Genomic DNA, 55,386 nt, shown 5'->3' with positions numbered 1-55,386 from the left:
CGGCAAGGACGATCCGGACCGCAGCGATTGCCGTGCTTCTCATGGTGGTCCTCCAGGTTTCTCAGCGGTTGTCCGCCGATTCTGCACCGTGTTCATCCCTGCCACGCCTGGGATGGCGACCGCGCCGGATGGATCTCGAGAACTGATCGGTCGGGCGGAGCCACACCCAATGGGAGCGAATATCCGCCGTGGTGAAAGTCTTTGGTTACCGACACAATACTCTCCGAGCGCAGATCGGTGGCGGCCGATGAGGCCGGTGTCTGCGGGCACGGGTGGATCGGCGACCAGTGGGCGCGCCCCTTCTGTAAGGATTCGACGAGATCTCGTGTGGCGCCGCGATGAGTTTCGCCGTCCGGTGCAGTCTGATCTCCATGGGCACACTCATCTATGGCTTCAATGTCTCGGTGGACGGGTACATCGCCGATGCTCGAGGCAGCATCGACTGGAGCGATCCGAGCGAAGAACTGCACCAGTACTGGAACGACTTCGAGCGCGAGACCGCCCTGGCGTTCTACGGGCGGCGGCTCTATGAACTCATGTCCGCGTACTGGCCGACGGCGGACAAGGCCCCGGACGCCACCCCTATGATCGTCGACTTCGCCCATATCTGGCGCGATATGCCCAAGGTCGTGTTCTCACGCACCCTGGAGTCGGTCGATTGGAACTCCCGTCTGGAACGCGGCGACCCGGTCGAGGTGGTGCGGAAACTGAAAGCCGAAACCGACGGCAGGCTGGAGGTGGCCGGCGCGACGCTGGCCGCACCGATCGTGCAGGCCGGTCTGGTGGACGAGTATCGGCTGGTGATCGCGCCGACCGCCGTGGGCGGCGGCACTCCGTTCTTCCCGGCGTTGCCGTCATGGATATCGCTGCGACTGTTGGAGAACCGCACCTTTCCCTGCGGTACGGTCCTGCTGCGTTACGAGGCGAAACGCGACTGACGCAACCGGCCCCGCCCTGCGGACGCACTATGCGCCGTATCCGCCGTCGATCGGCAGCACTGCGCCGGTTACGTAGGAGGCCTGCGGACTGGCGAGGAAGACGACACTCCACGGGCCCTGGACGCACTGCGCATGCTCCTCGAGGCCCCGGCCGAAGCCGATGCGCGGCGTGGCTGCCTGATGGCCAACAGCACCTACCCGGGGTTTCTCGTCGCCTCATGGCGCGGCCGATGATTTTATGGCTCCCGGCCGGTCCAAGCTCGTGACACCGTAGAAAGGACACAGCTATGCGGGAGCTTCTCGTCGACTTCATCACCTCTCTCGACGGCTATGCGTCGGGAGAAGGATGGCCCGGGTTCTGGGGCCTCGAGGGTCCGGAATACCTCGCGTGGCTCGGTGAGCAGCCCGAGGCCACCCACCTGATGGGAGCGAACACCTACCGCCTGATGTCGGGCTTCGCCGCCGGCCAGGTCCCGAGTGGTCAAGACGAGTTCAGGCCCGAAGAAGAGGCGTCCGTCGATGAGCTCACGCAAGCGACCAAGGTGGTGTTCTCCTCCTCGCTCGAAGACCCACTGACATGGGCCAACTCCACGCTGGTCCGCGACGACGCCGTCGAGACGGTCCGCGCTATGAAGTCGAGTGGCTCGGGGCTGCTCACTACCATCGGCAGCCTCAGCCTGAGCCGGTCGCTGCTACGAGCCGGACTCGTCGACCGCTTCCGGGTCGTGATGTTCCCGGTGATCACCGGGGCCACGGGTGCGGAACGCATCTACGACGGCTATCCGGACGTCGCCCTCGAAATGATCGAGCACCGCACCTTCGACGGCAGCATCCAGCTAGTCGAGTACAAGCCCCGCGTGCTCGAACACCCGCCGCTCGGCGCCCCTGCCTGACGTCGCCCTGTCCGTGGGCCCGGGTCACCATTCGGCCACCTGGGATAGTGGACTGGTGAATCGGAAAGACGGCGTCGGATCATGGCAGCAGACCTGATCGTGACTCGGACGCTGGTGATCCCGGCATCCGAGTTGCGCGAGCGGTTCTCACGCTCGTCCGGCCCGGGCGGGCAGCACGTCAACACCACCGACAGCCGGGTCGAGCTGTCGTTCGACCTCACCAACTCGCCCTCCGTGCCGGAACGGCTGCGCACCCGGATGCTCGATCGCCTGGCCGGCCGCCTGGTCGACGGGGTGCTCACGATCGCCGCTTCGGAGCACCGCGCACAGCTGCAGAACCGGTCGGCCGCCCGCGAACGCCTGGCCTCCTTATTGCGTGACGCTGCTGCCGCCCCGCCGCCCGCGCGCCGCGCCACCAAGCCGTCGCGCGGCGCGAAGGAACGTCGCATCGCCGCGAAGAAGCGGCGCGGCATCACCAAGCGAAACCGCCGTGCCTTTCCCGACGACCAGTAGCGCTTTGTCGGCCCTCTCCTCTCGCGGGACTGCCTCCGTCGATCCGGCGGTGTGCCGGGCGTGAGATAGCCGACCTCGGCGGCCGGGTGCGGCTATCGGTGCGTGGCCAGGAACGGCAAGAGGACGTCGGCCATCTCGTCGGGCACTTCCTCGGCGAGATCGTGGCCGGCGTCGAAGACATGCCCGACCACAGTGGAACCGCGCTTTTCAGCGGCACGGTGGGAGGGTGGGGGTCAGTAGTCGGTGCAGGGCGGTGGGGGTGTGGCCGAGGTGTTCGCGGACGGTGCGGGTCAGGTGGGCCTGGTCGGCGAAGCCGAGGTGGGCGGCGAGGTCGGCGAGGCCGGTTTCTCCGTCGGTGATCCGGTCGAGCGCCTGTCCGACTCGTATCCGGTTGCGGTAGCGGGTCAGCGACACTCCCATGTGCTGTGAGAACACCCGGCTGAGCCGATACGGCGAGACCCGCAGCAATACGGCCAGAGACCGCAGTCCGGCCGACTCCGGCGCCCCGTTGATGATGGCGTCGCGGGCCGCGGTGACCAGCAGGCGGTCGGCGGGGCGCGGCCGAGGGATCGGCTGTTCGGCGGCGAGTGCGACGAGCCTGACCAGTTCCTCGGTCGCCGCGTAGTCGATGTCACCGCCGACGGCAGCGGTGAGCATGCGGCGGTGCGCGAGCTCGATACGCGCATCGACGTAGACAGCCCGCGAGCTCACCTCACTTTCCAGAAGGCTGGGCTCGATGGTCACCGCGGTGCAGACGTCACCGCCGGCCGGGTGGGAGAAGCCTTCCTCCTCGCCCGGTGTGCCGATATAGCCGACAGTGCGGTCCAGGTCGGCGAGTTCACCGTCGGCTTCTCGCCGGAACCGGCCTCGGCGCACGAGTACGAGCCGATGGTCGTCGCGGGCTTCCGGAGCCGAGAAGTGGGTGTGGTCGGAGCAGCAGTTCACGGTGGTCACGGTGAACTCCGGCCGGGCAGCGAGGGTCGTGGCGGACAGCACTCACCGACCGTAGGGCCGGGGTACGACAAGAAACTGCCCGCAAAAATCTTCAAGACCTGCGCCGGTCCGGGCATGGATGCTGAGACGGCAACACCGACTACGTCAGCGAGACAAACGAAATATGACCGTACACGCGCACCTCGCCGCGGCCTGACCAGGAGGATTCCATGGCATCCATTCACAAAGAATTCGTCGTCGACGCCACACCCGAGCAGGTCTGGGATGTGCTCGCCGATTTCGGCGCGGTACACGAGCGACTCGCCCCGGGCTTCGTCACCGATACTCGCCTCGACGCCGACACCCGCACAGTCACCTTCGCCGACGGCACCATCGTCGCCGAACGACTCGTCGACCTCGACCCGGCGAGCAAGCGCGTTGCCTACTCGATCGTCGGCGGACACCTTCACCCCGCCCATCACCACGCGTCGATGCAGGCCCTGCCCGCCGAGAACGGCAGAACCCTGTTCGTCTGGCACACCGATGTCCTGCCCGAGGCCCTCGCCACACCGATCGCCGAATCCGTCGAGCAAGGATCAACAGTCATACATCGGGCACTGGAAACGGCAGCAACCACAGTCAAGCGGTAGCGGCGTAGCCACAGAGCGAGACGCGCGGTCGGCAATTCGGGTCGGCTTCCGACCGCTATGGCGCCTACTTTCGCTCACACCGACAACGAAAGGACCGAGATGCTCGAAAAACCCGGTGCCGCGCCGGAGGGTTACAACACCGTTTCTCCATGGGTTGTCACCGACGATACCGGGGCATTCCTCGACTTTGTCGGCTCGGCGTTCGACGGCGAGGAGCTCGGGCGGGTGGCAACCGACGACGGTTTGATCGGCCACGGTGAGATCCGGGTAGGCGACACCGTGGTACTGGCGTTCGACCGGCACGTGGACTGGGCCGCGATACCGAGCCTGCTGCGGGTATTCGTCGCCGACGCGGACGCAGCCGTTTCCCGTGCTCTCGCCGCCGGTGCGCAGATCGTCACTCCGATCTCCGACGATGCGTTCGGGCAGCGCGGCGCACGCCTCAGGGATCCCTTCGGCAACATCTGGTGGGTGAGCTGCCACGTCGAAGACGTCACCGAAGACCAGATGTGGGAGCGGCTCCAGGACCCTGTGTATTCCGAGAGAATGCGGGTTGCCCAGGCAACGCTCGATGCCGAGCTCAGCGGCCGTCCAGTTGGCCGGAGCAGCGCGCCGGTTCGCAACAGTTCCAACTGACCAGTCCGGGTTGGGGGTCGATGCGGGTGCCGCCTTCGCGGCTACCGACCGGCGAGCTCGGCGACGACCGGAGCAAGACGGCCTGCGGAGTCGGCGCCGAAAACGAAATACGAGAAGCCGCTCTCCTCCCGGCGTCGCTCGATTTCCTCGGCGGCGGCTGCCGGATCATCCGAGAGAACGGTCATCGCGTCTACCGCGCGAAGCGCAGCAGGGTCGGTATCGGGGGGCGCCATATGCGGAGCGACAGAGTCACCGATCACCGGCACGGCCAGCGCGAGCTCGACGTCGGCGCGGAACTCGCGCACCATATGCGCGACTTCGCGCCGAGGCTGAGCCCCCAGCACGAACGTGACCGTATCCGCGACCTCGGCCGCCAACGCCTGGGCCTTCGGACCGAGTACCGCCATTGCCACGGGCGTATGACGATCAGGGCCGTCGAGGTCTCGCAACGTTGCGACCGTCTCCCGTACCCGTGCCAACCGTTGGTACGGCGGCGGTACGGAAGGCATTCCCTTGTCGCGCAGCTCGTCCTCGATCCCGGGTCTGCCGGTGCCGATGCCCATCTCGAAACGGCCCTCGGTCAGCAGCGACAGCGAGTGCGCTTCCCATGCCGTCAACCACGCCGGGCGGAACGGAGACGCGTACACCCAGGTGCCCACGCGCAGGTCGGTCAGGGCCGCGGCGGTGGCCAGCATGGGGCCGGGTGCCGGCTGCGTCTGAGGGAAGTCGGGCACGAGCAGCGTCGAGTAACCGCTGTCGGCGATGCGGCGCACGCGGTCACGCCACGCGGGCACGTCGGTGGTGAGCGGAGCAACGACCCCGAATCGGAACGGTCTCGTCATGCACGGACTCCTGTCTCCCGGTCGGTTCAGAGGAACAGACGACGGAGTCGCCCGACATTCATCGGCGCAGCACGTCGGAACTATTCCAGTGCCACGGCAAAGGCCGCGAGTGCCCGCTCGTCGAACAGCACGAACCGCACGTAGTCGACGGCCGTTTCGGCGGAACGCACCGTCTCGACGGCAATTCGGGCACCATCGTCCATCGGCCAGCCGAAGATGCCGGTGGAGATCGCGGGGAAGGCCACGGTCCCGGCGCCCAGTTCATCTGCCACGCGCAGGGATTCGCGGTAGCAGGAGGCAAGCAACGCCGAGCGGTCCTCGGTGGCCGACCACACCGGGCCCACGGTGTGGATCACCCAGCGCGCGGGCAATCGTCCCGCGGTCGTCGCCACCGCCTGTCCGGTCGGCAACCCCTTGCCGAGGTGCGCGGCGCGCAGGTCACGGCACTCCGACAGGATCTCCGGACCGCCCTTGCGGTGAATGGCGCCGTCGACACCACCGCCACCGAGCAACGAGGAATTCGCGGCGTTGACCACCGCGTCGACCTGCTGTTCGGTGATATCCCCGCGCACTGCCTCCATTCGCGTCATCGGTCCATTGTGCTGGCATGACCGGCCACGATGCCATCGGATATGCGCACCGATCACCGAACCGAAGTGAGGTCGGAGTTCGCCGTCGCACCAACGCGGCAGTTACGGCGGCCGACGCCCCGGATACGCCGATGAACGACGTCCGATTCACTGGGCGGACACACCAGATCTCAACGAGGGAACATGCAGAACCTTTACGTAGTCAGCCACCCGCACGCCGACCACACCGAAGCCGACCTCGTCGGCGGCTGGTACGACTCGCACCTGACACCGCTCGGCCTTCGCGACGCACACCTGATCGCCGAGGAACTCGACCGCCGCCGCGACCCACTGCGACCGGTCCGCATCACAACATCCGACCTGTCCCGATGCGCCGAAGCCGCCGGGATTCTCGGCACAGTCCTCGATGCCCCGGTTTCGGCGGATCCGCGCCTGCGTGAGATCAGTTTCGGTGAAGCAGAAGGCCGGCCGAACGAGTGGCTCGCTCAGCGGCAGATCCCCGCACCGGACCATGACCGGCTCGACCACCGCGGCCCCATCGGTGGTGCCGAGACACGGCGCGAGGTCGCCACCCGGGTCGGTGCCTGCATCAGTACGTTGATGACCGATATCGGCCACGACCACATCGTGGTCACCCACGGATTCGCCCTGACGTTCGTGGTGACCACCTGGATGCGGATCCCCGTCGACGCGGTCGGATTCGCGTCCTTCGCGACGACGCCCGGTGCGATCACCCACCTACGCCTCGACGACTACTGGCGCAACCGCACACTGGTCGCCCTCGCCGACACTTCCCACCTGAAAACCGATAAGTATTGACCGAGCACGATCGCCGCCCATTCCCGTGGTCAGGCCTCCATACCGCCTCAGTACAGTGAATTCGCATGACCGGCACCGAACTGGAGATCACCGCGGAACTGGTCCGCGACCTGCTGCGGGAGCAGCATCCCGATCTCGCGGGCCTGACCATCCGCGAGGTGGCGGGTGGCTGGGGCAACCAGATGTGGCGTCTCGGGGACGAGTTGTCCGTACGTATGCAGCGTATGGACCCCACCCCGGACTTGCAGCTGAAGGAGCGGCGGTGGCTACCCGTGCTGGCCCCGCGCTTACCGCTGCCGGTGCCGACCCCGGTGCGATTCGGTGAACCCTCCGAGCGTTTCCCCAAGCACTGGACAGTGATGACGTGGGTTCCCGGCGAGCCGCTCGACCACGCCACGATCAGTCGCGGCGCCCATGCGGCCGATACGCTGGCAGCATTCCTGCGGGCACTCCACGTTCCCGCACCCGCCGAGGCGCCGATCGCCACCGACCGCGGCGCCCATCCCAGGGACTGCACGGACGGCTTCGAGGCCTTCTGCCAAGCCGTCGCCCCTGCCGACCTCGCCACCGAGGTCCGGGCGGTCTGGGACGATGCCGTCGCCGCCGGCGCGTGGGAGGGCCCACCGGTGTGGGTGCACGGCGACCTCCATCCGGCGAACGTCGTCGTCTCGGACGGAACGCTCTCGGGCATAGTCGACTTCGGTGACCTGTTCGCCGGTGACCCGGCGTGGGACCTCGCCGCCGCCTGGGTGCTGCTGCCCGCGGGCACTGCAACACGGTTCTTCGACATGTATGCGCACGCGGACGAGGCGGCGATCCGGCGGGCCCGCGGACTGGCGGCCATGAAGAGCCTGTTCCTGATGCTCATGGGGCAGAACGGAGATCGGGGTCTTCCGGGCGGAAAGCCGCATTGGGGTCCTGTAGGGCGGGCGGCCCTCGAGCGTGTTCTGACGGACGAGTGACGAAATAGACCCGGCCCCCGCGGGGCTCGTGCCGCCCAGCATTTCGTCGCCGACCCGCAGTCGAGCAACATCGGTTCGGGCGGCTTCCACCACGCCCGCGGAGTCCACGCCGAATCCACGCGGGAGGGCGCGGCCGGTCACCATCTCCATAGCGCCGCTGCGGATCATCCAATCCATGGGGTGGCCGATGCGGTGCGCACATGCACAAGCATCTCGGTTCCGCTGAACTGGTGCTACTGGATGTGCTGCATCGTCAGACTTCCGGGACGTCTGTTGCCGGGGCGGGCGTCGGCGACGCCGAGGCGAAGGGGAAGCGCGCGCCGGTGAGGTGCTCGGAGACGCTCCAGAGCCGCGCGGCGGAGTCCGGATCCTTCGCCACGGCGGATATCTCGCCCACCGCCGCCGGACCGCGAACACCGCCGAATCGGCTCGGGCCGACGAAACTACCGCCGGGGATATCGCCGACGGCAGCCAGCAGGGTGGGAAGCGCACCGGCGTCGGGTCCCTGGGCGAGCATGGGCGTGAAGAGGGCTGACAGGGTGTCGAGAAGCCGGTTGCCGCTCGTGATCCGGAAGCCTGTGGCGGCCCAACCGGGATGCGCGGTGGTCGCGGTGACCGGCGAGCCGGCCGCGTTCAGACGGCGTTGTAGTTCGGCAGTGAACAGCAGGACCGACAACTTCGATGCACCGTAGGCGCCGAACGGCTTGTAGGGGCGTTGTGCCCATTGCAGGTCGTCGAAGTCGAGTTGTGCAGTGCGGTACGCGGTCGACGAGGTGGACACCACGCGGTCGGTGATTCGGTCCAGCAGCAGGTTCGTCAACGCGAAGGGCGCCAGGTGGTTGACGCCGAACTGGAGTTCGAAACCGTCTGCGGTGTGCTGCAGCGAGTCGGTCATGGTGCCGGCGTTGTTGATGAGCACGTCCACTGTGCTGTCGATGCTGTCCGCGAACTGCCGGACCGATACCAGGGAGCTGAGGTCGAGCGGACGGACTTCGACCGTGCCGCTCATCTCGGCGGCGGCTGCACGGCCCTTGTTCTGGTCTCGGACGGCGAGGACGATCCGTGCGCCCTTGGCGGCCAGGGCGGCCGCCGCGGCACGGCCGATACCGCTGCCGGCGCCGGTGACGATGACGGTGCGGCCGGACTGATCCGGTATCTGCGAAGGGGAGGTGAGTGCGAGCATGCGGCCAATGTACCCACTGGAAACAATCTGGTCAACGGAAACATCCTTGGTAAACTGCCCGCATGACGCCTGACCGCCCCTACCACCACGGCAATCTGCGCCAGGCCGTGCTGGAGCAAGCCACGCCGGTCGTGCGTGACAGGGGGGCCTCGGAGCTGTCGCTGCGCGAGCTGGCCGCCGCCATCGGCGTTACGCACTCCGCTGTGCGCCGCTACTTTCCCGACCGCCGGCAGCTTCTCGACGCATTGGCTGTAGAAGGGTTCGCTCTGCTCGGCGCCCGACTACAGGACGCCGTCGAATCCGCCCCCGACTACCACGCGCAGATTCACTCGATCGCCCACGCCTACCTCGACTTCATGACGTCCGAGGCCAACTTGGCCGAGCTGATGTTCGCCCACAAACACGGGGCAGGTGGCGACGCCGTGAGCGAGAGTGCCGACGCGGCCTTTGCGCCGATATTGCTGGTGTTCCAACGCGGCCTGGCCGGCGACCCGCGGCACACGAGCCCGGAGCGGACCGCACTGATCTTCTTTGCCACCCTTCAAGGGCTGGCCGGGCTCGCGAACTGCGGCATGATCACCGCCGACCAACTCGGCGGGTTCATCGATGAAGCTGTCGCGCAATTCCCGCAGTAGTAGATACTTCCCGGTTCGACGATGCCCGCGGGAAACCACATCCGTCTCCGAGAATGAGTAGGTGCGCGCGATAGCCCGGCGCAGCTATCGCAGACCAAGGTGCCGTCGATATCCCAGATGACCAGTCCCGGGCGCCCGCGGTCACGAGGGCATTCCGACGGACTCGACCCGACTCTACGAGGTGCCGGCGGCCGATTCGAGAGTCGGACGGCAACTCCTTCGAGCCGCCGATATGGGGAGAGGAAACCGGCTTCTACCTGCGCAGGAGGGCAGTCGGGGCAGCAGGATCATCGGCGAGCACGGTTTCCGGCTTGCTCCGACCGAGATACCGACGGCGAGCATTACACCGGCCTATACGACATTATGGTCGCAGATCTGACTACTCAGGTCGCACACTGCGTTTTCGACTGATCAGGGATCTACCGTGCAAAGTTCACAGATATTGACCCGCACCGTGCTCGGCAGCGTCATTGCCCCGCTGCTCATTGTCGGTTCAGGGGGCGTCGCCGCGGCCGAGCCCGCCCCGGCGCCCGCGCCGGTGCAAGCCCCCGATGCTGCGGCGCCTGGGGCGGGGGCGCCCATCGCGGCGTGTATGGCGCCCGGCGACTCCATCGAACTCCGGGCCGGCCTGGGCGCCCTGCTCGGGACCGGGAGCGGCGCGGTCGCGGGCCTGCCCGTCTTCTTTTTCGGGGCCATCCCGTTCGGGATCATCGGCGGCGTGATCGGTGCCATGGTCGGCTCGACCACCTACGCGCAGGACGCCTGGCGGGCTCCGCAGAACTGCTGATCGGATTGGGCCGCGGGGTCAGCCCTTTGACGGGGTAGGTGGCGTCGAGCCATTCGGTGAACGATGGCCGGCCGATTCGGGCGTGCGGCCGGCCACGCTGGGTGTCGCATAAGGCAAGGCCTCACGACCCCGCACCGCACCGGCGGGTGAGGCGCTTCAGCTGATTCCGTTCCGCTGTGCTGTCCATCCGAGCGCGAGGGCGGTGCGTGCGACATCGTCGTTCCCTTCGGCATACCACTCGGGGATCCGTCCGTCCCGGGCGCACTGTCCACCCGACTCGAATATCGGTACCCGGCTGGGATGCAATGCGAACCACCGCTGCACCAGCGCTTGTGCCGACTGCTGCCGGTCCCGCGAGATCAACCATTCGACCAGGGCGGGAGTGCGGTCGCGTAACACTGTCCGCAGCATCGCGTCGGGTACCTCGGCGACCAGGGAGTCCGGGTCGCGTGTCCAGGCCAGCCACGGGATCAGGACCCCGCGGACCCTGCTCAGCAATGCTTCCAGATTCTCGATGCGGTGCGCGGGCTCCGCGAGATCGATCCGGTACCAGTAGCCGAGCACTTCATCAGCTCGGTCCTCGACCAGCACCTCATCGACGGTCCCGAGTACTCGTTCCGGATGGGCGCGCCGCCATTCCAGGAGTTTTTTGTCGAGGACCCGCACATACTGCGGCTCCAGCCGGATCAGCTGCCCCTTCCTGTTGCGGGTGGTCGTCCCGAATTCGATCTTCTCGATACGGCCGCCCGCCGTACGCTGGAGCCGACGCTCCGTTCGTGACCAGGAGAACCCTTCAGTTTCCAGGTGGGCGGCCAGCCATGCTCCGGCAGCCTCGAGCACCTCGCCCGGCTTCTCGAGTCGGGCGATCTCCTTGTCCGGCTCGCCGGTCGGTCGGCTGGCGGCACGGTTGTGCATTGGTGATCCCCGCTCTCGGACGGACTCGCCGGAGGCCGGCTTTGCGCACTGTGTGTCAGCCTGCGGTCCGGTAGACCAGATTATTCAGGATGTTGAGGTTGTACCGACAGCCCGCAAGGGCCGATCCGCGGGTACGCTTCGTGTTCCGCACCGTCGGCACAGTGGTTGATATCGGATGACCGGCGAAAATCGCTCGATAAGCGGTGTTTCCGCCCGGCGCAATGATGGACCGGGTGGTCCAAAATAGGTAGCCTGGTTGCATGCCGCGTCCACGCCAGTTCGATGAAGAGCGCGTCTTGGCGGCCGTGCAGGCGGCGTTCTGGGACAACGGGTACGCAGGGACGTCACTCGAAGATCTTCTGGCAGCCAGCGGGCTGGGAAAAGGGAGTCTGTACGGGGCATTCGGGGACAAACGGAGTTTGTTTCTGCGGGTGCTGCGCGAGTACGACGAGGCCAACGATCGGATGTTGCGTACGTGGCTGGAGGTGGCCGACCGCGCTATCGAGGTGATTCGCGGTTTCGTGACCGGACCCGTGCGCGATCCCGGCGGCGAACAGGCCCGTCGAGGTTGCCTGCTCGCCAATACCGCGATGGAGCTCTCCGTGAGCACCGTCGAGGTGGCCGCAGAGGCTCGGCGCAGCTACGCCGCGACTACTTCCGTGCTGGTCGACGCGATACGGCGAGCGCAGCGCGAGGGCGATATCGCGCCCCATGTCGACCCCGATGGCGCCGCCCATGCGGTGCTGGCGGGTCAGCTCGGGCTGATTGTCCTCGGCCGGGTCGGCCAGGATCCGGCCGCTCTGTCGATCATGGCCGAGACCCTGCTCAACGGTCTGTTGCCCAAGTCCTGAGCGGTCCCGCAGTGGCGTGAGAGAAAACAATTCCGCGCAAGTTCTTGACCAAACAGTCCATATCGAGTGTTATGGACTAGTCGGTCAATAACTAGGAAGTGGGAAGCTGTCATGAAGGTTCTGCAGGGCAAGGTCGCGGTCGTGACCGGGGGTAACGCGGGTATCGGACTGGCGATTGCGCGGGCGTACCTCGACGAGGGGGCCCGGGTGTTCGTTGCCGGCCGTCGCCGGACGCAGCTCGACGAGGTCGAGGCCGAACTCGGCCCCGGGGTGACCGGGATCCGCTGTGACGTGGGCAGGCTCGCGGACCTCGACGCGCTCTATGCAACGGTCGCTGAGCAGGCGGGTCGGATCGATGTCCTGGTCGCCAACGCCGGGATCGGGATCGTGGCGCCGTTGGGCGAGATCACCGAGGAGCAGTTCGACGCCATGTTCACCACCAACGTCAAGGGCTCGCTGTTCACCGTGCAGAAGGCGCTGCCGCTGCTCTCGCCGGGGGCGTCGATCATCCTCACCGGATCGACGGCGGCCTCGCGACCCGAGCCGTACCTTCCCGTGTACGGGGCGACCAAGGCCGCGCTTCGTAACCTGGTTCGGGGGTTCGCCCACGTCGCCGGGGAACGCCGGTACCGGATAAACATGCTCTCCCCTGGCGGTACCCGCACGCAGGGTTTGGTCGACCTGATCTCAGCCGAGGAGGTCGCTTCCGCCGGGGCGTCGGTTCCACTCGGCCGGTTGGCCGAGCCCGAAGAGATCGCCGCGGCGGCCGTCTTCCTCGCCTCGGACGCGTCCAGTTATGTCAACGGCTCCGAGCTCGCCGTGGATGGCGGCTCCGCTCAGATCTGAGCCGCGCAGCAGCTCCGTGCCCGGCAGGTGCTGTGCCAAAGCCTGAGCGAACGGCACTGTTACTGCGCGAGGGCGATTCCTGGACATGGAGGTCGGTGATGGCGGTCTACATCGGTATCCAGCACGCTTGCTGTCCGCGGCGCTCGAACTCGCCGGAAAGTTCCGGGTGAACGTAGTGAGCCCCACAATGGTCGAAGGCTCGGTCGAGACCTTTGCGGAACTGTTCCCCGACCTGAACGCAATGACTATCACCGACCCCGAACCGGCCACCGCCGCCGCGCCCGACTCGACCGGAGCCGGTGCCGCGGTCCGGCTCGACGATCTGCGTCTCGGTTTCCACGGCAAGCTCGCCGCACAGGTCACCCTCGATATCGAACCCGGCGAGGTCGTCGTCTTCCTCGGCGGAGTGCGTTGAAGAATGTCCTATTCCCGCTGCATCTGCGCGGTGTCAGGGGCGAAAGGCCAAGGAAGCCGAGGCCACCCATCTCGAACAGGTCGGGCTGAGCGACTATCTCGACCACCTGCCCAGCCATCTGTCCGGTGGGATGCGGCAGCGCGTGCAACTGGCCCGGACCCTGGCCTGCAGTCCGAAGGTCATGCTGATGGACGAGCCGTTCGGTGCCCTCGATGCCCAAACTCGTCTGGATATGCAGCAATTGCTGATCTCGGTGTGGGAGCAGACCAGGATGACGATTCTGTTCGTCACCCACGATGTCGACGAGGCGCTGCTACTGGCCGACCGCGTGGTGCTGCTGACCCATCGGCCGGCGCGCGTGGCCGAGGTCATCACCATCGACCGGCCGCGGGACCCGCAGGCACACTTCGACGGGAGCTACCAGCGTCGCCGCCAGTCGATCCTCGAGTCCCTCGGTCCCGCTCCGGCGTCCGCGGTCTGAATCTCGCTGACGACCGTGTGGCCGGTCGGTCCTGTTCCCGACCGGCCACACGGCATCGTCAGGCTGCGACGAACGTGTCGCAGCGGGCCCGGTGGTCAACAAATCCTCCTGCAGGACCCGGCGGGCAATTTCATTGAACTATTCCAACCCGCAACCCATTTCGAGGCACCGTAGCGTCAGGAAGTGCCGTCACCGGGCGGGTCGGCGTAGCGGCCGTGCAGGATGCCGGTGGCCTGGCCGATCTCGATGAGATAGCCGTCGGGGTCGCGCAGATAGCAGCGGATTTCTGCCTTGCGATCGATGGGTTCGGTGAGGAAGACGCCACCGAGCTCGCGGGCGCGGGCGTGAAAGGCGGCGATATCGGCCACGCGGATGTTGAGGAACGCAGAAACCGTGTCGGCATTCGGGTCCGGGGCCTGCAGGGTGATCCCGGGTTTGTCGGGAGTTGGGCCGCCGCCTGGGTTCATGATGATCCAGCTGTTGGCCACTTGGACCACACAGGGATTCTCGGCCTGGATCACCCGGCCGCCGAAGATATCGGTGTAGAAGGACCGGGAGCGGGCCACATCGGAGACGGTGAGAAAGTGGGTGACCAGCAGTCCTTCGGTGGGGGCGGGAAAATCGGAGGTCATCGGCGATCTCCTGGGTGCGGATCGGTCTCAGCGGATTCGTGCGCGGCCGGTGGGGGCGGCTTCAGGGGTTGCGGTCGGCTGAGCTGCCGGGCCGGAATCATGCGTCATTGGTGCACCTGCCTTCCGAGTGGCCGGTCCGATGCGCTGCTCTGTGCCACAATTCTACGGCGGGTGGCGTTGTCCACCAGCTTCGGATAGAGCGCGCCATCGAGGTGTTTGCCGGGCCGGCCCGAGCTCAACAGTGAAAGTATGCAGTGTTACCGGAACTGCTGGGTCTGCATCGGCCCCGGGGTTGCCCAGTGTGATTGCCGGATCGAAGACCGTAACCCGTACGACCGAACCCATCCGCGGCAACCGCCCCGCCCTGTCCCAGCTGACCGCCCGGACTCTCGGCCACGGCCTCGGTCTCGTGGGGATCGCCGCGCCGGAGCGGCTCTGACCGCAGAGAGCGACTCTGTCGTGGTCGGCGGGGCTCAGTTGTCGGCGGACGCCCCGGGTGCAGTTGTGGCGTACCGGGCGGTGGTGGTGCGGACGGCCTCGTCGACTACCTGGGCGACGCGTTCCGCGCTCACCTCCCAGCCCGGCACCAGCAGTGTCGGCCAGAAGACATAGTTGGAGATCATGCCCAGGAATTGGGTGGCTGCGAGGTCCGCGTCCTCGACCCGCACCGTTCCGGCCTTGTGTTCGGCCAGGAGGTAGCTGCGCACGGACTCGAAGTAGGGCATCTTCCCGTGCGAGAACTGCGCATCGGCCAGCTCCGGGAACCGCGGCAGTTCGGCGATGACGATCCTGAACAGGTCGGTCATCTGGGGGCGGCCCAGCAGCTCGGCGTAACGACGACCGATGATGCCGAGCCCCTCGACGAGGTTGCCTGTCGGCGGAGGATCCTCCTCGCCACCGCTCGACCAGGACTCGGTCACGATGGCGTCGAACAGGGCGGCTTTGCTCGGAAACTGTTTGAACAAGGTGGCCCGCGAAACGCCCGAGCGCTCTGCGATCCGCGCCAGCGACGTCCGGTCGTAGCCCAACTCGAGAAACAGTGTGGTTGCGGCCGTCACGATCAGCGCGCGCTTCTCCTGGGCGACGCGCTGGTGATATGTCGTCACGACCTTGCTCATGGGCCGAGCATACGAGGTGAGTGGCTTGACTCACCATTGCGGGCGACCTAGTGTCATGGATGGTGAGTCCATCGACTCACCACTGGCCCGTCGCCCATCACTGGTGGGCCCGGTCATCCACGTACCGAAGGAACAACTGATGCCCCGCTTCGACAACCAGACCGTGCTCGTAACCGGTGGGACCGGCGGCCAGGGCTCGAGCCACGTGCGCGCATTTCACGAGGAGGGGGCGAATGTGGTGATCGGAGGCACCGACGCCGAACGCGGCGCCGCCCTCGCCGACGAGCTCGGGCCCCGCGCTCGCTTCACCCAGCTCGACGTCAGGGGCGAAGGCTCGTGGACCGACGCTGTGCGCACCGCCGAAAGCGCCTTCGGCGCCCTGAACGTGCTCGTCAACAACGCGGGTGTGCAAAACCCGCCCGCGACAATCGAAAACACGGACCACGCCACCTGGTCGCGCATCCTCGACGTCAACCTCACCGGGACCTTCCTCGGCATCAAGGCCGCCGCTCCCGCTCTGCGCCGCGCGGCAGGGGGAACCATCGTCAACATCGCCTCGACCATGGCCCTGGGTGGCACGGCTCACTACGCGCCGTACGTTGCCAGTAAGTGGGCCCTGAGAGGACTTACCCGAACAGCAGCACTCGAGCTCGGCCGCGACAACATCCGGGTGAACACCATCCACCCCGGCGTGATCGCGACCCCCTTCATCCACGAACCAGCTGCCGGCGCCACCGCGGCAATCGCCGACTTCTACTCGCCCGAACCGTTCGCCATCCCCCGGCTCGGGGAGCCGGCCGACGTCACCCGGCTTCTCCTGTTCCTCGCCTCCGCGGACGCGGAGTTCGTCACGGGGTCGGAGTACGTCATCGACGGTGGACTCCTCCTCGGCCCCGCCCTTCAGGCCGAGGCCGCATGAGCACTGCAGAGATCACCCGGGTTGTCCGGATGCCGCGACACCGGTCGCGCCGCAGTCATGAGGACATTCCGACAGGCTCGACCCGACCCAACGAAGTGCCGGCGGCCGATCAGCGGGTGAGTTCGTAGACGGTTCGCCGGCCCCGACCACCGGTCTGAACGACGACCCCTGCGTCCCGCATTGCACGTAACGCTTTCCGGATCGTGGACGTGGACAGCTCGAGCAAAGGTTGGAGCTGTGACGTGTCGTGTGGACCGGCCGCAAGGATTTCGGCGATTCGTCGTTGGGTCGGGGTCAACTCGACAGTTGCCGAGGTGATCGCGCCGAGGCTTCGATCTACCACAGGCCGAGGAACGGCTGGTCGCTGTTTCGCTTCGCCCGGAAGCTTTCGGTGGTCCGCCGTGGTTCGTAGAACGGCGGTGAACCTGATGCCCATATCGCTGTATTGGGCAGGTGGTAGCCCGTTGGTTTCGAGAGCATGAGCGATGGTTGGGATTCCCGTCGCCAGGGCTTCGATGACACGGCTGCCGGATTCCGGTGATCGGAGGTGCTGGCAGATGTTGACCAGCCACATGTTTCGCGCCGAAGTCACGGTGTCTTTGCCGAGGCGGTCGACGGTCACCCCATAGAGGCCACCCGGGTTGGTGACGATCAGTCGATCGCGGCGCAGCCGTACTTCCACGGCCATCCCTTGTGACCACTGGTCCAGATCACGGTGCAGTAGTGCGTTGGCGATCAGCTCGCGGAATGCGACCAGCGGATAGGTCGGTACGTCGACTACGGTGCCGTCGCGTCTGCTCACGATGGCGGTGTCGAAGGTTTGTCCGGCCCACTCCAGAGCCGCGTCCAGCATGCGGGGGATCGGGCCGGTCAGTGTGACTTGGTTGCGTGCCCGGGCGCCCGGTGGGTCGGTGGGCCCCGTCTCTGCGGCGGCGCGGATGACGTACTGGGGAAACCACTGCTGGGGATAAGTGCCGAGCGCCAGAAGTCCGGCCAAGGTCGGGATGCCGTCGGGTGTGAGCACACCTGCACGCCTGAGTAGTTCGTCACCGCTGAACCGGCCGAGTCCATGTCGATCCCGCAACCGCACTGTGCGGGCGAAATCTTCGACCAGTGCATCGTCCAGGTCGTTCCGGGAAGTCTCGGTTACGGGAGTCCGATCGAAATGCGGGGCTTGCCGGGCTGCGAGAAAAGCTTGTTCTTCTAGCGTGGACATTCGGAAATCTCCGTCGTACCCGCGCAGGTATGCCGCGCCGGTCGCGCCGACCCGGCAGGGTTTGGCCGACGGTGCGCATTCGTGTACTACCGCGGCGACGACGGGCTTGCCGTCGGCGGTGGCGTCTTCGATTGTCAACTGCACAGGTGGCGTGAACGACCGGGCTTTCTGCGCGAGGCCCTGCTTCAGCTTCTGCGGGTCCGGTAAGCCGGTCGGCCGGAAACCGGCGCGCTCGTCCAAGCCGAGGATGATCAACCCGCCGCCAGGAAGATTCGCCAAAGCCGACAACGTGCTGGTCAACGAGTCCGGAAGCCCGCCGGTCGCGGACTTCACCTCGATGTTCGTACAGTCGCCACCCTGTGCGCATAGCGAGGCGATCAGGGCTGGTAGGTCGATGGCCACAGGCAAATGGTACTCAAATGGGAATTAAATGGGAAATGGGAATCGAAATGGTACTTAAATGGGAGGGGGTCGGCGACGGCGGAGGCTTGGACGACGGCACACAGGTGAAGATCTATGTCGCGTGTGCGCGCATCACCAGGTCCCGGTACGGAAGGCGCGCGATCGGGTAAGTGGAAACACCGATCGCCTGTTCTATGCCCTCGAGCTGTGTGGCTGCGCCGCCACTGTCGGAAGCGATAATCTCGGTTTCGACGAAGGCGCCGACACCGGTGACGAGATCGATGCTTACGACCGTGTTGTCATGGCCTGGGCGGCGGTAGGTGGTGCGTGCCTTCTCGACTCGGACAAGTTCGATCATTCCGACGGCAGCAAGTAGTGTGTTCGCCGCGCCCGCCTGGTCGGGATCGACGAGCTGAACGTTGGTTTCCTGCTTCGCGATGACGCCATGTTCCGAATGGGTGGCTGTGTTGGATGGTGGCTTGTAGGTGATCTCGGCTGATCCGTCGCGCTGCCGTATCCGGAGGCATTCGACGGTTTCCATGTAGTCGACGTCGGGGCGGCTGTAGTAGGTGTCGACTTCGGTCAGCGAACTGATTTCGCGGTAGCCGAGTTCGGCGAGGCGCCGCCGCAGGGCTTCGCTGTCGGCGAGTTCGCGCTTTCGTTCGACCTCGATCAGGTCCATGCGGGGATCGTCCTTTCCAGTGAATTGCTGTGTGCAGCCGAGCAAGTGTCGGCTTCGAGCAGATCGTTTGCAGGGTGCCGAGGGCGCGTTGCAGGGTTTCGGTGTCGCTCAGCGGGATGTTCTGGAAGAGCACCATCTGCTTCGCGTCGACGAGCGGGTTCGATAGGCGGTGGGTGAGAAAGCGGTTGTAGTAGCGCCGGTCCCGGGTGAACACATCATCGGCCGAGATCGGCATCAAGACCAGGTCTTGGGTGGGATGGGCGTTGATCGAGTGCACGGCGAACGCGGAAAGCAGCTCGTCGACGGTGAGGTAGGCGTAGGTTTCGCGGCCTTCTCGGGTCAGCCACGAATCCCAGGTTCGGACACAGTCGTCGGCGCCCTGATCGGCCGCGGACATGAACGCCATCAGAGCTACGTCGCTGACGGCGTCGAAGATATCTCCGTCGATCACGTGATGATCGTCGAACGGTTCACTCACCGCGAGAACGTTCGCCCGTTGCATCGCCGGCATCCGATCCGATTCCGTCAGGGTGTAGCGCACTCGTTTGTGGCCGGTCCGGAAGTCGATCCAGTGTCCGGACAGTGGTCCGTCGAGTACCGGCCGAAACCGTGAACCCACTGCTTTCGGGAGGGCAAGTTATGCAGTTGGGTAACCCAAGTGGCGTCGCGAGCTCCGGACAGCAGTCGGGCCGTGGATGTTCGGTGCATTCCCGGCTGACCCCATCGGCCGCTGAATCATCACGTTGACACCGGCCAGCGGTGTTGTTTTCCTTCAGGGCAAGGAGGTCCCGATGGATCGATCGCTGCTCGCGCGAGCAGCTCGCTCGAGCCTGCTCGGCGTGTTGCTGCCCTTGCTGCTGGGCGTCGTGGCCGTGATCTGGCTGCTGACGTTCACGAGGTTCATGATCAACGAGCTGGGTTGGGGGGTGTTGAGTCCACTGGAATGGATCGCGCAGACCAGTAGGTCGACACCCGACGGCAAGCAGTGGATGGGTGTGCTGTTCGGTGTCATGACCTGGTTGTTTATGTCCACGTTCCTGGTGGTGGTCCCGGCCGTGGCCCTGGTCGTGGCGACGCCGCGGATCGTCCGCCGGGCGCGCCGCGGGAATGCGTTGCGCCGCTTCGACCCGGATGCCGCACCTGACCTGGTCTTCGTCCGGCCGGATGGGAGTTGGATGGCTTCGCGCGTCGCCGGGAACCCGCGGCGAGTCGCGGTGTTCGGTGTGCTCGAGCAGCTCGCCTCCGACAGTGCTCTGGCTGCGGCGCTCGCCGGCGAGACCCGCGTCGTCCTCCTCGGTGACCGCGCCACGGTGCCGACTCTCATCTCCGCCCGCCTGGACGGGTATCTCCTGGATCGCGGTTCGCGGTCCAGCGCGGTCATCGTGGTCGACCGGGCGAACAACCTGTGCTGGCTCATGGGGCGCATCGTGCCGCAGTCCGTGCTTGTTGCTGACCCATCCGGGCCGCAGGATTTCCGTTCCCGCGCCGCGGGAGCGGCCTCGCTTGCAACGGGCGGTGGGATCGCCCTGGTCTGGGCCGACGACGCCGGAGGCTGGGAGGGATCCGACGGCGGCTGGGGGGACGGCGGCTCCGACGGTGGTTCGGCCGGTGGGGGTGACGGTGGAGGTGACGGCGGAGGGGGCGGTGGCGGCGACGGAGGTGACGGCGGGGGCGGCGGCGGAGGAGGCGGTGGAGAATGAGCGAGGTCGTGGTCGATCGCAATACCGCGCTGGCACTGCGGGAGCGTGCGGTGCTGCCGTAGCGGGGCTACCAGCTTGCCGAGGAGCGGAAGCGGCTGGGATTCACGCAGCGGGTTTGGCACTACCAGGGCGCTCATGGTGTGTCCTGTGTGGAGGTCCAGCGTGGGAAGCTGAGACGCGGTAGCACGGTTTCCACATCGCAGATGTCCAGTACGGCGTCGAGTTCGTGCGGGCCGAGGTGGTCGGGTGCGGGCAGGATCACCAGGTCGGCGCCGGCGTTGCGTGGGCAGCAGCGTGTGGATCAGCCGGGCAACTACGTGTGCGTGCCGGTGCGCTTCGCGAATGCCAGTAGGCCCGGCAGCGCCGCAGCCTGCGGGTGTCGAAGCAGGTCTGCGGTGATCTTCTGGATGGGTTTGCGGTAGCGGACTTCGTCGGGAGCGGCTTGTTCGGCAGCCCACAGCGCCCGGTAGCACTGTGCGGGTTTGCCCCACTGGTGGAACGCGCGGGCTACGTCGGACCAATAGGGGTGCGGCTTTCGGCTTGCGGAATTGCTGCGGGATTGATCTCGGCGTGCTCGGCGAGCCGCACTGTGCATGACGGTGGGTCGGCCAATCCGAGCAGTTCTGGCGGAACGTGCAAGGCGAGAGCGAGGGCGCGCAGCACGCGTACATCGCTGAGTGGCTGCTGGCCGCTCCAACCGGGACAGCGTCGAGATCGAATAGTTGCTGCGCCGGGCGAGGTCGGCGAGGGTGAGGTTGTTGGCGCGGCGGATAGCGCGAACCACAGCGCCGTAGTCACCGGAGGCCAGGGCACCGCGTACAGCGGGGGTGTCCCAGATCGCGAAATCCTGGTCCATTATCGAGTTCCTTGCTCAGACCGGGTATCCAGCATATCCCGCAAAACCCGCACTGCAGCAGCGGTTTTGCAGTTGACGCAGCAGGTTTTCGGGCGTCGCAAAGACGCTGGCCGTAGATGTCATGATCGGCGTCTCCTGGCATGTACCGCGGCAGCTCACCCGTCCCCGCCGCGGTTGAGCAACGCCATGAGGATCAGACCGTGTTCGTCTGGGCCTGCGTCGAGTACGGCGACGTCGATCGCGGTCGCCTATTCAATGTCCTCGAGCTGTGTAGCTGTGTCTCGCCCGATTCGAAAGGTGGCCTCTCCACGAGAGGCAGCCCAACGGCATTACGACTATGGATCTGATGGACCTTGCTTTGCGCCGCAGGTCCGGCTGGCCATATGAGGCGCAGATCTGCGAGTCGGCATATCCGGTCGCGGTCGGATTCGTGCGCGCCGATCGGGCCGTTGGCATGCGGAACCCGAAACATGTTGCGACAGTGAGGTTATAGTATTTCGGTAGTGTGACGGCGTGTAGATCGGGGTGCCGCATGGCTGGATTGCCGCGTGATCCATACGTTGAGATGTACTTGGACACCGCCCGGAAGCTGATCTTGGCGCTACCGAAGGGGGAGAAGTTCATGGTCGCCGATATCCAGGTCAGGATGCGGGAAGAGGGGTGGAAGGACCTGCCTGAACCGCGGATCTGGGGGCCGCTTATCCTGGCGCTCAGGCGAGCCGGGTTCGTAGAGAAGTTGGGCACCGAACCTTCGCCTGCACGCTCGCACGGAGGAGTTGGCGCGACATGGTGTCGCGTAGATGGTCAGCAGTGAAATCCTAGCGGCTCGATGCGAAGGGCTGCATATTCGAAGTGTGAGAAGACGCTCTCATCGCCGGCGCCGACACGCGCCGGCCCACCTCGCCGGTGTCGCGTAAGCAACGGCTCAGGTTGCCGCCTTCTTGATTCGTGCGCCGAGTGCGTCCAGTTCGTCGAGGACGAGACCGGCACCCCATACTTGTTCCCTCTTCCGGTTCGTCAGGGGGCGCAGCACTCCGGCCTCGTGCAGCCGATCGATAGCGGCGTAAGCACTGCTCGTGCTGAGCCGGAGCCGGTTCGAGACGTCTTCCGCGGTGATGACGGGCATGGCGATCAACGACGCCATGATCTTGGCGGCCGCGCTGTGGCTGCGTACCGGGCCTGTCAACTCGCGCCACTGCTCCGGAATGGCGGCCAGATAGCTTGCGGTCCTGCGGGATTGAGAGGCAGCGATGCGTGAACCGGCTGTGAACGAGTGCATCAGTGGTGCCGGGTCGCCGCTTCGGTAGGCGGATAGATCGTCGAAGTAGCGGTCGCGGTGGGCTACGAGCGCCGAGGCCAGCGGGACCACAACGGTGTTCGTCACGGCTCGGCGCCGGAGCACGCTGTTGATGAGCGCTCGACCTACGCGGCCGTTGCCATCGGTGAACGGGTGGATGGATTCGAACTGGGCATGCGCGATCGCGGCTTGGGCCAGCGCGGGGATGTCGTCCCGGTTGGCGTACCGGATGAGGTCTTGTAGGTATTCGTCGACGGTTTCCGGCGGTGGAGGAACGTAGAGGGCGTCGCGTGGTGAGTACTTGCTGCCTCCGATCCAGTTCTGCATGTCGCGGACGCGTCCGGCGTAGTCGCCGTCCGTCGGGTCGTCCCGCATGAGTTCGCGGTGGGCTGCCGTCAGGTCGGCCAGTTCGATTCTCCGGGTGGTGGTGACCTTGGTCAGAAGTACGTCGGTGGCGGTCGTCGCGGCGACCATCAATGTGGCCGATGGGTTGGCTTTGACGCCGTGCAGCGCTCGCGCGTAGTCGTCGACCGCGGCGTCGATCTCCTCGATCCGGGATGAGGCAACGCACTCGGTGCGCAGCAGTAGAGTCCCGAGAGCGCCGAGTATGGCTGGGTGCTCGGCGTCGAGTGCGGTGATTTCCTGTAACGCTGCTTCCATGTCGGCGGAGAGGCGCGAGGGGAGTCGAACGTCGGAGTCTGCGATGAATGGAGGGAGGCTGACCTCGACTTCTCGCATTGTCCGGTCGTCGCGGGTCCCGCCTCTGAACTGCTGGTGCCACGGGACCACCCGGCGCTCATGCGGGGGCCAGCCTGCGTCTGCCATAGCTCCTCCGAAACTCGGAATGTAACCGCCACTATTCCTAGTTTTATAGTAAACCTGGAATAGCGAGCAGCCTAATCCGACTTACTGGGGCTTACGACGCCGGGCTTCGCTCGAAGCTCTCGCCACGCATGTGTCCGCGTTGGGTGGGAAGCTGGAGCTGCTGGCGGACATCGGTGGGCATCTGCTGAAGGTTCCGACCGCCCCCGCGGCGTGAGGTGACTGCCTCCGGCAGCGGGCTGCACTGTTGCACCCGAGTGCTGCTGCCGGTGGCCCATACATGATGCGACGATCAGGGCCACCAGATCGTCGCCGCGATCACCAGCAGCGGTAGTCCGATCGCGATGGCGAAACCGACCACTACCAGGGCGCTCATGGTGTGTCCTGCGTGGAGGTCCAGCGTGGGAAGCTGAGACGCGGTAGCACGGTTTCCACATCGCAGACGTCCAGTACGGCGTCGAGTTCGTGCGGGCCGAGGTGGTCGGGTGCCGGCAGGATCACCAGGTCGGCGCCGGCGTTGCGTGCCTGGTCGGCCACGCGTAGCACCGAGTGTTCGCCGGGCCATACGAGGTGGTAGCCGAGTCGGTCGGCGAGGTGGTGTACGCGGTCGCGGTCGGTCTCGGGTGCTCGGCTGATGTCGTGGTTGATCCAGCCGAACGCGATCGAGTGGCTCATGGCGCGATATCGGCGTCGGGGGCGGGTTCCGGGACATCGCGACCGGCGCGGAGCCCGGCCGCCACTCGTTCCAATGTTGCTGTATCGCTGCAGTATTGGTCGCGCAACAGCCGGACCGTCGCTTCCATTGCCCGGTTTCGTGCCGGTCGCTTGGGCAGAGGTGGTCGTTCGCGCACAGTGCCTCCTGGGTGGGGTGTCATGGCGTGCACCCGGCGCCGAGGAAATCCGTGGTCGGCGGCCTCGTAAGGTGCTGGCCGGCCTGGTGGTTCGACCCGGCGCCGGGGCTGGTTCAAGCCTCATCGACCGGTGTTCGCGGTCCCAGGGACAGCAGTCATAGAGAACCGATACGCTTCCGCTCAAGTGCGCAGCGACAGGGGGTTTCGCGTGATCGTGGAGGTTTGGACAAGGGTCGAGGTGCGGGCGCTGCGTGACGCGGCGTTGCGGATGACGCAGGAGCAGTTCGCCGAACAGATCGGGTGGTCTGTCGCGACCGTGCGAAAATGGGAACGTGCCACCGAATCGCGGCCGGTGCGCGGGCAACGTGCCGCCGACCTCGATAGTTGGCTCGCCAAGCTGAGCCCGGAGCAGATGCGTCGATTCGCTCTCGCCGTAACCGCCCCGCGGGCCACAGCACAGCGATACTCGCCGTTTGGAGGCGTAGAGGATGAGGCAGACGTGAACCGCCGCGAATTCAGCAAGGCCGCCGCGCTGACCGTCGCGACGTTGCCGCAATGGAATCCGTCCCGCATCGGTATGTCGGATGTGGACCGCCTCAATGCCTTTACGTCCGAACTCGGTAGGTTGGACCAAATTGCTGGTGGTGCCAACCTCCTGCCCACCGCTATCGACTCGTTGGCAAAGGCCCAGGGTCTGCTGCACAGCGGAATATTCGACGAGAAGACTGGCCGAGCGTGGATGTCGGCGGTGGGGGAGTTGGCGGTCAAAACGGGCTGGCTCGCGCATGATGCGGACCGGACCGATCTTGCTCGGCGTTGTTACGCCGATGCGCTGTCACTGGCGTCCGCGGCCGACGACGATGATCTGACCGTCCACACGGCACTGAATGCCGCCCTGCAGATCATCCATCTGGCCCGGTCTGGTGCTGCCTCTCCTTCGTACGCCCATATGTTGCTTCAGCGCGCTGGTCATCTCGTGCGGCGGCGACCGCCGGGGCGGATTCATGCACTGATCGCCGCTCGGGAAGCAGCCGTCTGTGGTGTGGCCGGCGACCGCCATGGGGTTGCGCGCGCAATGTCCACAGCCTGGCGCGAGATGGACTCCGCCGCCGAGTACGAGCCGGCCGATGAATGCGCGCCTTGGCTGCGGTTCGTAACACACGCAGAAGTACGTGGCCATGAAGCACGGGCATACGCTGACACCGGAAGCCACGGCCGTGCGTTGACGCTGTACGAGGTCGCGGCAGCGGAACCCGCGAGTGTCCGCAATGCGGCGCTTGCCGTCGCCTGGTTCGCGGCTGCGCTGGCCCACACCGGTGACATACCAGGCGCCATTGACGCTGCGCGGCCGGTCCTCGACGTCCTGGAGGAATCGGTTGCGTCCCCGCGCACCTTGCGAGTGCTGGAGCCGATCCGGCTCGCGATAGACGCCGATTCCGAGGGGGAAGAGTTCCGAACGCGGTTCGACGCCCTCACCACGACGAAAGGCTCGACAGTTGACTGAGTTTCGGCGGTACGATCCTTCAGGTGCTCGCGAGATTCGCGCCACTGTTCTCGACGTGTACGCGCGTGCCTACGCGGAATCCATCGCCAGTGGTGATCCATTCGAGTCGCTGGAGGCGGCCACCCGCCGATTCGACGCCTACACGAACAGTGCCGGATTCGATCTGGTGGTGTTGTACTCCGATGGTGAGGCGATCGGGCAGGCGTGGGGGTGGCCGCTCAACGAGAGTTCCCGCTGGTGGAGCGGTCTGCGACTCGACAAACAGGAACCCGAATTCACGACGGAAAACGGGACGCGGACGTTTGCGCTGTCAGAGATCATGGTCGTGCGTGAGCACACTGGCCGAGGTCACGCGCGAGCCCTGCACGACGTGTTGTTGGGTGGCCGGCGGGAACGACGGGCGACGCTGCTGGTAGACCCGACGAACGAGAACGCTTACGCGCGATATCGGAAATGGGGATGGGCCCGGATTGGGGTGCTGCGACCAGGCTGGGACGGCGCGCCGACCTTCGACGTACTGATTCGCACACTGCCGCTGTGATTGATAGGGCAACCAGCACGAGAATCTCGCAAGCTACTGGCTGTGGAGATCGGCTGGCTCGCTCACGATCCCCTGAGCGTGTCGAAGTACGCCTCGGAGGGCGCTGAACCGCGTATCAGCCGTGGCACTTCTATTTGATCGCATGCGGCGATGATCGACAGAAGCCAGTGAAGCCGCTCGCCGCGCCGAAGTTTCGGTGAGGCCCTGCCTGCGACGCACTCCCGAGTGTGGGCACGACGAGAGCCGTATCCGGCCTACCTCCCGCAGTCGCACACGAATCGGCCGCGCCCTGCCCGGTCAACCGGCTGTTGTCCGGCCTACTTCATTGCCGAAGCCGGAGTCGTTCAGAACTCCAGAACTCAAGGTTCACGTCGTACCCGGCTTACCGTGTATGCCGATCGAGCAAGCTCCCTATGGGTCGACGTGGCGCCAGCGCTGTTCGGAGACGCGGCGCACTGCCCTCAACGAAACACGACACGGGTTGCCGTGTAGTCTTCCAATCCGATGGCCAAGTTACTATCGTGCTGGAAACTTGACCTGGAACGAGGAAGCCGGCCGCTGCGGCAACAACGACCGGCCTTCGCAGGTGACCGGACTAGTGAGTCAGAAGCAGAACCAGCAACACGACCCACACATACTCCGGGCAACTGATGGACACCCTGATTCCGGATTGCCGGGCCAGGGTGTCCATTCTTCGGCGACGTTTACCCACGTGACACTCACCTCCTTCCTATTGGGAAGGAGAGCATCAGCTCCCGCGAATACGCGTCGCGGCAAGGATACTGGGCTCTCGGCGGGGCACGCCGGCGGGGTGACTTCGCGACCTTCGGACGCGTGGCCCTGCTGACTGGTGGCCTGCATTGTGTTCCCGCGCCCCTCCACCCTCAAGGGCGCCTACGGCGTCAGCTCCGCTGATGGCTACGCCACCCTTGACCGCGGAGCCTTTACGTGAGAAAGGCAGGCCCTATGGGGCAGGGGGTAGACAGCACCCTGCATGCGCAGTCCACCACCCACCAGGGCCAGTGGGTGGTGCCGTCATGGGGCTGATCTGCGGACCTTTTACCCCAAGAAGGGGGTCAACTCGACCAGCTCAAACGGTCGGTCGAATGGAACGTGCCACTCATTGTCGTAGGCTGGCCGACTGTCGATAGCGCCATGACGGAGCCACATTTGGACCCCAGGAGCATTTCCCTCCTCGATGACGCGGAAGTTGAGAAACTTGATCGGGTAGTTCACTCCCGCAGCTTCATCGCCGTTGTAGAAGATCTTCCCGAGGTGCTCCGGTCCTAGATCACGCGCCAGCACCGTTCTCGTTTCGGTGATCCCATCTTTGTAGTCTCCGCTCTGTGCGAGCTTGATCCAGTCGGAAACAACCTCACCGGTGTCCGCGACTGTAGCCACGTCCGTAGGGATTTCGCCCAGTTCGATCTTCGCTGCTGCCGTGCCTGGAACCGCTCGCACCACTGGCTGGTCCATCACCACGACCGGCGAGGAAAGAGCGATCTTCACAGGTTCAACCGTCGCGGCGTTCACCGGCGTTTCCATCCAACTCACGGCAAGAAGAAAAACCCCTCTGTCGAGTGCCGGTACGAGTTCGAGGATCTTCCCGGGCTGGTGGTATCCGTTCTTTGCTCGTCGGATGAACTGACCCACGTAACTCGGATCCAGGTCTCTTCCCTGAAGCTGCCGCATATCGGTTTCCATATCCACATCCCTTGCCATTTTGGACTCATGAACAACCAGGCACGGCCGAGTGCTCGCCGTACTCCAGCTCAACATCCCGGGCACGCCGTCCGTCACACAGATGTCAGCGACACCAGCAAAATCGTTACGTCGCTTCCATATAAGAGTTCCGTGTTGGCTGAGGGTCACCCCTCCAGACGAGCTACCCGACATCGCCCGATCATGTGCGGATGGCGGAATCGACCCAAGCCTGTCCCCGGAGCACGAGCATTTCGGCATCCGCGCTATCGCCTGATTGCCGGAAAGGAGTCCCACGGGTCACCGGAATGTGATATTGACGCGATACCACGGTCATCGACCATCAGCTGCCGATGCCAGCCACACGTTCCGTGGTTGGATCGCGCGAGCCGCGTTCTCGCACGGTTTCGCCGCAGCGAGCCTGGCAGGAGATCTCCATTGTCTGACCAGTCAGGCTTAACGTAGTGCTCTGCCAACCAGAGGCCTAACTCGTTGCTCTTCCTGAGGAATACTTCTACGTCGACGCGCACCTCTTCTTCTATCTGCTGCCAGAACCACTCATAAAATATTCGCGCTGCCGTCGAATATTCCTCCAGTATCGATAGAAAATCGATATCGCCGGTATGGCTCTGTAAGTAGCGTTTGGCCGCCGAACCCCACTTTCGATACTTGAGTAACTCTGCACGGTTTAACTCGACTTTGTTCTCCTGCACAACTGGTCCACTCCCGTCCCACCGGATCGTTGTGCCCATCGTCAGCGGCGGTATCGAGTAATGGACGGTGAAATTTCGCAAATCGAACAGGAACTTGATGGAGTCTGATCCGAATAATTCCTCGACCTTGGGCGAGTAGGTCTCGACTTCCCAGACTGTCTTCTGGTTCTGCGGGTCACCGGGGCTGATACGTTCCGGCCACAACTTGCGGTGGGCAGTGCGCTGCACGTCACGCAGCGTGGCGACTGAAGCGACGTAGTTATGGAAGCGGCGCATGATCTCCACGTCATACCCGTCTGGGAGATGCTGCACGTGCAGTTCTGTCCCTACGAAGCGTCGGAGCAAACCGCTCAACTCTTCGCCGTTTCCGCTGAACACCTGCGATGCACGGTTCAGGCCATCGAAACGTTCGTGGTGCTCCTTGCCAGGCAGTTGCGCCAGAAGAGCTTCCCGCCGTTGCTGTTCCACAGATACCGGTGACGTCCACTGTTGTTCGGCAGGCATCAGATTTCCCTTCGGCACGAACTTTGGTCTGCTTTGGATTCGACAGATCCAAGGCGTTCGTTACGACCAACCACGGGGCCCGCCGTCCTGGGCTGATGCAACGCCGTGGGGCGGGACCCAGAACGAGACCACACGCTATGAACGATGCGAGACAACGTGCTGATCAATGCGACCTAGAGAACATCTGGAAGTGCCTGTCTACCCGCCAGTGTGGTCGCACGGCCGATCTGGAGGGGCAAGTGGTCAACGACGACAAATCGGACGATAACGCCGACGACAGCGGAGTCAGCCACGTCCCTTACTTCGTGCCGGCTGAGGCGCGAAACGCCCTGTTCGTGGATCGGTCCCGTTGGCCGGTCCCCGGTGCTTCGTCCACTTTGGATTTGAGTCCGGGGTTCGATCGGTTCAGTTGATGCTGCAGGCCACGGGGTGATGGGTGTGGCGGCAGCGGGCAGCGTACTCGCCCGGCATCAGGTAGCCCAGGGTCGAGTGTCGGTGCCGGTGGTTGTGATCGGTTTTGAAGTCACCGATCACGACGCGGGCTTCGAGCAGGCTGGTCCAATGGTTGCGGTTGAGGCATTCGTGGCGTAACCGTCGGTTGAATGACTCGATGTGTCCGTTGTTCCACGGTGTTCCGGGTGGGTAGTCCCAGCTGGTCGCATTCGCGCGTCACGGAATCCATCTCGGTCGGGTGGCGGTGCGGTTGTATTCTAGACAACTACTGTTAGGTTTTTCTGCCACTTGGGGGCAGCGGAAGTCCCCGACATGTGAAGCCTGGAGATGGTAGGCCGCGCGGCGGACCACAATAGGTCGATAGTCTTTGTGAAGGTGTCCGAAACTTCACTGGCGAATTCTAGCTGTTCGGCCACCCTTGAGTCGCCATCAGTTGACTGCAAGAGGGATCGGCGTATGCGATTTTTGCGTAGATAGGCGGGTGGATGTGTTCCTAATTGTCGGTAGTCCTGATTCCCTGTCTCTAGCAGCGAGACGGCACGGTCCATTATATTGAGGACATCGAAATAAATTCCGATCGCTGCAAATCCCGTGATGTAGTCATACTCCCCGGCGACTAGTGCTAATTTCGCTCCGACGAGATCAGCATCCGACTCCTTGTTCCAGGAATGGATCGTTAATTCGGAATCGTGGGCAGATCGTGCGCTGCTGTAACCCGTATCATCAAAATGTCCAAGAATTGCATGTGCATATTCATGGCCGACCACAAAGTAGTCGATCGCTGTGGTCAACATTTCTGCGAGTTGTATGCGGCCCGCAGGTGCTACATGACCGTGGTCCTCCTGGAATTTCCCCGTGATCGCATAACTGACCAAAATTTCTGTGAACCTTTTGGTGATTTCGGGATGGCTTGATAGGCGATCTTCGACCCCTTTTTCATCGAGTGAGAACTGGATGGATCCGTCTGGTGACTGGGCGCAGGGGATTACGCTGGAAATGGTGGTGGCCACTAATGAAGCGAGAGCGAGAACCTGGTCCTCGAGCGTGACTAGATACGATCCAGGATGGCCTGGCACCGGCATGGTCATTGCATTGAGTTGTCCAGTCGCCATATGGCCAATGTGTAGGTGGTGTACGCGTATCATGTCAGCCGGCACGAGGCTTTCTGCCGCTTTTTCAATATTCTTTAGTATCGGGGCTAGATGGGCGTCCCAGAGTTCATCCACGTTGTTTGCGCTCGTTCGCATTATCTGTTCAGTGAGCGTGTGAACATCCGCAGGGCTGAAGTTGTTTCCGATAGATTGTTCCAAATACCAATGGGCGCTTTTTTGAATTAATCTCCCGTCTATGGGCAGGGTGCCGTTAGTGCACTGCGTCTGGAACCGAAATTGAGAAAGAAGGTGGCGTGCAAACTCCGCGGCGTTCATTCGTGGCCGTCCGGACCTGTTATTTGTCGCTGCTCGATCGTGACGTGGTCAGAATACCGTCTCCAGATAGCGTCTGCGATCTGCTCCGTTCCCTGTGGGGCGTCTGCGAATAGCCCGGGCAGTGCAGCTATGACCTTGCCGAACATGCCGTCGGGTTCCTTTACCTCCACGCTGACCGCGCCGTCGACGGTCACAATGACCACGGGGTTCCGTACACCACATCCCGCGTTCGGTAAATGGCGTTAGGCACCCCGGGTCTCAAGTCGATGACTTGCCCGCCTTTGCGTTGGTCCAGTCCGTGCATCACCGCGCCGACTGCGGCGGCTGAACCTATGATCGCAAGGGCCACGGTCATAACAGGCTCGATGCCACGACGTGGGATCGGTTGCACTTCGACGCTGTGTGTCTCCGCTAACGCATGAGCGTGGGGAACATCGGACGGATCCAGGACTACCACTTCAGTATGCGTCGACATGATGTTTATCCCCTTCTGGCGCAATGGTCTTCGTCTCACCGCCAGGATGCCAGAAGGATGACGTTCCCGCCTCAATCTAGCGTCCGGTGGGGCTGCGCTTGCAATGACCAGATCAACCTGCTTATCGGTGATCGTGCGTGACGAACCGGAGGCGGGGCTCAACCGACAGGCCTTCAGAGGACGTCGACACGAACAGCCACCCAGAAAGGCCGATAGCGAGCTCGACCGACACGGATCGAACACGAGCGGCAGGCGTGCCGATCCAGGTCACGCCCTCGGATACCACCTGGTGTGGCCTTTCCGACGTTCTCCGGGCTGTTGGCCGTGGAGCCGGCGGCTAGCAGGAGTAGAACCACAGTGTCTCGAGTGCAGTGCACATGATCCAGTTCATACTGGCCCGCGAATTCAAGGCGGCGGAGGCTACGGGCGCGCTGTCGATGTCTAGCCAGGCTGCATCCAGGACAGAGGTGCGCCCAGGCGCTCGTATGGCAGTCGGTACGCGGAGGAATAGCTTCGATAACTGCGAGCAAAGTTCTCGTTCAAGTCACAGCAACTCGCTGACAGCCAAAGTCTTCGTTATGCGGTTTGGGTGTCGGCGTGTTGATCACGAAGCGCTCGTCGGCGAATCTTGCCGGTCTGTGTTTTTGGCAGGTCCGTCACGATTTCCACCACCCTGGGGCGCTTATAGGGTGCAAGGCGGTCTCGGGCGAACGAGATCAGCTCGTCGGGTTGCGTGCTGTGTCCGTCCTTCAGAGATACGTATGCGGCAACCGACTCCCCTTGATACTCGTCGGGAATGCCTACCACTGCCGCTTCGAGCACGGCCGGATGCTCATAGAGAATATCCTCGACCTCACGCGGCCATACCTTGTACCCAGAGACATTGATCTGGTCCTTGATCCGGTCGACCAGGTACACCCAGCCCTGTTCATCGACGATCGCGCTATCCCCGGTTCGGAGATGACCTTCGGGCAGGGCTGCCTCGGATTCACCTGGTCTGCGCCAGTATCCGCGGATGACCTGGGGGCCGGTGACGACGAGTTCGCCTTGGCTGCTGGGTGGGAGCGGGCGGCCGTCGGGGGCGACCACCTCGACGTTCACGCCTGGTAGCGGTAGTCCGATGGACAGGGTGCCGCTGTCCGGGTCGACCGGCGCGTTTGTTCCCGGAGGGACCGCAGTGACCGCCGAGGAGGTTTCGGTCATGCCGTAGGCATTGTGGATGTAGTGGCCGAAGCGTTCTTGGAACCGGGCGACCGTGCTCGGTGGGACCGGCGCACCCCCGCTGTACAGCGTTTTGATGGTGGAGAAGTGTTCGGCGGTGGCGTATTCCGAGTTCATCATCGCGTTGAAGGCGGTGATGGAGCCGATGGTGTAGGTGACGCCGTGTTCGCGGAGGGCGTCGACGGCTACGTCGGTGGTGAAGCGGCCGGTGAAGACCAGGGAGGTGCGTTCGGTGAGGGCCAGGGCGCCGATGACGACCGCGCCGGTGATGTGGAACAGCGGGGCCAGGGCGTAGACGACGTCGCCGGGGGTGATGCCGGCGAGTTCGGCGAAGCTGGTGGTTACCGCGCGGACGTTGGCGTGCGAGTTCATGGCGCCCTTGGGCGGGCCGGTGGTGCCGGAGGTGTAGGCGAGGAAAGCTAGGTCGTCGCCGTGTACTTGGATCGTCGGGGGTTTTCGGCCGGTGTACTCGTGGGCCAAAGTGAGTAGGTCTGCGGACTTCTCGCCGGCAGGGGTGGTTTCGGGGTTGAAGACGCGGGGGTCGTTGCGGGACTGGAGGTCCGACTCCGCGGTGCCGAGTACCCAGCCGACTGTGGTGCCCTCGACGTCCTCCCGGACCTGCCGCATATCGCGGTCGGTGGTGATGATCCCGACCGGTTCGGCGTCGGTGACCAGTTCGCGGAGTTCGCGGCCGCGGTACATCGGGTTGAGCAGCAGGGCGATCGCGCCGAGTTTCCACAGGGCGAGTAGGACGAGCGCGTAGTGCGGGATGTTCTGGAGGTGGATGCCCACCCGTTCACCGTGGCCCACGCCGCGGTCGGCGAAGGCGGCCGCGAGGGCGGTGGCGAGGTCGTCGGCCTCGCGGACGGTGAGGGTGGTGTCGAAGTAGACGAGGGCGGGGGCGTCGGGTTCGTGCCGGACCCGGTCGTGCCAGGCCGCCACGAGGGTGCCGAGCTCTTCTTGCGGGCGGGACGCCCCGCCTGCCGCACCCTCATCAAATGCGGCGGACGGGGCGTTCCCGGTGTTACCGGTGGTCATGCAGGGAGTTCCTTGCGGCTGGTTTCGCGGATGGTGGCGACGGTGAGGAGGCCGATGGCGCAGACGCCCATCACCCAGTAGGCGGGCGACATCGCGTTGCCGGTGGATTCGACGAGCTGGGCGGCAACGTAGGGGGCGGTGCCGCCGGCGGCGATGGTGCCGATATTGAAGCCCAGGGAGACGCCGGTGTAGCGGACGGTGCGGGGGAAGAGCTCGGTGAACAGCGGGAAGGCGGGGACCTGGACTACGCCGTTGAGCACCATGTAGAGGAAGTAGACGATGCCGATGACGAGGATGCTCTCGGTGGCGCCCATGATCATGAAGGCGGGCAGGGCGATCACGACATAGGCGAGGTAGCCGCCGATGAGGACCGGTTTGCGGCCCCACCTGTCGGTAGCCATACCGCTGAGCGGGAAGGTGGCGCAGGCCAGGGCGATGGCGATGGCGGAGGTCCAGTAGACGGAGTCTTTGGAGAAGCCGAGGTCGTTGATCAGGTAGACGCTGAAGTAGGTGAGGCCGATATAGCCGGAGCCGTTCATGGCGATGGCGACACCGACGACGCGGGCGACGGACCACGGGTTCTTGGTGACGGTGTCGAACAGCGGGCTCTTGGTGACCTGCTGGTTCTCGGCCATCTCCTCGAATTCGGGGGTGTCCTCGAGCTTCATCCGGACCCGCAGGCAGACGTAGGCGAGGGGGAGGGCGAGCAGGAACGGGATACGCCAGCCCCACGATTCCATCTGCTCGTCGGTGGTGGCCAGAGCGACCACGCCGACGACGGCGGCGGCGACAGCGAAGCCGAGGGTGGAGCCGACGGGGGTGAAGGAGCCGAAGAAACCGCGGCGCTTGGGCGGGGCGGATTCGGCGATATAGGTGGCGGCGCCGCCTACTTCGCCGCCGGCGGAGAAGCCCTGGGCGAGGCGGACGAGGACCAGCAGGATGGGGGCGAGGATGCCGACGGCGGAACTGGTGGGCAGCAGGCCGAGGATGCCGCAGGCCACGCCCATGCTGACGACGGTGATGACGAGGGCGTGGCGGCGGCCGCGGCGGTCGCCGAGGCGGCCGAAGAAGATACCGCCGAGGGGGCGGGCCACGTAGGCGACACCGAAGACGGCGAGGGTCGACAGGATCGACACCGCGGAATTGTCGGAGGGGAAGAACAGGGGTGCGATGGTGACGGCGAGGAAGCCGTAGACCGCGAAGTCGTAGTACTCGATGAGGGTGCCGACACCGCCGGCGATGGCGGCGCGGCGGGCTATCGAGTTCGACTTCTTCGCTGCTGTCGCCGGCAGTGGTCCGGAGGGGTGGAGGTCACTGGACCCGACGCGAGGTTCTGTGTTCGTCATTGAATCTGTCTTTCGCGTGCGTGCTCGGCGAGCAGGAGTTCATACGAACCACCGGCCTCGATGACCTTGACGGTCCGCGGGCTCGGTGGGGTTCCGACCAGGTCGGTTCCCTCGGGCAGGCGCAGGGTGGCGGTGCGCCAGTCGAGGGCCACGGGGTCGCCGACCTTTACCGAGGTCGAGACGCCGGGGATCGTGATCAACGGCATGCCGTTGAAGGTCTCGCCGCGCCAGAAGCCGGGCGAGAAGGATTCCGCGACGATGGCCGAGATTCCCGCATTGCGCAGGGCGACCATGGGCGGATAGTGCGGATGACCGTAGCCGAAGTTGCGGCCGCCGACGATGATATCGCCGGGGCGGACGCGGTCGGTGAAGGTGGGGTCGTAGGCCTGCATACACACCGAGCGCAGGTGGTCGGGGTCGTAGGACTTGATATTGGCGACGCCGACGACGAGGTCGATATCGAAATCGTCGCCGAAGATCCAGGCGACCTTGCCTTCGATGATGTCCGGCGGTGGGGGATAGGCGCTCACTGGACCGACTCCTGGATCGTGCCGGTGAGGGCGCTGGCGGCGACGGTGTAGGGGGAGCCCATGTAGATGTTGGCGTCGGGGCTGCCCATTCGGCCGGAGATGTTCAGGACGCCGGTGGAGATGCAGTTCTCGCCGGGTTGCAGGGGTTTCTGGTAGCCGAAGCAGAAATCACAGCTCGATATGTTGATATGTGCACCTGCGGCGCGTAGGACGTCGAGGATGCCTTCCTGCTCGGCCTGCTCGTACACCTTCTGTGAGGTGGGGACGACATTGAGTTCGACGCCGGGGGCGACCTTGCGACCGTCGAGGACCAGGGCGGCGGCGCGCAGATCCTCGATACGGCCGCTGGCGCAGGAGCCGATGAAGGCCTTGGTGATCGGGGTGCCGGCGAGTTCCTGGGCGGTTTTGGTGTTGACGGCGCGGGCGGAGCCGGGGAGCACGACCCGAGGGGTGAGGGTCGCGAGGTCGATCTCGTAGCGGGCCGCGTAGGTGGCGTCGGCGTCGGGATAGACCGGGTCGAAGCTGCGGCGGGCGACCTTGTTCGCGTAGGCCAGGGAGAGCTCGTCGGGTTCGAAAACAGCCGAGACGGCGCCGGTGAACATGGCCATTCCGCACAGGCCCTGACGGTGGTCGATCGCCATCGAGCGGGCGCCGGGGCCGCCGAACTCCATCACCTGATGGGCGCAGCCGTCGGCGCCGACCATATCGATGATGGTGTGCACGAGATCGCGGCTGTCGACGCCGGGCGGAAACTCGCCGACCAGGTCGAAACGGGTGGTGGCGGGGATATCGACGAAGACCTGACCGGTGACCCAGGCTTCGATGAGGTCGCGCCGGATTCCCCAGCCGAGGGCGCCGAACGCGCCGATACCGCTGATATGGCCGTCGAAGTGGACGAGGAATTCGCCGGGGATGGCGAGGCCGAGTTCGGCGGTGAGCTGGTGGCCGATACCGCGGCCCTCGTGCAGTTCGATGCCGTAGAACTCGCACCAGTCGCGGGTGACCTGGTGGACCTCGGATTCCTTCTCGTTGTGCTTCGTCAGCATGTGGTCGATGAAGACGATGTAGCGGCTCGGGTCCTTCAGTTCGGTGATCCCGAAGTCTTCGCGCATCTGCCGGAACATCACGTCGGTGTAGCCGGGGAAGTCGTAGGCGATCATGCGCGCCGGCTGCACCGGGTGGTTCTCGCCGGCGCGGACCGTTTCCTGATCCGAGGCGCGGCTCAGGATCTTCTCCGTCATCGTGTAACCCACGGCGTTACTGCTCCTTCGCGGGTAGGTACTTGTTCTGCATGGCCTCGACCTCGGGGAAGCCGATCAGCTCCACGAATTCGTGGTGCTGGAGCGCATCGGCGCTCACCTGGGCCGGCGCTTCGCCCGCAGCCAGCCGTTTCAAGGTGGCCTGGGCTGCCCCGGCCACTGCCATCAGGACCTGGGTGGGCAGCAGGGCCAGCCGGACGCCGATCTGGTCGAGGATTTCGGGGGTGAAATCTCGTTCCGTCCAGGTGGAGGCGGTGAGGGTGGCCATCAACGGTACGCCGACCTCTTCGTGGCAGCGCTGCCACTGTTCGACGGTTTCGAAGGTCTTGGTGACCGGCATGATCATGTCGGCGCCGGCCTCGACGTAGGCCTGGGCGCGGCGGATCGCGTCGTCGCCGCGGGCGTCGGTGCGGGCGATGAGCAGGACATCGTCGGGAATGGAATCGCGGACCGCGCGGATCTTGCCGGTGGCCTCGGGGACGGTGATCAGGTCGACTGGGTCGCCCACGCAGATGGGGCAGGACTTGGGGGAGACCTGGTCTTCCATGAACATGCCGCCGACGCCCGCGTCCACGAATTTGGTGGCGGCGCGGGCGGCGTTGACCGCGTTGCCATAGCCGGTGTCTATATCGGCGACCAAGGGCAGTTTCGAGGATTCGCGAATGGTGCGGACGGCCTGGAGGTTCTCGGTCTGGGTGTAGAGCTCGGCGTCGGGGAGGCCGAGGGCCGCGGAGACGGCGAAACCCGAGGCGCACAGGGCGCTGAACCCGGCCTGTTCGGCGAGGCGCGCGGTGAGCCCGTCCCATACGCCGGGGGCGTAGACGAGTCCGTTCGACGTGAGGTCTTTCAAGGTCGGGCTGCGCACCAGTCCACCCTCCGTTTCGCTATGCGGAATGCGTTTCGTTTTTTGATATGGGGACGGTAAGGTGGCAGGGGTCACAAAGTCAACCCCGATCGGCCGATGAGTTCGTAAGGTGGCGGCATCGATCGCGCGAACCGTGGAAGTGAGTGAATAGCAGTGGCTGTGCCCACCTCGCCCAAAGCGAGCATGCGTACGGAACCGGAAGCGTCCGGCAGTCGTGATGTCGTGGGCGCTGTTCTCAAGGCCTGCACACTGCTTGGGCACTTCAGCGCCGACCGGCCCGTCTGGACCCTGAACGACCTCACCGCGGCCAGCGGTATGAACAAGACCACGGTGTTCCGGCTGATGGCCACGCTGACCCAGGCCGGATGGGTGGATCGCACCGAAGAAGGCGCCTACCGGGTGGCGATGCCGGTGTTCGAGATCGGGTCCGCGGCGTTGTCGAAGCTCGATATCCGCTCGGCGGCAAAGCCGTTCATGTCCGAACTGGCGGCCGCGTTCGGTAATACGGCCTACCTGATGGTGCCCGCGGAACAGGGAGCGGTCTGCATCGATCTGCTGGAAGGTCGTAACTCGCTGGTCGTCGCCGGGATCAATATCGGATCCGTGATGCCCTACCATGCCGCGGCGGGGCCGACGGTCATGCTCGCGCATTCGAAAGCTCTGCGGGACAAGTGGTTGACGACCGACCTGGCCGCGATCACCGATCGGACCATCACCGATGCCGACCGTCTCGCTGAACACCTCGACGAGATCGAGAAGGCCGGCTACTCGCTGAGCAACTCGGATTATCTGTCCGGGGTCGCCGCGGTGGCGGCGCCGATCCTGGGACGGGACGGGTCGGTGGTGGCGTCGATCAGTGTGGGCGGCCGGGCCGAAGAGTTCGAGGGAGATGTTCTCGCCGAAAAGATCGAGCGGGTTTGTGCTGCCGGGGCACGGATCACCAGAATCGTGCAGGCGCTGCCGCGGAGCTGACCTGCCCGAATACGTGGAGACGCCCCGCTCACGAGTTCATGAGCAGAAGGCCGAGCAGTCCGCCGAGGGCGATGAGTCCGGAGCAGCCGAGCTGGACCGCAATGCGTATCCGGGTGTGACGCACGATATCGACGAAGCTCAACACGATGCCGATCGCGATGGCACCCCAGGTCGCCGAATAGGCGAACCACACGGGTGGCATATCGCAGGACGGCCATTCCGGGCTGCAACCGGGTACACCCAGTGGAAAGAGCATCGAAAGGAAAAAGGCGAGCATCGCCATGAGCCAGACCAGAACGAACGCGAGGGCGGCGCCGAGGCCGGTACGGCTGTGGGGGCGGGGCGTGGAGAATTCGGGCATGTATCCAGGCTGGCGGGCGGGCCGCCGGGCCGGATCGGTAGTAATACTCGACCACGCTGAGTAGTAGCCGCGAGGTCGGTTACCGCGCCCCGATTCAGCGGGCCGGGCGGTCCAGCCTGCCGAGCACCTCCACCACGACCGGTGCCGCGAGCTCCACGCCGAGGAGCAGATCGTGGAAGCGGTGTGGCCGGCCCACGGTGACTCGGGTGACGAGCCGGCTTGCTCCGCCCAGGGCCATCAGGCCGGAAAGCACCCTGAGTCGCGGCAGGTTCGGGGTAGGGGCGGCTGCGGCCTCGACCCAGCCCAGACCGTAGGCAACGAAGGTGGAACCCATGAAACGTACGTGGGAATCGACCGTCGCGTCGGTGTTCATCCCGGGTTCCGCACGCGTCCCGGCCACCAGCTGAACCGCCCCGATCGCGACACACGACCATCCGGCAACACGTCCCATAACTCCGAGCTTCGACATGCAGCCATTCTGGCATCAGAAGTCAGCAGGACCCCCGTATTTCTTTTCCGCCGTGGCACTCGCATGGCTACGGGCGGCGGCGCGAACTTCCTGGCGGTAGCTGCGTTCTCCCAACGTGTAACCCGGGAAAGTGATCGGCTTGCCCACCGGCATCTCGACCACCCACAGATACGGAACCCGTGCCGCGGCATAGCCGGCGACCTCGGTGCCCCGTTCTTCCCTGGTATCTCCCGGCGACAGCCAATGCCGGTCGGGAAGTGTACGTCCGTGCAATCGCGGCCCTCCACTCCTGCGCCACATCGAGTCGTTCGAGGTCTCAGCGGCGAGGACTTCGCAGCGCTCGATCACTGGCTGCGAGAAACCTGAGAAACACGGAGATCCAAACGAATTGACAATAACCCGCGCTACCCGAGCCTGCCCGCAGCACCCATGGTTACAATTGCCGGACAGTATGTGTAGACAGGTGTCTGTTCGACCACCGTCGGGCGTGGGTTCAACACCCGTAGCAGCCGATTGAGGACGTCGGATGAAACCACGAAACTCCGCCGGCGCCGCCATAGATATGGCGAAGGCACGGCTGGGGGCAGCGTTCAGCACTGTTGGGTCGAAAACCTCCAGTACCTACCGGGGGTTCGCTCGGACTACGAGTCGATCGCGGGCACTGAGCGCTGAAGATCGTCGCGGAGGCCGCACGGTAGCCAAGGTTGCCGCTCCTGTGCTGGCCGGGGTCGCGCTGGCAACTTGTGCGGCCGAGAACGGGGATTCCACTATCGAGCCGCTCGACCCGGAGGTGGCGGACCTCGCCGCGATGTCCCCCTTCATGAGGCAAGAGCTCGCACGCCTCCGTGAGGACGGCTGGCGCATCGGTTACCGGGATCTGACGGGCACCGGAGCGGGGGGCTTGACTGAGTACGGCACCAAAACGGTGGTCATCGACAAGAACATACAGAAGGACCCAAAGTGGGCCACCGCCGTCCTCGCACACGAGGTCGGGCATGCCTACGCCCCTGACGAGTTCGACTCCGAGGTCGACGCACCAAAGCCCGGGGAGAAATACGCCAGCTGGCTGGCACGTAACATGTACGGCCCCCTCTCGGGCGAGGCGGAAGCCGGATTGGTCAGCGCTCAGGCGCGAAAGGAAATATTGGACAACGGCGGCCCCGATATCGGCAATATAAGTAAACCGGTAATAGCTGCCTATGAGCACCTGGTAGACGGCGAGAAGACGCGGGACGAAATGCGCCATGATCTTGTCAAATACCACCTGAGTCAGTCTGATTACTCATCCTATGTGGCCCCTTTGAAAGATATTTGGAACGATACTTACGCTGAAACCCATGGGCCTGCCAAGGGAACATTCGGGCCGGACGACTACTGACGTATTCCCGGGTGATCTGAAATACTCGCACATTTCCGTGCTGAGCGTGCTTCATCGCGAGCTCACGTCTCCACGATCACTGAAATGAGCCCACCCGCAACCACGGCCGGAGCAGGTTCTCCTCGGTGGACGGGCCAGGTTGCCAGTCGGCGATCCACGGGCCGGTGCCTTCGCTCTGATCGAGCACTCCCTCCTCCAGCCACCGGTAGCGTCCGTCGAACACCTTGCGGGCCGCGCGGACATCCTCGTCGTCGGTGTTGTTCCAGAGCGCATCGAACAGCTCCCGCACCCGGATTCGCGCCTGGCGGCAGAAGAGATCGGCCAGTTCCCGGGCGGTTTCCCCTTCCGGTGTGCCGCGGTCGGCCTGCGCTCGGACGCAGACCGCCGACATGGCGAACAGTTCGGCGCCGATATCGACGAGTCGACCCAGGAACACCTGCCGGTATTCGAGTTTCGCCTGCCAGCGTGCCATGCCGTACACCAGTGCGCGGGCTTGTTTGCGGGCCATGCGTTCGACGAAACGCATATGCGGCGCAAGCGGTCCGAACTCGGTGAAGGCGGCCGGTGTCGTGCCGGGGCCCACGGCCAGCTGCGGGAACCATTTGGCGTAGAAACCGCCGGCGCCCACCGCGGATTTGGCTTTCGCCGTGAACTCCGCGTGCCGATCGACGAGCGCTCCGGCGGCGGACATGTGCGCGTCGGCCATTTCGCGGGCGATGAGCAACCGCATGATCTCGCTGGAGCCCTCGAAGATCCGGTTGATGCGCAGATCGCGCACGAGCTGCTCGGCGCCGACCGCGCGTTCGCCCCGCGCTCGTAGCGATGCCGCTGTCTCGTATCCGCGGCCGCCGCGGATCTGCAGGAGTTCGTCGGCGATCCGGCAGCTCATCTCCGAGGACCAGAGTTTGGCGAGCGCTGCCTCGATGCGGATATCGTTGCGGTTCTCGTCGCACATGGTCGCCGAGAGGTCGAGTACGGCCTCCAGGGCGTAGGTGGTGGCGGCGATATAGGACACCTTGGCCGATACCGCGGCGTGCTCGCCGACCGGGCGCCCCCACTGCACCCGGGCAGTACTCCATTCGCGGGCTATTTTCAGTGACCATTTGGCTGCCGCGGTACACAATGCCGGAATGGCGAGCCGGCCGGCATTGAGCGTGGTCAGGGCGATTTTCAGCCCGTCGCCTTCACGGCCGATCAAATTCTCGCGGGGGACCCGGACGTTGTACATGCGGGTGACGCCGTTCTCGAGACCGCGCAGCCCCATGAACGAATTGCGCCGTTCCACGGTGATGCCCGCGCTGTCGGCTTCGACGACGAAGGCGGAGATACCGCCCCGGTGCCCGTCGCTCTTCGGCACCCGGGCCATCACCACCAGCAGTTCCGCGACCACACCGTTGGTGGTCCACAGCTTGACCCCGTTCAATTCGTAGGAGCCGTCGGCCGTGGGGGTCGCGGTGCTGGCCATCCGGGCCGGGTCGGAGCCCACATCGGGTTCGGTGAGCAGGAAAGCGCTGATCGCGCCCTTCGCGCACCTCGGTAGGAAGCGTTGTTTCTGCTCCGGCGTGCCCGCCAGCTTCAGCGGTTCGGGGACGCCGATCGACTGGTGTGCGGACAGTAGCGCGCCCAGGCTGGGGTGCACCGAGCCGGCGAGCATCAGCGCCTTGTTGTAGCCGAACTGGGAAAGGCCCTGCCCACCGTATTCGCGCGGGATCTTCAGGCCGAAGCAACCGAGCTCCGCGAGGCCCTGCACGTACTGCTCCGGAATACGGCCCTGCTCCTCGATCACGCTGCCGTCGAGGGTCTCGCAGTAGGAGCGAAGCCGAGCCAGATACGTGTCTGTCTCGGCGGTGTCCTCGGCGCTGGGGCGCGGGAACGGGTGGATCAGGTCCACCCGGTAGCGGCCGAGGAACAGCTCCTTGGCAAAGGAGGGTTTGGACCAGGTGGCCTCGCGGGATTCCTCGACCAGCTGCCGGGCCTGTTCTTCGGTGGCGTCGACTTTCGCGGCAGTGCTCATGCTGCCCTCCTCGGAGGTGATGGCGGTCACATCCGAGTGTAAGAGTGTTTGTTACCAGCCGGTAGGTCTGAATCTCGACAACCCGGCGACGTTCAGAGTCTGTCGGCCGTCCGGGCGGATTCGAGCCGGCCCAGCGGGTGGTTCGCGGCGAGGGATTCGTGGGCCATTTTCCAGCCGGTGCTGTCGATGCCGAATATGTGCCGCAGATAGGCCGTGGTGACCGCCTGGATCAGGGCGACGCGTTCCGGGTTCTCGTCGGTGGTTTCCGCGACCCGGTAGCCGGAGACACCACCGAGAAAGTGTTCCGCGCCGAAGAGTGTGAGCAGGCTTTTGTCGCCAGGGCTCAGAGTGTAGGGGTCGGTTGTCCAGTCCGGTCCGCGCACGGTCAGCGGGTAGTCGTCCGCGTCGCCGGCGACCACGAGGGTGGGCGTGGCCATCTGCGAGAAGTCCTGATCCGACAACCACGCCGCGTGCTCGCGAGCGAACGGCGTCAGGCTTTCGCCGCCTTCGCCTGCCGTGGCCAGCAGTATGCCGGCGGTGATTCGAGAATCGGCGCGGTCTTCGACGTGCCCGGTGCTCGGGTCACGTACGCGCAGGCCCAGCAGGATGCCTGCCGTCTGGCCGCCGAAGGAGTGGCCGGCTGCTGCGATCCGGGTCCGGTCGGAGCGTCCGGGGAGACCGGGGACAGCGGCTTCCAGTACGTCCAGGCGGTCGAGGATCCGCACCATATCGTCGACGCGGAACCGCCAGTGGTGGGGCCGGCGGGGATCATCGGCGACGAAGGGGAGTGTTTTCGAGTCGAGATGAGTGGGTTGCAGCACCACGAAACCGTGGGCGGCCCAATGGTCGGCGAGCGGGCCGTAGCCGTCCAGCGATGAGCTGTATCCATGGGAGAGCAGGATGATCGGCAGGTTGTGCCCGGTCACCGGCGCGGAGACGCGGACGTGTAGGTCCTCGCCGCGATCCGGTGCGGGCAGCACGATCGGTTTCACCGAGACGACCGGGGTGGCGGCAGGGCCGGGGATACCGGAGTTCGAGCTTGTCATGGGGTTCGGTGTCCTCTTGCTTCGTTTCGCACAGTGCCAGGCCGACGACCTGGCAGGCGCCGGAAGCGGATCGATTCGGTGATCGCGGGCGCCACGAAGACCCGGCGCGCCGGCCGATCCTGTCGGGACGAGGTCGCCGGATGAACGGTGGGCTACCGGTTCTCGACCGTCCGGGCGAGGATGCCGAGAGTGGCTCGGAGCCCCGATTCGGGAATGATCGGGAAGATCCCCGCCTCCCGGTAGGGGGCGGCGATCCGGCTCCAGTCGTAGTAGGACGTCACCAGCGTGCCGGTCTCGCTGGGCTCGAGGCGGTAGCCGTAGAGGTGTTCGATCGGCGGCTGGATCTGGCCGGAGATCGTCCATTCGATGTGCGCGTCCTGCTCGAACGCCGTGATGATCACCGTGACGTCGTATTTGCCCATCGGGAAATCGTTGAGCGATTCACGGTCCATATGCACCAGGAACTCGTCACCCACCGCGGTGACGGATTTGCCTTCCGCGGACTGCAGCATGCCGGAGCTGTCGATCGCCACATGCCCGGCGGGCGAGCACAACAGGGCGAAAATCTCGGCCGGTCGCGCCGCGATTTCGCGTCGGACCTCGAACCGTTCGTCACTCATGAGGTCAACCTTCGCACAATCGTCGCGCGCAGGACGACCGTGCGACTGCCGAAGGGAGCCGTTTACGCAGGTCTCTGGTGCTCACGGACGTTGCTGCGCAACGCAGCCCGGCGACTCGGAGGTTCGCGGCGGTGCGAACACCCGGCCGATATCGCCGTATCCTTCGCTCAGTCGACCGAATCCGCTCCGAGCCGGGGTGGTGCCGTGCGGTAGGTCGCCGGTGTGGCGCTGAGCCCGATCGGGTTCGCGACCTGCGCAACCGTGCCGGAATTCTCGTCGTCGATACCGATCACCGGGTACAGCCCGAGATTCTGTGCGTAGCCGATCGCGCCGGCGATATCGTTGAGTGGTCCGCACGGCACCCGCGCCGCGGACAGTGCCGTGTACCAGGCGTCGGCCCCGTCGGCCGCCAGCAGATCCTCCAGCGTGGCGCGGAGTTCGTCGCGATGGGCGACCCGGGCGGTGTTGGTGGCGAAACGTTCGTCGGCGGCCATTTCGGCGACCCCCAGAACCTTGACCAGCGCGGCGAACTGGCGGTCGTTGCCGACGGCCAGCACCAGTGGCCGGTCGGCCGTCGCGAACACCTCGTAGGGGGCGATGCTGGGGTGCCGGTTGCCCATCGCCTGCGGGACCACTCCTGCTCCGAGGTAACCGGAGGTCTGGTTGGTCAACGCGGAGAGCAGCGACGACAACAGGTTCACCTCCACCCGCTGCCCCTCGCCTGTCCGGTCCCGGTGCCGGAGCGCGGTCAGGATGCCCAGGGCTGCGTGCAAGCCGGTGATGACATCGACCACGGCGACACCGACTTTGGTAGGTGTGGCGGAGTCGGGGCCGGTGATGCTCATCAAGCCGCCGACCGCCTGGATGAGCAGGTCGTAACCCGGCATCGTGTTGTCGCGGCCGAAACCGGTCACCGAGCAGTAGACGATATCCGGATTGATCTCGGCGACCTGCTCGTATCCGAGCCCGAGCCGCTCCATCGTGCCGGGCAGGAAGTTCTCGACGACGACATCGGCGCGAGCCACCAGTTGCCGTGCCGCGGCGAGACCTTCGGGGTCCGATAGATCGAGTGCGACCGATTTCTTGTTGCGGTTGACGCTCAGGAAGTAGGTGGATTCCGTACCCGACCAGGGCGGACCCCAGCGGCGCGTATCGTCGCCGGTTTCCGGCCGTTCGACCTTGATCACTTCCGCACCGAAATCCGCGAGCAGCATCGTCGCGTACGGGCCGGCCAGGACGCGGCCGAAATCGGCGATGACCAGGCCGTCGAGTGCGCCGGTCACCGGAAGGCTGCCGAACCGGTGAGCGCCTTGCCGATGGTCAGCTGGTGGACCTCGGAGGTGCCCTCGTAGGTGAGTACGGATTCGAGGTTGTTGGCGTGCCGGATCACCGGGTATTCGAGCGTGATTCCGTTGGCGGCCAGGATGGTCCGGCATTCGCGGGCGATGGCGAAGGCCTCGCGCACATTGTTGAGTTTGCCGGTGCTGATCTGTTCGGGGGTGATGTCGCCGCGGTCCTTGATCCGGCCCAGATGGTAGGCGAGCAGATGTCCCTTACCCACTTCCAGCGCCATATCGGCGAGCTTGGCCTGGGTGAGCTGATAGCCGGCCAGCGGTTTGCCGAAGACCTCGCGGGTCTGCGCGTAGTCGATCGCGGTTTCCAGGCAGTCGCGGGCGGCGCCGATCGCGCCGAAGACGATGCCGAACCGGGCTTCGCCGAGACTGGTGAGCGGCCCGCGCAGACCTTGCGCGAGGGGCAGTATCGCCGAGGCGGGCAGTCGGACATCTTCCAGGACGAGTTCGGAGGTCACCGAGGCGCGCAGCGACATCTTCGCCCGGATCTCGGGGGCGGAGAAGCCCGGGGTGTCGGTGGGAACGACGAAACCGCGGATACCGTCTTCGGTCTGGGCCCAGACCACCGCGACATCGGCGACCGAGCCGTTGGTGATCCACATCTTCGTGCCGTTGAGCACCCAGTCGTCGCCGTCGCGGACCGCGCGGGTGCGCATCCCGGCCGGGTCGGAGCCGTGATCGGGTTCGGTGAGGCCGAAGCAGCCGATCGCCCGGCCGGCGGCCATGGAGGGCAGCCACTGCTGTTTCTGTTCCTCGCTGCCCCAGTGGTGGATCGAGAACATCGCCAGCGAACCCTGCACCGATACCAGGCTGCGGATACCGGAGTCGACGGCCTCGAGTTCGAGGCAGGCCAGGCCGTAGGCGGTGGCGCTCGTCCCGGCGCAGTCGTATCCGTCCAGATGCATACCGAGCACGCCCAGCGAGCCGAGTTCGACGGCCAGTTCACGCGCCGGTATACGGCCCTCCTCGAACCATTCGGCGATATGCGGACGGATCCGCTCGGCGGCGAATGTCCGCACGGTGGACCGGATTTCGATCTCCTCCGGCGTGAGGAGTGAGTCGAGATCGAACAGCTGGGTCAGCGACTGGGACATGCGGCCTCCGGCGGGGTGTGCGCTCCGGGCAAACGGCAGAAAAACGTTTGCAGGAACGATTGCGAGAACGTTTGCATGCCTACGCTAGACTTGCCTCGCAAGACAGTCAAACCTGGAAGGACCCCACGCCGCGATGCACCGACCCACCCGCGCTCCGACCCTCAAGGAGATCGCCGAGCGTGCCGGGGTGCATATCTCCACGGTCTCCCGGGTGCTGCGGCAGGACGAACCCGTGGACGGCTGGACGCCGTCGGCCCGCCGCGTCCGCGAAGTGGCCGCCGAAATCGGCTATCAACCGAACCTGTGGGCGGCCAGCCTGCGGACCCGCAAGACCACCACCCTCGGCGTGGTGATGCCGCGCTTGACCGACGGGGTCGTCGCCACGACCTACCAGGGCATCGAGGAAGCCGCCACCCGAGCCGGCTACTCGGTACTGCTGTCGAGCCCGCCCGACGATCTCGACGCGCAACGGCGTGCGGTGGAACTACTGCTCGGACGGCAGGTCGACGGACTGCTGCTCAGCAGCCTCCACATCCCCGGCGGCCCCTTCCTGGAATCGCTGCCGATCGGCCCGCTGCCGATCCTCACGCTCACCCGGCACGCCGACGCCGGACTCCCTTTCGTCGTCGGCGACGACCGCCACGGTGGTTACCTCGCCGCACGCCACCTCCTCGACCGCGGCTACTCCGACCTCGCCGTAATCAACGGCCCCGAACACGCGACCACGGCACGCGACCGGATGCTCGGATTCTCCGCCGCCCTGACCGAAGCCGGGATCACCCTGCCACCACACCGGATCGCCGAATCGAGCTTCGAAGTCGCCGGCGGCGTCGCTGCGGGCCGGGAACTCCTCGACCGCCCCGACCGCCCACGTGCTGTTTTCGCCGTCACCGACACCATCGCCATCGGGGTGCTCGGGGTGGCCCGAGACCTCGGACTGACGGTTCCGGACGACCTCGCCCTCGTCGGCTACAACGACATCCCGGTCGCCGCCCAGCTGCCCGTCCCGCTGACAACGGTGCGCTCACCCGCCCAGCAGATCGGTGCCACGGCGGTGGGCAAACTACTCGACCTCGTCGGCGGGCAGGAAGTCGAGTCGGTGCGGTTATCGGTGGAACTGGTGGTGCGCGGGACGAGCTGACTCCACGCGCGTCGTAGTGCAGGTGGGGGCGACGAAGTCGTCAGTGACCGCCGAGGGCGCCGGTAGCGGTGCGCGCGGCACTCATCGCCGCCTCGGCCCACTCCCTGCACTGCGCGACCGTGGCGTCTGGGCAATTGGGGACGAGGCTCAAGGTGTACTGCTGAACACCGCGCCGATCGAAGATCGGGGTGTTGATCGCGGCGATCGGCACCGTCGCGCTGTCGTCGCCGGGTAGTGCGGTGAGGAACTCGGACCAATCCGCCGGCGGGAGATGCTGCCGGAGGACATCGATGATCCTGGTGGGCATCCCCGACGAAAGCAGCGCGGCCAGGGCGATATTCGACGAGGTGTTCGTCGTGAGTTGCTGGATGAGGTACCCCCGCTCACGGCCGTTGTCGATGATCGACCGAACGTGGTCCCTGCTCGCGGCCAGCGGTACCAGCGGGGTGCGGTCGAACCAGGCGTCGACCACATCGTCGCGTTCCCAGGCTATGTTCACCAGGCCGAGTGGCGGCGCCAGTGGACATCTCTCCATCGCGAGGTCCTGGCGGTCGCCGGCGAGGCCGATGCCGAGATGGTCGAGGACGATGATCTGCCCACGGTGAACGGTACTGAGGACACAACTCATGCCGGTTCGGTCGTGGAGTTCGGCCAGGGCGGGCCGGATCAGCTCGAGTTTGGCGAGCCCGGATTCGGCCGCCGCGCCCAGCCGGAGCAGGGCCGGTCCGAGTCCGTAGGTCTTGGCTCCGTCTCGGATTACGAAATTCGCATCCGCCAGTGTTGTCAGGATGCCGAGACAGGTGGGCTTGTTCAGCCCGAGGGCCTCCGCGACCTGCGTCAGCGTGAGGCGGTCATCGGGGGTGTCGGCGAGTAGTTCGAGGATCTGGACAACCCGCTCGGTCGGCGGGGATTTCCGCTCAATGGGAGTGCGCGTTGTTCCGGTGCCGACGGCGTGCCTAGGATCCATCGAACAATTGTAATCCCGTATTCATATTTTGTAACACCACAGCGGCACTTCGGGTACCCCCCGCGGCGCCGTCCACGCTCATCCAGCCATCACTCGGAGACCAACGAAATGCGCATGAATCCCGAAGGTTCGCGGGGGAGAAGCCGGCCACAACGCGAGACCTCCATGGGCCGCGCGACGGGCAGGAAGTTGATATCGGTCGCGGCCATGGGGGTCGCGATCGGGCTGGCAGCCGTCACCGGGTGTACCGCCGAAACCGGAGACCCCGCGCCGCAGGAACACACAATCGCGACTGCGATACCGCCGAAAAACCCGTGGTTGACGGACTCCGAGTACCCGATCACGCACTTCGATTCGGCCGCTTCGGATTCCACCTCGGCGGCAGGGCCGACCGTGGCGAAGCAGCTGTCCGAATCGGATGTCCGATTCGTCCCGACCACGTATTCGTCCAATCCGACGATCAAATACAGCGGAGACGACCGGATCGTTTTCGCGCCGACCATGTACGGCATTCAGAAAATCCTCGCCACCGGCGACAAGTTCGAGCCCGTCGATTTCCTGCCTTACCCGGGTGCCGAGGCTCCTTCGACCGAGAAGCTCGATGCCCTGCTCGAAAAGACGGACGCGGCGGTGGCGGCAGATGACGACGCCGCGCTCGTCGCTCTCGGGAAGGACGCCGAGGAAGCAGGGATCACGTACGGGAAGATCTCGAACGGCGCCTACAACATGATCGACAAGGACGGGTTCCACTACTCGGTCATCGAGGGGATGCGGATCCTGAAAACAACCGACGACGGCGACCCCCACGGACCGATGCGGTTCGAAAAAGTAGTGGAACTGCAGAAAGCTCCGCTGCCCGCGGGAACCTCACCCGAAGCCGAGGCGGCCGTGCACGGACCGACGACGAGCATCGTGGCGCTGGGAATGACCTACGACGGGCATATCGTCGCCGGCTCGCACGCCGCCCTCTTCCTGTTGAACCGGGACCTCGAAGTGTTGTCGGTGCTCCCGTTCTCCGGGGAGAAACTCGAGAACAACTTCGCCATCGACAAGACAGGCATCTATGCCGTGACCTCGCGCCGGATGCTGAAGGTGGTCTGGACCGGGTCCGCTCTCTCGATCGACGAGAAGGACGGCGGCTGGTCGGCGGAATACGAGACCTCCGATCCTGCCATCGCCACAGCTGCCGGATCACTGACCCGCTCCGGCGGATCGGGGACCACGCCCACCCTCATGGGCTTCGGCCCCGGCGACGACGAACTCGTCATCATCTCCGACGCCGCCGCGACCGGCCCCAGCCTCGTCGCATTCTGGCGAAACGAGATCCCCGCCGGCGACGACCGTATCGCGGGCACGGCCCAGGTGGATGTCTCGAACGTCACCCTGGAGCTGTCCCCCACTGTCCTCGGCGAAGACGTCCTGGCCACCACCACCGCCTACCCGGAGCCCGCGCCGAATGTCTGGGCGAACACCTTCGCGCCCGGCGCCACACGCGCTGCCCCGCACGGTATGCAGAAGTACCATTGGAACAGCACGGAACGAAAATTCGACCGGATGTGGACCAACACCGAGGTCGACAACAGTGATATCACCGTCGCTTCGGTCTCGTCCCGGACCGGGCTGCTCTACGCCGCCGATAAGCACGAGGGCCGATACAGCTACGTCGGCATCGACTGGGAAACCGGAGAAACCGTAGCCCGATGGACCTTCCCGGACGAGAGCCGCAGATGGAACCTCTTCGGCGGCATGATCGTCCCTATCGGTGACGGCCAGTTCATCGCCGGCGGAATGCTCTCCATCAAACGTGTATTCGCGGAATGACCCGAGCACGAATCACCGCACCGAACTCCGGTAACAGTGAGTTCCCGTACCCGACCGCAAGGATGAACCCATGACCTATGCAGGTAAATCAGTCCTCATCACCGGTGCCGCCTCCGGAATCGGATACGCCACGGCGGAACTTTTCGCCCGGGAAGGCGCCGATATCGTCGCCGCCGATATCAACGAAGACGCACTGCAGACCGCTACGCGCACATTGGCGGCCGAAGGGCAAGGCAGAGTTTTCGGCGTGCCATGTGATACCGCGGATCCGGATTCCTGTGCGCAGCTGGTCGAACGTGCGGTGGACCATCTCGGCAAGCTCGATATCGTCTGCAATATCGCGGGCATCCTCGGCAACGGGCCGACCGAGGACCTTCCCGACCAGACGTGGCAGAAAGTGCTGGGAGTCAACCTCAACGGCCCGTTCTACATCAGTAAACACGTGATCCCCCACCTATTGGAGACTCGGGGCAGCATCGTGAATGTCGCCTCCACGGCAGGTCTGGTCGGGGTTCCTTACGGAGCTGCCTACAGCGCCTCCAAAGCAGGTGTCATCGGGTTGACCAGGGCCCTCGCGGCGGAGTACGCGCGCCGCGGTGTCCGCGTTAACGCGGTATGCCCCGGACATGTGCTGACCCCGATGACAGCCGGCGGGGGCGGGTTCGGACCCGATGCCGATACCGAACTGCTCGGCCGCCTCACACCACTCACGGGTAAGGGGTCCGGCCCAGAGGAGATCGCGTCGGCCGTCGCATTCCTGTCCGCGGATACAGCGCGCAATACGACAGGCGCGGTATTGACCATTGACGGTGGGCAGACGGTGATCTGAACGATCACACCGGCCGCCGGGCGGTATCGGTGCCGACCCGGCCGGAGGCGAAAGCGCAACGACGAGTTCGCCCGGTGGCGCCGTGCACCGCGTGCGGTTCCCTGGACCGGCCAGCTGTATCGCCGGGCGCTACGCGTTCCCTCGATATCGCCGAACAGGACTGTTGTTCTCCGTAGTGGGGATAGTTGGCATCGTCGGGCCGAACTGGACCTCCCCCAGCAAACTCGAATACAGATATGCGCTGTACCGGCCAGCCGGTCACTCCCGGCCGGATCGTTGCCCGTCCCGAGAACCTCTGGCCGAGCGCCGGCACAGTGGCGGTGGGAAGCCGGTCGACCTGCGCAATCACCGCATCGTGGATGCCTCCACCGGATACGGCCGCATCGGTTCACGAAGGTCGAGTGCGTTACTGCCGGATCGGTATCGAGGAGGCGCGACCGCCGCGAATCCGGTCGCCCGCCCGTTGCCGAGCCGGCCGGCCCCCGGCGCAGGACGGTCGAACAAGCCGGTGGCGAATCGGCATTGGGTAGTCTGTTCGGGCGCCGCGGCTTCCAGTGTCGGCGCATCGGCCGAGGTCGAATCGCGAACGGAACGAGGTGCGGGAAGTCCGAATGTTGCTGCAGCTCCAGCCACATCTCGCGATGTGTCGACACTTGAGATGCCCGTTTCCGGCAGTCCTGATGTCGGGGACAGGTAAGACGCTGCACAACAGAGGGAGCCGGTCCGTGTCGACTCGATACACGTCATGGCCCGGACATTTGGATTCTTCGCGTCGATCTGCACCGTGAGAAGGTCCGCGATTTGAGTATCCACATACCCAGCGAGATCGTCCTCTTTCTCAACGTATGCGGCATTCCGTACCCGGATATAGATGTGGACCAGGTCCGGGAGCTGAGCCAGGACGTCCGTGAATTCGCCGCCGATGTCCGCGAATCCTTCGACGCGGCGACGAACACCCTCAACGACATGGGAACCGCCATGTCCGGTAACTCCTACCAGATGATCCTGGTGATGTGGTCTTACCGCCAGGACAAGATGGCGGATCTGGATTCGGCATTCGACGTAGCTGTGAGCGCCCTCGATATTGCAGCCGACGTCATCGAAGCGATACAGATCGCCGTACTCATCGAACTCGCCGCGCTCGCCGCCAGTTTCGTGGCAAGCATGTTCACACCCGCGGGCGCGGTGACCGGGCCCATGGTCGCCGCTGCCGCGCGCTGGCTACTCAAGAAAGTGGCCGAGACAATAATGTGGTACGTCTTGGCCGAGGTGACCGCGAAGGCCCTCGAGCCGATGCTGGAGAAGTTCGATCAGCTGCTGCGCGATTCTCTACTCCCGCCCGATATCCCCCTGCCGTCGTCGCCGGGCAGCGACTCGAAATTCCATCTCGATCCCGACGCGGTGACGGGCTACGCCCAGGATCTGGAAAAACATGCCGATGAAATAGCCTCCCACGGCGAAAAACTCGGTGAGAAGCTCGACCGCCTCGATTTCTCGACTCCCGGACTAGAGGTACCCGCCGCCGACTGGCCCTACCCCGCCACCGACGAACCGCTGGTCGTCCCCTCACAACCCGGAACCCTGCCGGGCACGCTGCCCAGCTGGGTTCCGGACATGATGCGCACGCTGCCCAGCTGGCTACCGGATATGCAATACCCGGGCGTGGATACGCCCGCCGGGAAGTCTTCGGACATCGACTCCTCCACTCCGGGACATCAGGACGCGGGTAACGGCGCCGACCCAACCGACCCGGCCCAGCCCACCGGCGAGCCGCAGCAATCGGCGACCGCTCCCTCCGATGCCTCCACGCCGGGCGCTCCCTCGAACCCGGTGGGTACTCCCACATCGGTGGGCACCCCCACGCCGATGGGAACCGACTCCTCCGAACAAGCACGGATCTCGTCTATCAGCGAATCGCCCGGTGACAGCCATGTTGCCGGGCAGGGATCGGATCGAACCGGCACCGGATCGGCGGCGCAGAACGACAGCGGCGCAGCCGACGGTGTAGTACCAGCAGGGGCCGCGCAAGCGGCCGCGGGGCAGTCGCAGCCGGCCTCGGCGCAGAGCAACAATCAGAGACCCGCCGACAGCACAGCGAACAAGCCTCAGGGAGGCGCGGGGCGCGGACCGGGCGGCTCGGGGCCGGGCAGTCAGCAGTCGTCCGGCGGCGCCCCGGCCAGGGCGACGCCCTGGTCACGCGGCGGAAAGAAGCCGGCACGTGTCGCGCCCGCTACCGAACGCCCCGACGTTCCGGTAACAGCCGGCCCGCCGGCCGAAACCGGCGACCGTGGCGAAACGGTTCAGAAGCCGGAATCAGGCGGTGCAGCGCACGTATTCGCGCCGGATACCTCGACGCCCCCCGCCGCACTCCCCGAAGACGCCGCAACCGGCGCCACCGCGGAACGGGACGTACCGGCCGAACCTGCACCCGCGTCTGTCGATCCCATCCGTACCGGCAGCCGTCGATCGGGGCTGGAATGATGATTCGCACGGGTGCCCCCGAGGCCGTGCGAGTCGACACAACGACGACGAGCACGGATGTTCTCAACGGCTCGGTGACAACTGTGACGCGGGTGTCCGCTCGTCCGGATACGACGTTTGGATGCCCGCTCATCGATCGACATGCTCACGCCTCACGGAGTGGCAAACGGATATCAGCGGAAACCTAATCCGGGGCTGGAGGATGTAGTGGCGGGGTTCGCACAGAGGGTCGGAACGGCCATTCTGACTCCTTTCCGAGGAATCGTCAAAAGTATCGGCGAGGCAGCCCGGCGTCAAAGCGAGGCCAGCGCCGGTGCCGCAACGAGTGTGGGGCAAACGGGCCTCCGTGTCGACGCCGATGCCGCCCGGTTGGCTCCGGTGACGCGGGGGCCGCGGCCGAGTTCGGGGCCGGTGGGTGGTCGTGGTGACGGTGCGGGGACCGGTGGTCGTGGCGAGGGTCCGGTCGGTGGGCCGCGCAGTGTTGATCCGGTCGCTGCTCAGTTGCCTCCGGTGACGCCGGGGCCGCGGCCGAGTTCGGCGCCGGTGGGTGGTCGTGGCGAGGGTCCGGTCGGTGGGCCGCGCAGTGTCGATCCCGTTGCCGGCCGGCTGGAGCCGGTCACACCGGGGCAGCGTGATCCTCGTGATGGTGCGCGCATTGATACTGATGGTTCACGACTTGACCCTGATGGTTCGCGTCCTGGTGGTGGTTCTGCGGGTGGTTCTGCGTGTGGGTATTCGGGTGGTTCTGGGGGTGGTTCTTCGTCTGGTTCTGGGGGTGGTAGTGCTGGAGGTACCGGCGGACTCGCTTTCCGGACTGTCCGCGGGCCGGTCACCGCGGCCGGCCACACCCGCGCTCACCCCATCGGCTGGAGGCGCACCG

At 65.2% G+C, this 55,386-nt stretch carries 59 protein-coding genes and 1 pseudogene (1 of these 60 only partly in view); 26 read left to right on the top strand and 34 right to left on the bottom strand.

The window, feature by feature from the left end; all coding sequences use genetic code 11:
- Positions 1–43, bottom strand: partial view of a hypothetical protein gene (locus tag QH196_RS15615; RefSeq protein WP_280416514.1) — the 5' end (the start) only. 326 nt of this gene lie to the left of the window's left edge; 43 of the gene's 369 nt are visible here — the first part of the coding sequence; its start codon is at positions 41–43; the stop codon falls past the left edge of the window.
- A gap of 328 nt (positions 44–371) precedes the next feature.
- On the opposite strand from QH196_RS15615, the gene QH196_RS15610 reads away from it, so the two are divergent.
- The 3 genes from QH196_RS15610 to arfB all read left to right on the top strand — a co-directional run bounded on the left by QH196_RS15610 (position 372) and on the right by arfB (position 2,344).
- Complete coding sequence (locus QH196_RS15610) at positions 372–938, top strand: dihydrofolate reductase family protein (protein WP_280416513.1); 567 nt, start codon at positions 372–374, stop codon at positions 936–938.
- Positions 939–1,225: 287 nt separating this feature from the next.
- On the top strand, positions 1,226–1,831 hold the full coding sequence (locus QH196_RS15605) for a dihydrofolate reductase family protein (RefSeq protein WP_280416512.1): 606 nt from the start codon (positions 1,226–1,228) through the stop codon (positions 1,829–1,831).
- Positions 1,832–1,912: 81 nt separating this feature from the next.
- A complete protein-coding gene (gene arfB, locus QH196_RS15600) occupies positions 1,913–2,344 on the top strand; it encodes an alternative ribosome rescue aminoacyl-tRNA hydrolase ArfB (protein WP_280416511.1) in 432 nt (143 codons plus the stop codon).
- 207 nt (positions 2,345–2,551) lie between these two features.
- Here arfB and QH196_RS15595 read toward each other — a convergent pair whose 3' ends face one another.
- Positions 2,552–3,340, bottom strand: coding sequence for a helix-turn-helix transcriptional regulator (locus QH196_RS15595; protein WP_280416510.1), 789 nt, complete (start codon positions 3,338–3,340; stop codon positions 2,552–2,554).
- 167 nt (positions 3,341–3,507) lie between these two features.
- On the opposite strand from QH196_RS15595, the gene QH196_RS15590 reads away from it, so the two are divergent.
- Positions 3,508–3,927: an SRPBCC family protein gene (locus tag QH196_RS15590; protein ID WP_280416509.1), complete on the top strand. Its 420-nt coding sequence runs from the start codon at positions 3,508–3,510 to the stop codon at positions 3,925–3,927.
- Positions 3,928–4,026: 99 nt separating this feature from the next.
- Positions 4,027–4,563, top strand: a complete 537-nt coding sequence (locus QH196_RS15585; protein ID WP_280416508.1) for a VOC family protein — start codon at positions 4,027–4,029, stop codon at positions 4,561–4,563.
- A 41-nt stretch (positions 4,564–4,604) separates the two neighbouring features.
- Here QH196_RS15585 and QH196_RS15580 read toward each other — a convergent pair whose 3' ends face one another.
- Positions 4,605–5,405: an LLM class flavin-dependent oxidoreductase gene (locus tag QH196_RS15580; protein ID WP_280416507.1), complete on the bottom strand. Its 801-nt coding sequence runs from the start codon at positions 5,403–5,405 to the stop codon at positions 4,605–4,607.
- Between the two features lie 80 nt (positions 5,406–5,485).
- Positions 5,486–5,995, bottom strand: a complete 510-nt coding sequence (locus tag QH196_RS15575; RefSeq protein ID WP_280416506.1) for an O-acetyl-ADP-ribose deacetylase — start codon at positions 5,993–5,995, stop codon at positions 5,486–5,488.
- 183 nt (positions 5,996–6,178) lie between these two features.
- Between QH196_RS15575 and QH196_RS15570 the strand changes: the two genes are divergently transcribed.
- Both QH196_RS15570 and QH196_RS15565 read left to right on the top strand, forming a co-directional pair.
- Positions 6,179–6,814, top strand: a complete 636-nt coding sequence (locus QH196_RS15570) for a histidine phosphatase family protein (protein ID WP_280416505.1) — start codon at positions 6,179–6,181, stop codon at positions 6,812–6,814.
- A 65-nt stretch (positions 6,815–6,879) separates the two neighbouring features.
- Positions 6,880–7,776 (top strand): aminoglycoside phosphotransferase family protein, encoded by an 897-nt coding sequence (locus tag QH196_RS15565; protein WP_280416504.1) that lies wholly within the window; start codon positions 6,880–6,882, stop codon positions 7,774–7,776.
- A gap of 253 nt (positions 7,777–8,029) precedes the next feature.
- On the opposite strand, the gene QH196_RS15560 is transcribed toward QH196_RS15565, so the two are convergent.
- Complete coding sequence (locus tag QH196_RS15560; RefSeq protein WP_280416503.1) at positions 8,030–8,959, bottom strand: oxidoreductase; 930 nt, start codon at positions 8,957–8,959, stop codon at positions 8,030–8,032.
- A 62-nt stretch (positions 8,960–9,021) separates the two neighbouring features.
- Here QH196_RS15560 and QH196_RS15555 point away from each other — a divergent pair, with 62 nt between their 5' ends.
- Positions 9,022–9,594, top strand: coding sequence for a TetR/AcrR family transcriptional regulator (locus QH196_RS15555; protein WP_280416502.1), 573 nt, complete (start codon positions 9,022–9,024; stop codon positions 9,592–9,594).
- Positions 9,595–10,018: 424 nt separating this feature from the next.
- Complete coding sequence (locus tag QH196_RS15550) at positions 10,019–10,381, top strand: hypothetical protein (protein WP_280416501.1); 363 nt, start codon at positions 10,019–10,021, stop codon at positions 10,379–10,381.
- A 156-nt stretch (positions 10,382–10,537) separates the two neighbouring features.
- Here QH196_RS15550 and QH196_RS15545 read toward each other — a convergent pair whose 3' ends face one another.
- The gene (locus QH196_RS15545) at positions 10,538–11,296 is read right to left on the bottom strand and encodes a hypothetical protein (RefSeq protein WP_280416500.1); all 759 of its coding nucleotides are present in this window, start codon (positions 11,294–11,296) and stop codon (positions 10,538–10,540) included.
- 260 nt (positions 11,297–11,556) lie between these two features.
- Between QH196_RS15545 and QH196_RS15540 the strand changes: the two genes are divergently transcribed.
- The 4 genes from QH196_RS15540 (at position 11,557) to QH196_RS15525 (ending at position 13,889) form a co-directional block, all read left to right on the top strand.
- Complete coding sequence (locus QH196_RS15540) at positions 11,557–12,147, top strand: TetR/AcrR family transcriptional regulator (RefSeq protein ID WP_280416499.1); 591 nt, start codon at positions 11,557–11,559, stop codon at positions 12,145–12,147.
- Between the two features lie 111 nt (positions 12,148–12,258).
- Positions 12,259–12,993, top strand: a complete 735-nt coding sequence (locus QH196_RS15535; protein ID WP_280416498.1) for an SDR family NAD(P)-dependent oxidoreductase — start codon at positions 12,259–12,261, stop codon at positions 12,991–12,993.
- A 127-nt stretch (positions 12,994–13,120) separates the two neighbouring features.
- Positions 13,121–13,408, top strand: coding sequence for a hypothetical protein (locus QH196_RS15530; RefSeq protein WP_280416497.1), 288 nt, complete (start codon positions 13,121–13,123; stop codon positions 13,406–13,408).
- A complete protein-coding gene (locus QH196_RS15525) occupies positions 13,293–13,889 on the top strand; it encodes an ABC transporter ATP-binding protein (protein WP_280416496.1) in 597 nt (198 codons plus the stop codon). The genes QH196_RS15530 and QH196_RS15525 overlap by 116 nt, the downstream gene beginning before the upstream one ends.
- A gap of 176 nt (positions 13,890–14,065) precedes the next feature.
- Here the strand turns inward: QH196_RS15525 and QH196_RS15520 are convergent, their stop codons facing one another.
- Positions 14,066–14,521 carry a VOC family protein gene (locus tag QH196_RS15520; RefSeq protein WP_280416495.1) on the bottom strand — a complete coding sequence of 152 codons (456 nt, stop codon included), beginning with the start codon at positions 14,519–14,521 and terminating at the stop codon, positions 14,066–14,068.
- Between the two features lie 301 nt (positions 14,522–14,822).
- Between QH196_RS15520 and QH196_RS15515 the strand changes: the two genes are divergently transcribed.
- Positions 14,823–14,960 (top strand): DALR anticodon-binding domain-containing protein, encoded by a 138-nt coding sequence (locus tag QH196_RS15515; protein ID WP_280416494.1) that lies wholly within the window; start codon positions 14,823–14,825, stop codon positions 14,958–14,960.
- Between the two features lie 34 nt (positions 14,961–14,994).
- On the opposite strand, the gene QH196_RS15510 is transcribed toward QH196_RS15515, so the two are convergent.
- Positions 14,995–15,639, bottom strand: coding sequence for a TetR/AcrR family transcriptional regulator (locus QH196_RS15510; RefSeq protein ID WP_280416493.1), 645 nt, complete (start codon positions 15,637–15,639; stop codon positions 14,995–14,997).
- 139 nt (positions 15,640–15,778) lie between these two features.
- On the opposite strand from QH196_RS15510, the gene QH196_RS15505 reads away from it, so the two are divergent.
- The gene (locus QH196_RS15505; RefSeq protein WP_280416492.1) at positions 15,779–16,558 is read left to right on the top strand and encodes an SDR family oxidoreductase; all 780 of its coding nucleotides are present in this window, start codon (positions 15,779–15,781) and stop codon (positions 16,556–16,558) included.
- A 109-nt stretch (positions 16,559–16,667) separates the two neighbouring features.
- Here QH196_RS15505 and QH196_RS15500 read toward each other — a convergent pair whose 3' ends face one another.
- On the bottom strand, positions 16,668–18,176 hold the full coding sequence (locus tag QH196_RS15500; RefSeq protein WP_280416491.1) for an ATP-binding protein: 1,509 nt from the start codon (positions 18,174–18,176) through the stop codon (positions 16,668–16,670).
- Positions 18,177–18,288: 112 nt separating this feature from the next.
- Positions 18,289–18,858 carry a class IV adenylate cyclase gene (gene cyaB, locus QH196_RS15495; RefSeq protein WP_280416490.1) on the bottom strand — a complete coding sequence of 190 codons (570 nt, stop codon included), beginning with the start codon at positions 18,856–18,858 and terminating at the stop codon, positions 18,289–18,291.
- A gap of 256 nt (positions 18,859–19,114) precedes the next feature.
- Here cyaB and QH196_RS15490 point away from each other — a divergent pair, with 256 nt between their 5' ends.
- Positions 19,115–19,471: a hypothetical protein gene (locus QH196_RS15490; protein WP_280416489.1), complete on the top strand. Its 357-nt coding sequence runs from the start codon at positions 19,115–19,117 to the stop codon at positions 19,469–19,471.
- A 178-nt stretch (positions 19,472–19,649) separates the two neighbouring features.
- A complete protein-coding gene (locus QH196_RS15485) occupies positions 19,650–20,558 on the top strand; it encodes a hypothetical protein (RefSeq protein ID WP_280416488.1) in 909 nt (302 codons plus the stop codon).
- 133 nt (positions 20,559–20,691) lie between these two features.
- Here QH196_RS15485 and QH196_RS15480 read toward each other — a convergent pair whose 3' ends face one another.
- The 5 genes from QH196_RS15480 to QH196_RS15460 form a co-directional block, all read right to left on the bottom strand.
- On the bottom strand, positions 20,692–20,820 hold the full coding sequence (locus QH196_RS15480) for a hypothetical protein (protein WP_280416487.1): 129 nt from the start codon (positions 20,818–20,820) through the stop codon (positions 20,692–20,694).
- Between the two features lie 51 nt (positions 20,821–20,871).
- Positions 20,872–21,414: a helix-turn-helix domain-containing protein gene (locus QH196_RS15475; RefSeq protein WP_280416486.1), complete on the bottom strand. Its 543-nt coding sequence runs from the start codon at positions 21,412–21,414 to the stop codon at positions 20,872–20,874.
- Positions 21,415–22,339: 925 nt separating this feature from the next.
- On the bottom strand, positions 22,340–23,371 hold the full coding sequence (locus QH196_RS15470; RefSeq protein ID WP_280416485.1) for a Fic family protein: 1,032 nt from the start codon (positions 23,369–23,371) through the stop codon (positions 22,340–22,342).
- A 534-nt stretch (positions 23,372–23,905) separates the two neighbouring features.
- Positions 23,906–24,208 carry a hypothetical protein gene (locus QH196_RS15465; protein WP_280416484.1) on the bottom strand — a complete coding sequence of 101 codons (303 nt, stop codon included), beginning with the start codon at positions 24,206–24,208 and terminating at the stop codon, positions 23,906–23,908.
- Positions 24,205–24,336: a hypothetical protein gene (locus QH196_RS15460; RefSeq protein ID WP_280416483.1), complete on the bottom strand. Its 132-nt coding sequence runs from the start codon at positions 24,334–24,336 to the stop codon at positions 24,205–24,207. The genes QH196_RS15465 and QH196_RS15460 overlap by 4 nt, the downstream gene beginning before the upstream one ends.
- A 256-nt stretch (positions 24,337–24,592) precedes the next feature.
- On the opposite strand from QH196_RS15460, the gene QH196_RS15455 reads away from it, so the two are divergent.
- Both QH196_RS15455 and QH196_RS15450 read left to right on the top strand, forming a co-directional pair.
- Positions 24,593–25,888 (top strand): helix-turn-helix domain-containing protein, encoded by a 1,296-nt coding sequence (locus QH196_RS15455; RefSeq protein WP_280416482.1) that lies wholly within the window; start codon positions 24,593–24,595, stop codon positions 25,886–25,888.
- Complete coding sequence (locus QH196_RS15450) at positions 25,881–26,429, top strand: GNAT family N-acetyltransferase (RefSeq protein WP_280416481.1); 549 nt, start codon at positions 25,881–25,883, stop codon at positions 26,427–26,429. The genes QH196_RS15455 and QH196_RS15450 overlap by 8 nt, the downstream gene beginning before the upstream one ends.
- A gap of 1,059 nt (positions 26,430–27,488) precedes the next feature.
- On the opposite strand, the gene QH196_RS15445 is transcribed toward QH196_RS15450, so the two are convergent.
- The 10 genes and pseudogenes from QH196_RS15445 to QH196_RS15400 all read right to left on the bottom strand — a co-directional run bounded on the left by QH196_RS15445 (position 27,489) and on the right by QH196_RS15400 (position 37,961).
- On the bottom strand, positions 27,489–28,151 hold the full coding sequence (locus QH196_RS15445; RefSeq protein ID WP_280416480.1) for a hypothetical protein: 663 nt from the start codon (positions 28,149–28,151) through the stop codon (positions 27,489–27,491).
- Between the two features lie 245 nt (positions 28,152–28,396).
- On the bottom strand, positions 28,397–29,347 hold the full coding sequence (locus tag QH196_RS15440) for a hypothetical protein (protein WP_280416479.1): 951 nt from the start codon (positions 29,345–29,347) through the stop codon (positions 28,397–28,399).
- Positions 29,348–29,752: 405 nt separating this feature from the next.
- Positions 29,753–29,977 (bottom strand): annotated as a pseudogene (locus tag QH196_RS15435) (integrase core domain-containing protein); the annotation flags it as partial.
- Positions 29,978–30,057: 80 nt separating this feature from the next.
- On the bottom strand, positions 30,058–31,227 hold the full coding sequence (locus tag QH196_RS15430) for a hypothetical protein (protein WP_280416478.1): 1,170 nt from the start codon (positions 31,225–31,227) through the stop codon (positions 30,058–30,060).
- On the bottom strand, positions 31,224–31,430 hold the full coding sequence (locus QH196_RS15425) for a hypothetical protein (protein ID WP_280416477.1): 207 nt from the start codon (positions 31,428–31,430) through the stop codon (positions 31,224–31,226). The genes QH196_RS15430 and QH196_RS15425 overlap by 4 nt, the downstream gene beginning before the upstream one ends.
- A gap of 848 nt (positions 31,431–32,278) precedes the next feature.
- A complete protein-coding gene (locus QH196_RS15420) occupies positions 32,279–33,961 on the bottom strand; it encodes a class I adenylate-forming enzyme family protein (RefSeq protein ID WP_280416476.1) in 1,683 nt (560 codons plus the stop codon).
- Positions 33,958–35,307, bottom strand: coding sequence for an MFS transporter (locus tag QH196_RS15415; RefSeq protein WP_280416475.1), 1,350 nt, complete (start codon positions 35,305–35,307; stop codon positions 33,958–33,960). The genes QH196_RS15420 and QH196_RS15415 overlap by 4 nt, the downstream gene beginning before the upstream one ends.
- A complete protein-coding gene (locus tag QH196_RS15410) occupies positions 35,304–35,837 on the bottom strand; it encodes a 3-isopropylmalate dehydratase (RefSeq protein ID WP_280416474.1) in 534 nt (177 codons plus the stop codon). Before QH196_RS15410 ends, QH196_RS15415 begins: the two co-directional genes overlap by 4 nt.
- The gene (locus QH196_RS15405; RefSeq protein ID WP_280416565.1) at positions 35,834–37,078 is read right to left on the bottom strand and encodes a 3-isopropylmalate dehydratase large subunit; all 1,245 of its coding nucleotides are present in this window, start codon (positions 37,076–37,078) and stop codon (positions 35,834–35,836) included. The genes QH196_RS15410 and QH196_RS15405 overlap by 4 nt, the downstream gene beginning before the upstream one ends.
- A 16-nt stretch (positions 37,079–37,094) precedes the next feature.
- Positions 37,095–37,961: an isocitrate lyase/PEP mutase family protein gene (locus QH196_RS15400; RefSeq protein WP_280416473.1), complete on the bottom strand. Its 867-nt coding sequence runs from the start codon at positions 37,959–37,961 to the stop codon at positions 37,095–37,097.
- 183 nt (positions 37,962–38,144) lie between these two features.
- Between QH196_RS15400 and QH196_RS15395 the strand changes: the two genes are divergently transcribed.
- Positions 38,145–38,933, top strand: a complete 789-nt coding sequence (locus tag QH196_RS15395; protein WP_280416472.1) for an IclR family transcriptional regulator — start codon at positions 38,145–38,147, stop codon at positions 38,931–38,933.
- Positions 38,934–38,961: 28 nt separating this feature from the next.
- On the opposite strand, the gene QH196_RS15390 is transcribed toward QH196_RS15395, so the two are convergent.
- The 3 genes from QH196_RS15390 to QH196_RS15380 form a co-directional block, all read right to left on the bottom strand.
- Entirely contained in the window at positions 38,962–39,294 is a 333-nt protein-coding gene (locus tag QH196_RS15390; protein ID WP_280416471.1) for a hypothetical protein, read from the bottom strand.
- A gap of 94 nt (positions 39,295–39,388) precedes the next feature.
- Entirely contained in the window at positions 39,389–39,763 is a 375-nt protein-coding gene (locus tag QH196_RS15385) for a DUF4345 domain-containing protein (RefSeq protein ID WP_280416470.1), read from the bottom strand.
- A gap of 15 nt (positions 39,764–39,778) precedes the next feature.
- The gene (locus tag QH196_RS15380; protein WP_280416469.1) at positions 39,779–40,036 is read right to left on the bottom strand and encodes a hypothetical protein; all 258 of its coding nucleotides are present in this window, start codon (positions 40,034–40,036) and stop codon (positions 39,779–39,781) included.
- A 442-nt stretch (positions 40,037–40,478) separates the two neighbouring features.
- Between QH196_RS15380 and QH196_RS15375 the strand changes: the two genes are divergently transcribed.
- On the top strand, positions 40,479–41,141 hold the full coding sequence (locus QH196_RS15375; RefSeq protein WP_280416468.1) for a hypothetical protein: 663 nt from the start codon (positions 40,479–40,481) through the stop codon (positions 41,139–41,141).
- Between the two features lie 76 nt (positions 41,142–41,217).
- Here QH196_RS15375 and QH196_RS15370 read toward each other — a convergent pair whose 3' ends face one another.
- The 5 genes from QH196_RS15370 to QH196_RS15350 form a co-directional block, all read right to left on the bottom strand.
- Complete coding sequence (locus tag QH196_RS15370; RefSeq protein ID WP_280416564.1) at positions 41,218–43,155, bottom strand: acyl-CoA dehydrogenase family protein; 1,938 nt, start codon at positions 43,153–43,155, stop codon at positions 41,218–41,220.
- A gap of 92 nt (positions 43,156–43,247) precedes the next feature.
- Positions 43,248–44,201, bottom strand: a complete 954-nt coding sequence (locus tag QH196_RS15365; RefSeq protein ID WP_280416467.1) for an alpha/beta hydrolase family protein — start codon at positions 44,199–44,201, stop codon at positions 43,248–43,250.
- A 152-nt stretch (positions 44,202–44,353) separates the two neighbouring features.
- Positions 44,354–44,821, bottom strand: a complete 468-nt coding sequence (locus QH196_RS15360) for a polyketide cyclase (RefSeq protein ID WP_280416466.1) — start codon at positions 44,819–44,821, stop codon at positions 44,354–44,356.
- Between the two features lie 167 nt (positions 44,822–44,988).
- Entirely contained in the window at positions 44,989–46,104 is a 1,116-nt protein-coding gene (locus QH196_RS15355) for a CaiB/BaiF CoA transferase family protein (RefSeq protein ID WP_280416465.1), read from the bottom strand.
- Positions 46,101–47,267 carry an acyl-CoA dehydrogenase family protein gene (locus tag QH196_RS15350; protein ID WP_280416464.1) on the bottom strand — a complete coding sequence of 389 codons (1,167 nt, stop codon included), beginning with the start codon at positions 47,265–47,267 and terminating at the stop codon, positions 46,101–46,103. Before QH196_RS15350 ends, QH196_RS15355 begins: the two co-directional genes overlap by 4 nt.
- Positions 47,268–47,400: 133 nt before the next feature.
- Here QH196_RS15350 and QH196_RS15345 point away from each other — a divergent pair, with 133 nt between their 5' ends.
- Entirely contained in the window at positions 47,401–48,408 is a 1,008-nt protein-coding gene (locus QH196_RS15345; protein ID WP_280416463.1) for a LacI family DNA-binding transcriptional regulator, read from the top strand.
- 40 nt (positions 48,409–48,448) lie between these two features.
- Here QH196_RS15345 and QH196_RS15340 read toward each other — a convergent pair whose 3' ends face one another.
- Positions 48,449–49,375 carry an IclR family transcriptional regulator gene (locus QH196_RS15340; protein WP_280416462.1) on the bottom strand — a complete coding sequence of 309 codons (927 nt, stop codon included), beginning with the start codon at positions 49,373–49,375 and terminating at the stop codon, positions 48,449–48,451.
- A 318-nt stretch (positions 49,376–49,693) separates the two neighbouring features.
- Here QH196_RS15340 and QH196_RS15335 point away from each other — a divergent pair, with 318 nt between their 5' ends.
- From QH196_RS15335 to QH196_RS15320, 4 genes are all read left to right on the top strand, one after another.
- Complete coding sequence (locus QH196_RS15335; protein WP_280416461.1) at positions 49,694–51,196, top strand: hypothetical protein; 1,503 nt, start codon at positions 49,694–49,696, stop codon at positions 51,194–51,196.
- Between the two features lie 70 nt (positions 51,197–51,266).
- Positions 51,267–52,025, top strand: coding sequence for an SDR family NAD(P)-dependent oxidoreductase (locus QH196_RS15330; protein WP_280416460.1), 759 nt, complete (start codon positions 51,267–51,269; stop codon positions 52,023–52,025).
- Between the two features lie 801 nt (positions 52,026–52,826).
- Positions 52,827–54,506 carry a hypothetical protein gene (locus QH196_RS15325; protein ID WP_280416459.1) on the top strand — a complete coding sequence of 560 codons (1,680 nt, stop codon included), beginning with the start codon at positions 52,827–52,829 and terminating at the stop codon, positions 54,504–54,506.
- 664 nt (positions 54,507–55,170) lie between these two features.
- A partial coding sequence (locus QH196_RS15320) for a hypothetical protein (protein ID WP_280416458.1) occupies positions 55,171–55,386 on the top strand: 216 nt, incomplete at its 3' end.

The sequence above is a fragment of the Nocardia carnea genome, from assembly GCF_029868325.1.
GTDB classification, from domain to species: domain Bacteria; phylum Actinomycetota; class Actinomycetes; order Mycobacteriales; family Mycobacteriaceae; genus Nocardia; species Nocardia carnea_C.
The sequence above is the reverse complement of the archived record's forward strand: the minus strand, read 5'-3'. Positions and strand labels throughout refer to the sequence as shown.

What these genes read in the sequence shown, in the direction of transcription:
- QH196_RS15610 (WP_280416513.1), top strand. Translation starts at nt 372, where the DNA reads ATGGGCACACTCATCTATGGCTTCAATGTCTCGGTGGACGGGTACATC.
- QH196_RS15605 (WP_280416512.1), top strand. Translation starts at nt 1,226, where the DNA reads ATGCGGGAGCTTCTCGTCGACTTCATCACCTCTCTCGACGGCTATGCG.
- arfB (WP_280416511.1), top strand. Translation starts at nt 1,913, where the DNA reads ATGGCAGCAGACCTGATCGTGACTCGGACGCTGGTGATCCCGGCATCC.
- QH196_RS15590 (WP_280416509.1), top strand. Translation starts at nt 3,508, where the DNA reads ATGGCATCCATTCACAAAGAATTCGTCGTCGACGCCACACCCGAGCAG.
- QH196_RS15585 (WP_280416508.1), top strand. Translation starts at nt 4,027, where the DNA reads ATGCTCGAAAAACCCGGTGCCGCGCCGGAGGGTTACAACACCGTTTCT.
- QH196_RS15580 (WP_280416507.1), bottom strand. Translation starts at nt 5,405, where the DNA reads ATGACGAGACCGTTCCGATTCGGGGTCGTTGCTCCGCTCACCACCGAC.
- QH196_RS15575 (WP_280416506.1), bottom strand. Translation starts at nt 5,995, where the DNA reads ATGACGCGAATGGAGGCAGTGCGCGGGGATATCACCGAACAGCAGGTC.
- QH196_RS15570 (WP_280416505.1), top strand. Translation starts at nt 6,179, where the DNA reads ATGCAGAACCTTTACGTAGTCAGCCACCCGCACGCCGACCACACCGAA.
- QH196_RS15565 (WP_280416504.1), top strand. Translation starts at nt 6,880, where the DNA reads ATGACCGGCACCGAACTGGAGATCACCGCGGAACTGGTCCGCGACCTG.
- QH196_RS15560 (WP_280416503.1), bottom strand. Translation starts at nt 8,959, where the DNA reads ATGCTCGCACTCACCTCCCCTTCGCAGATACCGGATCAGTCCGGCCGC.
- QH196_RS15555 (WP_280416502.1), top strand. Translation starts at nt 9,022, where the DNA reads ATGACGCCTGACCGCCCCTACCACCACGGCAATCTGCGCCAGGCCGTG.
- QH196_RS15545 (WP_280416500.1), bottom strand. Translation starts at nt 11,296, where the DNA reads ATGCACAACCGTGCCGCCAGCCGACCGACCGGCGAGCCGGACAAGGAG.
- QH196_RS15540 (WP_280416499.1), top strand. Translation starts at nt 11,557, where the DNA reads ATGCCGCGTCCACGCCAGTTCGATGAAGAGCGCGTCTTGGCGGCCGTG.
- QH196_RS15535 (WP_280416498.1), top strand. Translation starts at nt 12,259, where the DNA reads ATGAAGGTTCTGCAGGGCAAGGTCGCGGTCGTGACCGGGGGTAACGCG.
- QH196_RS15520 (WP_280416495.1), bottom strand. Translation starts at nt 14,521, where the DNA reads ATGACCTCCGATTTTCCCGCCCCCACCGAAGGACTGCTGGTCACCCAC.
- QH196_RS15510 (WP_280416493.1), bottom strand. Translation starts at nt 15,639, where the DNA reads ATGAGCAAGGTCGTGACGACATATCACCAGCGCGTCGCCCAGGAGAAG.
- QH196_RS15505 (WP_280416492.1), top strand. Translation starts at nt 15,779, where the DNA reads ATGCCCCGCTTCGACAACCAGACCGTGCTCGTAACCGGTGGGACCGGC.
- cyaB (WP_280416490.1), bottom strand. Translation starts at nt 18,858, where the DNA reads ATGGACCTGATCGAGGTCGAACGAAAGCGCGAACTCGCCGACAGCGAA.
- QH196_RS15490 (WP_280416489.1), top strand. Translation starts at nt 19,115, where the DNA reads ATGGGCGTTGATCGAGTGCACGGCGAACGCGGAAAGCAGCTCGTCGAC.
- QH196_RS15485 (WP_280416488.1), top strand. Translation starts at nt 19,650, where the DNA reads ATGGATCGATCGCTGCTCGCGCGAGCAGCTCGCTCGAGCCTGCTCGGC.
- QH196_RS15475 (WP_280416486.1), bottom strand. Translation starts at nt 21,414, where the DNA reads ATGGACCAGGATTTCGCGATCTGGGACACCCCCGCTGTACGCGGTGCC.
- QH196_RS15470 (WP_280416485.1), bottom strand. Translation starts at nt 23,371, where the DNA reads ATGGAAGCAGCGTTACAGGAAATCACCGCACTCGACGCCGAGCACCCA.
- QH196_RS15465 (WP_280416484.1), bottom strand. Translation starts at nt 24,208, where the DNA reads ATGAGCCACTCGATCGCGTTCGGCTGGATCAACCACGACATCAGCCGA.
- QH196_RS15460 (WP_280416483.1), bottom strand. Translation starts at nt 24,336, where the DNA reads ATGGAAGCGACGGTCCGGCTGTTGCGCGACCAATACTGCAGCGATACA.
- QH196_RS15445 (WP_280416480.1), bottom strand. Translation starts at nt 28,151, where the DNA reads ATGGCAAGGGATGTGGATATGGAAACCGATATGCGGCAGCTTCAGGGA.
- QH196_RS15440 (WP_280416479.1), bottom strand. Translation starts at nt 29,347, where the DNA reads ATGCCTGCCGAACAACAGTGGACGTCACCGGTATCTGTGGAACAGCAA.
- QH196_RS15430 (WP_280416478.1), bottom strand. Translation starts at nt 31,227, where the DNA reads ATGAACGCCGCGGAGTTTGCACGCCACCTTCTTTCTCAATTTCGGTTC.
- QH196_RS15420 (WP_280416476.1), bottom strand. Translation starts at nt 33,961, where the DNA reads ATGACCACCGGTAACACCGGGAACGCCCCGTCCGCCGCATTTGATGAG.
- QH196_RS15415 (WP_280416475.1), bottom strand. Translation starts at nt 35,307, where the DNA reads ATGACGAACACAGAACCTCGCGTCGGGTCCAGTGACCTCCACCCCTCC.
- QH196_RS15405 (WP_280416565.1), bottom strand. Translation starts at nt 37,078, where the DNA reads ATGACGGAGAAGATCCTGAGCCGCGCCTCGGATCAGGAAACGGTCCGC.
- QH196_RS15395 (WP_280416472.1), top strand. Translation starts at nt 38,145, where the DNA reads ATGCGTACGGAACCGGAAGCGTCCGGCAGTCGTGATGTCGTGGGCGCT.
- QH196_RS15390 (WP_280416471.1), bottom strand. Translation starts at nt 39,294, where the DNA reads ATGCCCGAATTCTCCACGCCCCGCCCCCACAGCCGTACCGGCCTCGGC.
- QH196_RS15385 (WP_280416470.1), bottom strand. Translation starts at nt 39,763, where the DNA reads ATGTCGAAGCTCGGAGTTATGGGACGTGTTGCCGGATGGTCGTGTGTC.
- QH196_RS15370 (WP_280416564.1), bottom strand. Translation starts at nt 43,155, where the DNA reads ATGAGCACTGCCGCGAAAGTCGACGCCACCGAAGAACAGGCCCGGCAG.
- QH196_RS15365 (WP_280416467.1), bottom strand. Translation starts at nt 44,201, where the DNA reads ATGACAAGCTCGAACTCCGGTATCCCCGGCCCTGCCGCCACCCCGGTC.
- QH196_RS15360 (WP_280416466.1), bottom strand. Translation starts at nt 44,821, where the DNA reads ATGAGTGACGAACGGTTCGAGGTCCGACGCGAAATCGCGGCGCGACCG.
- QH196_RS15350 (WP_280416464.1), bottom strand. Translation starts at nt 47,267, where the DNA reads ATGTCCCAGTCGCTGACCCAGCTGTTCGATCTCGACTCACTCCTCACG.
- QH196_RS15345 (WP_280416463.1), top strand. Translation starts at nt 47,401, where the DNA reads ATGCACCGACCCACCCGCGCTCCGACCCTCAAGGAGATCGCCGAGCGT.
- QH196_RS15340 (WP_280416462.1), bottom strand. Translation starts at nt 49,375, where the DNA reads ATGGATCCTAGGCACGCCGTCGGCACCGGAACAACGCGCACTCCCATT.
- QH196_RS15330 (WP_280416460.1), top strand. Translation starts at nt 51,267, where the DNA reads ATGACCTATGCAGGTAAATCAGTCCTCATCACCGGTGCCGCCTCCGGA.